Consider the following 57174-nt stretch of genomic DNA (forward strand, 5'->3'; position numbering starts at 1 on the left):
GCTACAGGTTCCCGCCAGCCAACAGCGAGGCCGTTGGCGTAGCGCAGATCGATGCGCGCAATGTTCGTAATCTGCTCTTTAAGCGTCTTGTCATAGATGGCAATGAAGCGGCGCATCTTTTCCACCAAGGCACCGCGTCCCAGCAGCAGCTCAATGCCGGGCCCTGCACTGCCGGCGCCCGTGGTCAGGAACCAGCTGCCTCGTTCACGTAACTCCAGGCGCGCAATGGAGAAGCCCAATGGCCTAAGCATCTGGCTCAGCACCTGGTATTGCTGCATCACTTGCTGCTGGGCCCGTTGTGGCCCGAACAGTTGTGGCAGATGTTCGTAATTCGCCAGTTCCTTGGGCGTAAACGCCTGCCCCTGGTTGTTCAGCAGTGCCTCATCGCCCCAACGGGCCACCGGCAATTGTTCTTCCAGGCGGATCACCACTTGGTCCGGCCACACCCGGCGCACCTCGGCGTGGGCGATCCATGGCATCTGCTCCAGCTCCGTGCGCATGCTCGCCAGGTCGATGGTGAAGAAGCTTGACGCCACGTAAGGGGCGATCCGCTGTTGCACGGCTTGCTGGCTGATGTAGCTCAAATCGCCCTGCACATTGATCTTGGTGATCGGCCGGTCCGCGTAAGGCAGCAAACGTTGCGCGCCCTCGTAAGTCCCCACCCCCAGCACCACCAACAACACAGGCCAGAACAAGGCTTTGAGAAAACCAAAATTGGCTTTCGGCAGGCGCGCAGACATCGGCTCTTTGGCAACCATTCGGCTGGCACCCCGCGGTACCGGCTTGCGGCCGGGCGGTGCGGGGGGCTGATGACGTAGCGATGCGCCTTGCATGGTCTTAACCTCGCGGCTCTTCGTTGCTGGCAGCATTACCGGCAACACTGTCTGCCAAAATGGCCAGAACCAGTTGCTGGAAATCCAAACCGGCGGCCAGGGCCGCCATCGGCACCAGGCTGTGATCGGTCATGCCGGGGGCCGTGTTGACTTCCAGGAACCAGAACTGCCCATCGGCGTCCTGCATCACGTCTGCCCTGCCCCAACCGGCGATACCCAGCGCCTCACAGGCTTTCGCCGTGAGGTCCATCAGTTCTTTTTCTTTGCTGCTGTCCAGGCCACATGGAATTCGGTACTGAGTATCGGAGGCCACGTACTTGGCGTCGTAGTCGTAGAAACTGTGCGTCGTGCCCAGGGCAATCACTGGCAACACCTGGTCACGCAGGGTGGCGATGGTGAACTCCGGACCTTGAATCCATTGTTCGACCAACACTTGCGAATCGTAGGTACTGGCCGCTTTCCATGCGTCGGTCAACTCCGACGCCGTATTCACTTTGGCCATCCCGATACTTGAACCTTCATGGGCCGGTTTGACGATCAAAGGGAAGCCCAGTTCCGTGGCCGCAGAAATACAATCGGCCTCAGAGGTCAGCACCGCGTGGCGTGGCGTCGGAATCCCGAGGCTGTGCCAAATTTGTTTAGTGCGCAGTTTGTCCATGGCCAGTGCCGAGGCCAGAATGCCGCTGCCGGTATACGGAATACCCAGGCATTCGAGTAAGCCCTGCATGCTGCCGTCTTCACCACCACGACCGTGAAGGATGATGAAGGCGCGGTCGATTTTTTCGCTCAACAACCGTTGTAAAAAGTCATCGCCGACGTCGATACCGAACGCGTCCACGCCCGCGCTTTGCAGCGCCTTGAGCACGGCGTCACCTGACTTGAGAGACACTTCGCGCTCGGCACTTTTGCCGCCGAACAGTACCGCAACGCGGCCAAAGTCTGTCGGCGCGACGGTGGAGACGAGGTTGGCGTAAGCAGCAGTCATTTCAACTTCCCCTCAACCGACGCCGCAACGGCACCGGCGAACAACGGACTCTTCAACAGTTTCGGTGCGAGACCACCGATATCACCGGCGCCCTGGCACAGCAGAATGTCGCCGGCACGCAGCAGCGGCTTGACGATCGGCGCGAGGTCGACACCACGCTCGATGTAGATCGGATCAAGTTGACCGCGCTGGCGGATGCTGTTGCACAGTTTGCGGCTGTCAGCGCCCGGGATCGGCTCTTCGCCCGCCGGGTAGACTTCCATCAGCAGCAAGACATTGGCGTCGGCCAGCACATTGACGAAATCGTCATACAGATCGCGAGTGCGGCTGTAACGGTGCGGCTGGTAAACCATCACCAAACGACGATCCGGCCAGCCACCGCGCACGGCTTTAATCACTGCGGCGACTTCAGTCGGGTGGTGACCATAGTCATCCACCAGCATCACGTGGCCGTCGTCCACCGGCAGTTCGCCATAGACCTGGAAGCGTCGACCCACGCCCTGGAACCCGGACAGGCCCTGAACGATGGCCTCATCGCTGACGCTCTCATCGCTGGCAATACAAATGGTCGCCAGGGAGTTCAATACGTTGTGATTGCCTGGCATGTTGACCGAAACATCCAGTGGCTCGCGATCAGGGCGCAGCACCGTAAAGAAGGTCTGCATGCCTTGCTGACGCACGTTGATCGCACGCACGTCGCAGTCTTCGCCGAAGCCGTAGGTGACCGTCGGACGTTTAACCAGCGGCAAGATTTCACGCACCACCGGATCGTCCAGGCACAGCACCGCCAACCCGTAGAACGGCAGATTGTGCAGAAACTCGACGAACGTTTTCTTCAGTTTGTTGAAGTCACCGTCGTAGGTCGCCATGTGATCGGCGTCGATGTTAGTGACCACGGCCACCAACGGCTGCAAGTGCAGAAAACTCGCATCGCTTTCATCAGCTTCGGCAATCAGGTAGCGGCTGGTGCCAAGCTGGGCATTAGTCCCTGCAGCATTCAGACGGCCACCGATGACGAACGTCGGGTCCAGGCCACCGGCGGCGAACACCGACGCGATCAGGCTGGTCGTGGTGGTTTTACCGTGAGTACCGGCCACGGCAATGCCGTGGCGGTAGCGCATCAGTTCGGCCAACATCTCGGCACGTGGCACCACCGGAATCCGGCGCTCCAGGGCAGTGGCGACTTCCGGGTTGGAGGTATTCACGGCACTGGACGTCACCAGTACATCGGCATTCGCAGCGTTCTCGGCGCGATGGCCGATGTAGATGTGAGCGCCGAAGGACTCCAGGCGCTCGGTCACCGGTGAAGCTTTCAGGTCGGAGCCGGACACTTCATAGCCCAAGTTCAACAACACTTCGGCGATCCCGCACATGCCCACGCCGCCGATGCCGACGAAGTGGATGCGACGGATACGGCGCATTTCCGGTTGTGGCATGGCTTTCTGATGCTCAACCATGGGCCACCTCCAGGCAGGTATCGACAACGTTGCGGGTGGCATCAGGTTTGGCCAGCCGACGTGCGGCGGTGGCCATGTCATTAAGTCGTTGCGGTTGCATCAAGACCTCTGTCAGGCGTGCGGCAAGATCCGCTGCGCCAGTCGTTCTTTGTGGCATCACGAAGGCTGCACCTTCGCGGGCCAAATATTCGGCGTTACGGGTCTGGTGATCGTCGATCGCGTGGGGCAAAGGCACCAGCATCGAGGGCAGACCGGCGGCGGCCAGTTCACTGATGGTCAGCGCGCCTGCGCGGCACACCACCAGGTCGGCCCAGCTATAAGCGTGGGCCATGTCTTTGATGAAAGGCTGCACTTGCGCCTCGACGCCAGCGTCGCGATAGCGCTGTGCAGTGACTTCATCGTGGTTTTTGCCAGCCTGATGAAACACTTCCGGACGCAGGTCGACAGCGACTTGCGCCAGGGCTTCAGGCAGCAATTTGTTCAACGGTTCTGCGCCCAGGCTTCCACCCAGAATCAGCAGACGCGCTTTGCGACCGGCCAGTGCCTGGCGCGGTGTATCGAGGAACAGCTCGGTGCGCACCGGATTGCCAGTGGTCCGACGGCTGTCCGACAGGGTAAAGGTGTCGGGGAACGCTTCACAGACTCGGGCGGCCAACGGCATGAGCAACCGATTGGCGGTACCGGCCACGGCGTTCTGCTCGTGGACGATGACTGGCACACCAGACAGTTTGGCAGCGACGCCACCAGGACCGGTCACAAAGCCACCAAAACCGACCACACAAACCGGCCGCAGCCGACGAATGATCGCCCGCGCCTGCCAGATCGACTTGAGCAACATGAACGGTGCCTTGAGCAGCGACAGCTTGCCCTTGCCCCGCAGACCGCTGGCGTTGATGCGATGCAGTTCAAGACCGGCCGCCGGAACCAGGTCATTCTCGATGCCGCGCGGCGTGCCGAGCCAATGCACGGTGTAGCCACGCGACTGAAATTCACGCGCACAGGCCAGCGCCGGGAACACGTGCCCACCGGTGCCGCCCGCCATGATCAATACGTTAGCGCCCATGGGTTGGCTCCTCGGCAAAGTCGCTTTCCTGGAATTCCATTTCTTCACTGCCCAAGTGGGTCCGACTTTCCCATTCGATGCGCAGGAGCAAGCCGAGACAGGCACAGCAGATCACCAGCGAGCTACCGCCATAACTGAGAAACGGCAGGGTCAGGCCCTTGGTCGGCAGCAAGCCGACATTCACCCCAATATTGATCAGGAACTGACCAATCCATAGGAACGACAGACCGTAAGCCACGTAAGCGGCGAAGAACTGCTTGGCTTTCTCTGCCCACAAACCGATGTACATGCCACGGATACAAACAAAGACAAACAGCGCGACCGTACACAAGGAACCCACGGCGCCCAGTTCTTCGGCCAGGACCGAGAACACGAAGTCAGTGTGGGCTTCCGGCAGGTAGAACTGTTTCTGCACGCTGTTGCCCAGGCCAACGCCCAGCCATTCGCCACGACCGAACGCGATCAATGCTTGAGACAACTGATAGCCCGCACCGAACTGGTCGGCCCACGGATCGGCAAAGTTGGTCAGGCGTGCCATTCGATACGGTTGCACTTGAATCAACAGCACCACCGCCGCGACAGCCAGCACCACCATCAGCGAAAAACGGAACAGCCCGACGCCGCCGAGGAACAACATGGCGGCCGCAGCGCCCATCATCACGACGGTGGCACCGAAGTCCGGTTCCATCAACAACAGACCTGCCATCGGTAGCAACACGATGAACGGCTTGAAGAAGCCCATCCAGCTTTCTCGTACTTCCTTCTGACGACGCACCAGGTAACCGGAGAGGTAGATCACCACGAATACCTTGGCAATCTCGGAGGGCTGGACGTTGAAGAAGCTGAAGCCAATCCAGCGCATCGAACCGTTCACTTCACGGCCGATCCCAGGGACGATCACCATCACCAGCAAACCGAACGCCCCCAGCAGCATCAGCCAGCCGAGGCGTTGCCAGGTGGCGATCGGAATCATCATGGTGACGATGCAGGCACCCAGGCCGATCACGATGTAAATAAGGTGCCGAATCATGTAGTACAGGGCGCTGCCCGACTGAGCCGCTGCCACTTCGGTGGAGGCCGAGGCAATCATGATCAGCCCCAACCCCAGCAACGCGAGACAGCCTGCGAGCATCGGGAAGTCGAGGTCGATACCGCGCCCGGTGATGAGCGGCGATGGGTACGGCTTGATGATATTTAGCAGGCTCATACCAGATCCTCCACAGCGCGGACGAACTGGTGACCACGGTCTTCGTAATTTTTGAACATGTCAAAACTGGCGCAGGCGGGCGACAACAGCACGGCGTCGCCGGGCTCGGCGAGGGAGCGGCATTGCGCGACGGCTTCGTTCAGCGAGTTAACGTGAATCAGCGGCACGGCATCGCCCAGCGCCTGACCAATCAGATCGGAGTCGCGGCCCATCAGCACTACGGCGCGGCAGTTGGCCACCACCGGAAGACGCAGGTCCTTGAACTCGGCACCCTTGCCGTCACCACCGGCAATCAGCACCAGTTTGCCGTCGATGTCAGCCCCCAGGCCTTCGATGGCAGCCAGCGCCGCACCGACGTTAGTGGCTTTGGAATCGTTGTAATAGCTCACACCGTTGAATTCGCGAACCCACTGGCAACGATGCTCAAGCCCAGCGAAGCTGCGCAGGCTCGACAGCATGGCGTCGAACGGCAAGCCAACGGCATGCCCCAGCGCCAAGGCGGCAAGTGCGTTGGATTGGTTATGGGCGCCACGAATTTTCAATTCGCGTACCGGCATCAGATTCTGGAACTCAAAGGCCAGGTATTTTTCGCCATCTTCTTCACGGATGCCGAACGCCTTGAAATCGGGCGTGCCCAGACCGAAGGTCCAGCACGGCTGACCTTCGCCCATCAACGGACGGCTGAGGGCGTCTTGGCGGTTGACCACGAACTGTTTGGCGCCGCGAAAGATCCGGTGCTTGGCCAGGTGATAAGCCGGCAGACCGCTGTAGCGGTCCATGTGGTCTTCGCTGACGTTGAGCACGGTCGCCACTTCAGCGCCGAGATGGTCGGTGGTTTCGAGCTGGAAGCTCGACAGTTCCATCACGTATAACTCGACAGTGTCGCTAAGCAAGTCCAGCGCGGGCGTACCGAGGTTGCCGCCAACCGCCACGCGTTTGCCGGCCGCCGCGGCCATCTCGCCCACCAAGGTGGTGACCGTGCTTTTCGCATTGGAACCGCTGATGGCGACAATCGGCGCCTTCGCGTTACGTGCGAACAGCTCGATGTCACCGGACAGTTTTACGCCACGGGCAGCGGCAGCCTGCAGGGCCGGGGTCGCCAGCGCCAGGCCAGGGCTCACGTATAGCTCGTCGGCACGGCACAGGAACTCGACGTCCAGCTCGCCACAACGCACTTCCACCTGCGGGTAGTCACGGCGCAGCGTGGCCAGCTCGGGTGGATTTTCCCGCGTGTCCGCCACGGCAAACGACACGCCCCGGTTCGCCAGGAAGCGAACCAGAGACATGCCGCTCTTGCCGAGGCCGACAACGATGCGGAAGTGGTCAGAAGCGATCAGAGACACTCGTTCTACCTCAGCTTCAGGGTGGCAAGGCCGACCAGGACGAGAATCACGGTGATGATCCAGAAACGGACGATCACGCGCGGCTCAGGCCAGCCCTTGAGTTCAAAGTGGTGGTGTATCGGTGCCATGCGGAACACACGGCGCCCGGTCATCTTGAAGGAGGCCACCTGGATGACCACCGACAGGGTTTCCATCACAAACACACCGCCCATGATGAACAGGACGATTTCCTGGCGAACGATCACCGCAATGGTGCCCAACGCGGCGCCCAGCGCCAGGGCGCCGACGTCGCCCATGAACACTTGGGCCGGGTAAGTGTTGAACCAGAGGAACCCCAGGCCCGCACCGATCAAGGCACCACAGAAAACGATCAGCTCACCGGCGCCCGGTACATAAGGGATAAGCAGGTATTCAGCGAATTTCACGTTACCCGACAGGTAGCAGAAGATACCCAACCCGCCGCCGACCATGACGGTGGGCATGATGGCCAGACCATCCAGGCCATCGGTCAGGTTGACTGCGTTACTCGAACCGACGATCACGAAATAGGTCAGGACAATGAAGCCTGCGCCCAGCGGAATGCTGTAGTCCTTGAGCATCGGCAGGATCAGCGTGGTTTCCACTGCCGTCGGGGCCGTCACGTAAAGGAAGATCGCCGCGCCCAGACCGAATACCGACTGCCAGAAATATTTCCAGCGGCTCGGCAAGCCTCGGGAGTTTTTCTCTATCACTTTGCGGTAGTCGTCGACCCAACCGATGGCGCCGAACAGCAACGTCACCAACAACACGGTCCAGACATAACGGTTGCTCAGGTCAGCCCAGAGCAACGTACTGACACCGATGGACGAAAGAATCAGCGCACCGCCCATGGTCGGGGTGCCCGACTTGGCCAGGTGCGATTGGGGACCATCGTTACGAACGGACTGGCCGATCTGACGGTTCTGCAAAGTGCGGATCATCCACGGGCCATAGCACAGCGACAAAACCAGCGCGGTCAGCACACCGAGAATCCCGCGCAGGGTCAGGTACTGAAAGACCGCGAAGCCTTTGTAGAACTGTTGCAGATACTCCGCTAGCAGCAGCAGCATTAATGTTTCTCCAGGCGAGGCCCGCACAAAGCGGCAACGATGTTTTCCATCGCCGCGCTGCGCGAGCCCTTGATCAAAATAGTGGTGTTTGTGTCTTGCTCGGCGCCCAGGGCCTCGATCAGTTCAGCCTGAGTGCTGAAGTGATAAGCCTGCGGACCGAAAGCATTAACGGCGTGAGCCATCATTGGACCGACCGCATAAAGCGCAGAAACCTTGCCACGGGCATACTCGCCCACATCGCGGTGCCCCTGCTCCGCCCACGCGCCCAACTCACCGATATCTCCGAGCACCAGAACGGTGCGACCGGAAAAGCCGGCGAGTATATCAACGGCGGCACACATGGAGGTGGGGTTCGCGTTGTAAGTGTCATCAATGACACGCATGCCGTTAGTTGCCAGTTGCGCGACGGTGCGCCCTTTGACCGGTTGCACAGCCCCCAGGCCCGTGGCGATGCCAAACAGCGAGACGCCCAAGGCGTGCGCGGCAGCAGCAGCGGCCATGGCGTTGGCGACGTTATGAGTACCGAGCAGGTTAAGTTGAACCCGCTCCACACCTTCAGGACTGTGCAGATTGAACGCCGGGCAACCGCGAGCATCGCGGCTCAGATCGCTGGCATAGAAGTCAGCGCCTGAATTGTTCAGCGAGAAAGTCAGGACTTTGCGACCGGCAGCGCGGGTCTTCCAGATGCCGAATGCCTTGTCGTCGAGATTAAGTACGGCGACGCCATCGGCATCCAGCCCTTCAATAATCTCGCCTTTGGCTTCAACGATTTTGTCCGGTCCACCGAACTCGCCGACATGGGCCGTTCCGGCGTTGTTAAGGATGGCCACATGGGGTTGGGTCATGCCCACGGTGTAGGCAATTTCACCCAGGCGCGAGGCACCGAGCTCGATCACGGCGGCGGTGTGTTCCGGCGCCAGTTCGAGCAGGGTCAGCGGCACACCGAGGTCGTTGTTCAGGTTGCCACGAGTCGCCAGCACCGGGCCACGAGTCCGCAGGATGCTGGCAAGCATTTCCTTGACCGTGGTCTTGCCGCTGGAGCCAGTGACGGCTGCAACCGGATTGCTGTAAGCCGCGCGATTGAGTGCGCCCAACTGGCCGAGGGCCTGGCGGGTGTCGGCGACCACCAACTGTGGCAGCGTGCTGTCGGCGACTTCGCGCTCGACCAGCGCCGCGACTGCGCCTTGGCTGGCGACATCATTCAAATAGTCATGACCATCGAAACGTGGACCGGTCAGTGCAATAAACAGCTGACCCTGCTTGATCCCACGGCTATCGATGCTAACACCGTCGAAACGGGCATCGGCGCCGACCAATCGGGCATTTAAGGCGCCAGTCAGCTCACTCAGCGTCAGGGTTTTAAGCATGGGCGGCCTCCCACGTGGTCAGCGCACGATCGGCTTCGACCAGGTCAGAGAAATCGTGGCGCTCGCCGTTGATTTCCTGATAGTCCTCATGACCTTTACCCGCCAGGACAACCACGTCATCCGCTGAAGCGCTGGCGATCAACTGCGCAATCGCCTGGCCACGGCCAGCAACGAAGGTGACTTTATCCACCGCCGTGAAACCAGCCCGTATGTCGTCAAAGATCACAGCCGGGTCTTCGGTGCGCGGGTTGTCATCGGTGACCAGTACGCCGTCTGCCAGACGCTCGACCACTTCGGCCATCAACGGACGCTTGCCGCGATCACGATCACCGCCGCAACCAAACAGGCACAGCAAACGCCCCTTGGCATGCGGGCGCAGGGCCATCAATACTTTTTCCAGCGCGTCCGGGGTGTGGGCGTAATCGACCACGACCAGCGGTTGAGTGCCGCCGCCCAGACGTTGCATGCGCCCAGCCGGGCCTTCGAGTTTCGGCAGGACCTTGAGAATCTCGTCCAGTGCGTAGTCCAGGCCGAGCAAGGCACCGACCGCCGCCAGAACGTTGCTCAAGTTGAAACGACCGAGCAAGCTGCTGCGTAAGTGGTGCTCGCCTTGCGGCGTGACCAACGTGGCGCGCACGCCTTCGTCGTCGAATTGCGCTTCGCGGCAATACAGGTAGGCGCTGGTGTCTTCCAAGCTGTAGGTAATCAGCCGCGATTCGCGTTTTTCTGCCGCCAACTGCCGGCCGAACGCGTCGTCGAGGTTAATCACCCGGCACTTCAAATCATTCCAGGCAAACAGCTTGGCCTTGGCGCCGCCGTAGGCTTGCATGGTGCCGTGATAATCCAGATGGTCGCGAGACAGGTTGGTCATCACCGCGACATCGAATGCCAGTGCAGTCACGCGCCCCTGGTCCAGGCCATGGGAAGACACTTCCATGGCCACGGCTTTGGCGCCGGCCTTTTTCAAATCAGCCAGGGTCGCCTGAACGGCAATCGGATTCGGCGTGGTGTGCAGGCCGCTTTGCAGCGCGCCGTAGAACCCGGTGCCCAGAGTGCCGACGATGCCACAATGCTGGCCGAGCAGGTCCAGGGCTTGCGCAACCAACTGCGTCACACTGGTTTTACCGTTGGTGCCGGTCACACCGACCAGATTCAGATGACGGCTCGGGTCGCCGTAAAAACGCCCGGCGATGTCGGACAGCTGCGCTGCCAGGCCTTTGACCGGGATCAACGGCGCATCGGTTATCGGCAACACGGTAGCGCCTTCGACTTCATACGCCACAGCGGCAGCACCGCGCTTCAAGGCGTCGGCGATGTGTGCGCGACCGTCGAGCTTGCCGCCCGGTACGGCGAGAAACAGATCGCCAGCCCGCACGTTGCGGCTGTCCAGGGTCAGTTCGCGAATCAACAAATCGCGACCGGCGTGGGCAAAAATCTTGTTCAGACTCAGAGACATTAGCCGCGCCCTCCATTGGCTTTCAGCGGAACGACCGGTGCTGCGCTCGCCTGTTGTGTGGCCGGCAGGTTATCCGGGGTGATGTTCATCAGGCGCAGAGTCCCGGACATCACTTTGCTGAACACCGGAGCCGAAACCAGACCACCGAAGTAGCCAGCCTTGGTCGGCTCATCGATAACCACCACGATCGCGTAACGCGGATCGCTCATCGGGCCGAAACCAGCGAACAGCGAACGGTAGGAATTCTCGGCGTAGCCTTTGGTGCCCACTGATGTTTTACGGGCAGTACCCGACTTGCCGGCTACGTGATAAGCGGGGACTTGCGCACGGAATACGCCGCGTGGCGCTTCAATCACCTGAGTCAGCATGCCTTGCATGGTCTTCGCGACGCTTTCAGGGATTACCTGCGTGGTCTGCGCCGGCTTATCGGTCTTGATCAGGGTCAGCGGCGCGATACGGCCGTTGTTGGCCAGCGCCGAGAAGGCATGAACCAGCTGGATCGCCGTCACCGAAACACCGTAGCCGTAGGACAGCGTGGCGGTTTCAGCCTTGCGCCATTCGCGGTAGTTCGGCAGGTTGCCAACACGTTCGCCGGGGAAGCCGAGCCCAGTGTCCTGGCCGAGGCCGACTTTCTGCGCTAGACGGAAAATGGTTTCGCCGCCAATGTCGAACGCGACCTTACTCATGCCGACGTTACTGGAGTTGATCAGAATACCGGTCAGGTCGAGCACCGGGCCTTCGGTCTTCGAGACGTCCTTGATGGTGTATTTACCAATCTGCAAGCTGCCCGGGTACACCTCGACGGTGTCGCTAGGTTTCCAGCGTCCGGTTTCCAGGGCCGCGCTCATGGAGATCGCTTTCATGGTCGAACCCGGCTCGAAGACATCGATCATTGCGCGGTTACGCATCATCGCCGGTTGCAGGTTGCGACGGTTGTTGGGGTTGTAAGTCGGCTGATTGACCATGGCGAGAATCTCGCCGGTCTTCACGTCCATGATCACCAGGCTGCCGGCCTTGGCACCGTTCTCGATGATCGCGTTGCGCAGTTCGCGGTTGGCCAGGTATTGCAGGCGCAGGTCAATGGACAACGCCAAGGGCTTGCCGGCCTTGGCGTTTTTGGTGACCTGGACATCCTTGATGAGTCTGCCGCGCCGATCCTTGATGACCTGGCGCTTGCCGGCGACCCCGGCCAGCCATTCGTCATAGGCCAGCTCGACGCCTTCACGCCCGTGATCGTCAATGTCGGTAAACCCCACCATGTGGGCAGTGACTTCACCGGCCGGGTAAAAGCGCCGGAATTCTTCAATGCCATAGACGCCCGGCACTTTCAGATCGAGCACGGACTGGCCTTGCTCGGGAGTCAAGCCGCGCACCAGGTAAATGAATTCTTTGTTGGCCTGGGCTTCAAGGCGCTCAGTCAACGCCTTCGGGTCTTGCCCGAGCGCCGCCGCCAGTGCTGGCCACTTGTCTTTTGCCAGCTGCATTTCCTTGGCATTGGCCCACAGCGTGGTGACCGGCGTACTCACGGCCAACGGCTCGCCGTTACGGTCAGTGATCAGACCCCGGTGAGCAGGAATAGGAATGTGACGAACACTGCGCGCGTCGCCTTGACCAATCAGGAAGTCACGGTCAACAACTTGCAGGTCGATGATGCGCCAGGTAATCGCAGCCACCATGACGCCGAGCAAACCCAGCACCACACGGAACCGCCAAGGAAAAAGTGCGCCTTCGAGTTTCATCATGGCGCCACCATCCGTACTTCCGCGGCGCCAGGAATGCGCATCTTCAGTTGTTCTGTGGCGAGCACTTCGATACGGCTGTGGGCAGTCCAGGTGCTTTGTTCAAGAATCAACCGGCCCCACTCGGCCTGCGCCTTATCGCGCACGCTCAACTCATTGAACAGTGAGTTCAACAGTTGACGGTTCCAGTGGGCGCTGTAAGACACGCCGATGGCTGATACCAGCACACCGATAAACAACAGCAGCATGAAAAAGCTTCCGCCGGGAAGTGGCTTGGCGAAAAGCTTGCTCACCGCAACTTCTCCGCGACACGCATGACAGCGCTACGGGAGCGTGGGTTGGCTTTGAGTTCTGCCTCAGAGGCGGACTGCGTTTTGCCGTGGACTTTGATTTTCGGTTCGAAGGCGACGTGGCGCACCGGCAAATTGCGCGGCAGGTTGTCGGCTTCACCCTTCACCAGTTTGCGCATGAACAATTTGACGATACGGTCTTCCAGGGAATGGAAGCTGATGACCACCAGGCGTCCACCGATCTCCAGACACTCAAGCGCTGCTTCGAGGCCAGCTTCAAGATCGCCCAGTTCATTATTAACGTGAATGCGCAGGCCCTGGAACGCACGAGTTGCCGGGTTTTTGCCTTTCTCCCATGCCGGGTTGGCTACTTTCAGCACTTCAGCCAGGTCACCGGTACGTTCGAACGGCTTAATATCGCGACGCTCGGCCACCGCACGTGCCATGCGACCAGAGAAACGCTCTTCGCCGTATTCCTTGAATACGCGGGCGATTTCCTCGGCAGGTGCCGTGTTGACGAATTCCGCAGCGCTGATCCCGCGGGACGGGTCCATACGCATGTCCAGCGGTCCGTCGTTGAGAAAGCTGAAACCGCGCTCAGGGTCATCGAGCTGCGGAGACGATACGCCCAGGTCGAGCAAAATGCCGCTGACCTTACCAGCCAGACCACGCTCGGCGACTTCCGAACCCAGCTCGGCAAAGCTGCGCTGCACAACGACAAAGCGGCCGTCTTCGGCCGCTAGCGTTTGCCCGGTGGCAATCGCTTGAGGATCTTTATCGAACCCCAGCAGCCGACCATCAGGCCCGAGCTGACTGAGGATCAACCGACTGTGCCCGCCGCGTCCGAACGTACCGTCCAGATAGCAGCCATCAGGACGTACGGCGAGAGCCTCCACGGCTTCGTCAAGCAGTACGGTGATGTGGTTAAAGCCGCTATCAATAGTCACAGGATCAAATCACGCAGTTCATCAGGCATAGCGCCCGGTTGTTGAATAGCAGCCAGGTCAGCGGCAGAAACCGCATCCCAGGCATCCTCGTCCCACAATTGGAACTTGTTCAGTTGGCCTACCAACATCGCGCGCTTATCCAACTTGGCATATTCACGAAGACGCGGCGGAACCAGAAAACGACCACTGCCGTCGAGTTCGAGGTCGACGGCATTACCAATCAGCAAGCGTTGCAGGCGGCGGTTCTCTTCGCGAAGCGAAGGCAGTGCGCGTAGTTTGGTTTCAATAATTTCCCACTCATCGAGCGGGTAAACGCACAAACAGGGATCAACGGCGTCGATTGTGACGATTAACTGACCAGAACTTCGCGAAACGAGCTCGTCACGATACCGGCTCGGCATTGCGAGACGGCCCTTTGCATCGAGACTGATAGCGTTAGCTCCGCGAAACACGTCAGCGTTTCTCCAATTTTTAGCGTTTTGAGCTTAAAAAACCCACTTCATGCCACTTTCCGCCACTTGCGCACACTATAGGAATGCGCCCACCACACCGTCAAGACGCGGATTAAAGGAAAAGCCTTACAGAACGGAGATTTAGGAGAGTAAACGGAGGGATAACGAGAATCTGACGTATGTTTTTACTCAATAACTTGAGTCAGCACGAAGGGCTGCGCTCAGAAGTTAAAGTAGTTTGTTAAGAGTAAGATTTTTTCGGTATTACGAGAGTGTTTCTGTCGATGGTTTTGCAAGGAGGGAAATCGCTGTTGCGGGGAGATTTGTAAGTCGCTGCCTGCGCAGGCTAACCGATATCACACAACCCTTCTGCCAGTCATTACGCAAGGAGGGAAATGCAGACTATCAATACCCTGTTCAATCATTCAAACAAGGTGAAAAAAAGGTGGAGAGTCGATCTGTAAGCCGGGTTCTGTCTTGAACAGTCATTCGTCTACGATGGCCATCACTGGACATCTTTAGCAACCTACCCGGTCCCAGCGCGGGCCACGCCTTGAGACCCTATTTGGTCTTGCTCCAAGTGGGGTTTACCTAGCCACGAACTGTTGCCAGACGTGCGGTGCGCTCTTACCGCACCTTTTCACCCTTACCGGCGCCGAAGCACTTAGGCGGTTATTTTCTGTGGCACTTTCCGTAGGCTCACGCCTCCCAGGCATTACCTGGCACTTCGCCCTATGGAGCCCGGACTTTCCTCCCCCCCCTAATTTTCATAGAGGGCAGCGACTGTCCAATCGACTCTCCGCCGCAAAGGTTAACGGCAGAGCGGCGGAAGAACAAGCGCTAAAAGCCTTTGGCCACTCCTGCGCGCGGGGTTTACTCGCCCTTCTGTCTATCGAGTGCCACCTGATACAGCACATTTTTTCGCTCTCCGGTTATTTGCGCTGCCAATGCGGCAGCACGCTTAAGCGGCATTTCTTCGAGCAACAGATTAAGGATGCGCATCGCTTCGCTGCTAACGGCGTCTTCCGTTTCCGGTGCCGACCAGCCCGCCACCAACACCACACACTCGCCACGCTGCTGATTGCTGTCGGACTCGACGAACTCACGCAACTGGGCCAACGGCAAACCTTTGAGGGTTTCGAAAGTTTTAGTGATCTCCCGCGCCAGCAACGCCGGGCGCTCGCCACCGAACACCAGTTCCATGTCTTGCAGGCATTCAAGGATGCGATGTGGCGCTTCGTAGAAAATCAGGGTACGCGGCTCTTCCTTGACCAACTCCAGGCGCGCCCGACGCCCCACAGCCTTGGCCGGCAGGAAACCTTCAAAGATAAATCGATCAGACGGCAAACCCGCTGCCGAGAGTGCCGCGATCAAGGCGCAGGCACCCGGCACGGGCACAACATTGATCCCGGCAGCGCGCGCCTGACGCACCAAGTGATAACCCGGATCGGAAATCAACGGCGTCCCGGCATCGGAAATCAGCGCGATATCGTCACCCGCCAGCAAGCGGGTAATAAAACGACTGCCTTCATCACGTTCGTTATGCTCATGGCAGGCCGCCAATGGCGTCGCAATACCGAAATGCTGCATCAGGCGCTGAGAGTGCCGCGTATCTTCAGCGGCGATCAATGCCACCTCGCGCAGGATTTTCAGCGCACGCGCACTGATGTCGTCCAGGTTGCCGATGGGCGTCGCCACCACATAAAGCGAGCCAGCAGCGGAATTCAAAGCACCTGGAGCAGTCAAAGCACGTACCTCATGATCGGTAAAAGCGGCCATTGTAGCGCGTCATAGCGCTAGCGATACGCCCAGCCCACCCCGCAGCTCCATGTGTTTTGTGCAGCACGGCAACATTTGCATGAGCTAAATTGAAGGATTCACGCCAGTAACATCGCGCCCCGGCCAGTGCTTGGGTACAATTCCACGCTAATTTGATCGAGTATCAGGAACACTTACATGATCGCTTGCCTGCGGCTGTTATCTGCCCTCTGCCTCGCTGCCTTGCTGGCGGCTTGCGCCAGCTCGCCCTCCTCCAGCCTTGGCGAACTTCCACGGACCCCGAATGCCAGTATCGAGCAGTTGCTCGAGCAGGCAACCCAGAGCAGTACGCCGGAGAAGGCAGCGTTACTGCGCTTGACCGCGGCTGATTTGGCCTACCGCCAAGGCAATGCCGGTCAATCCGCGCAAATCCTGCAACAAGTGCCGCTGGACCCACTCAAGCCAGGCCAACAGGTCTTCGCCAGTACGCTGGCGGCCGAACTGGCCATGGTTCGCAATCAACCCAAGGCGGCTCTAACTGCCTTGAGCCATCCGAGCCTGGAACGCCTCGGCGAAATGCCTGTGGACCAACAGGTACGCACCGGCATCGTGCATGCCCGAGCCTTTGAAGCTGATGGCCAGACGTTGGCCGCCGCGCGGGAGCGTATCTTCATTGCCCCGTTGCTCTCCGGAGAGGCCGCCAGCAAAAACCACGAAGCCATCTGGATCCTGATCGCATCGCTGCCTACCGATCAATTGCAGCCGACCACCAATGATGACCTCGGCGGCTGGCTGGGCCTGGCCCAAGCGGTGAAATCTGCGGGCACCCTGGAACAGCAGCAAGCCGCCATCGACAACTGGCGCGCCCAGAACCCCAAGCATCCAGCGGCCATTCAGTTGCCGTTGCCCTTGACCAAACTCAAGGAACTGGCGAGCCAGCCCCTGAACAAAATCGCCCTGCTGCTGCCACAAGATGGCCCACTGGCCTCGGTCGGCAAAGCGCTGCGCGACGGCTTTATGGCCGCTCACTACCAGGCGCAACAAGCCGGACAGAAACCGCCAGTCATCGTGTTTTATGACAGTACACACCTCACTTCCATGGACGAGTTCTACCGCAAAGCCCAGGCCGATGGCGTGCAACTGGTGGTCGGCCCGCTGGAAAAGCCACTGGTCAAACAGCTGAGCACTCGCCCGCAACTGCCGATCACCACTCTGGCACTGAATTACAGCGAGGGTGATCAAGGCCCCGCCCAACTGTTCCAGTTCGGTCTTGCCGCTGAAGACGAAGCTCGCGAAGTAGCGCGCCGTGCTCGTGCCGACGGCCTGCATCGTGCAGCAGCCATGGTGCCTAAAGGCGAATGGGGTGATCGCGTCCTGAAGGCTTTCAGCCAGGACTGGCAAGCCAATGGCGGCACCATCGTTGCGGTAGAGCGCGTTGATCAGCCCGTTCAACTGGCCCAACAGATCGCCGACATGTTCCAGCTACGCCAGAGCGAAGGTCGCGCCAAGAGCCTGCAAAGCACCGTTGGCTCGCCAGTCGCCGCCCAGCCTTCGCGTCGCCAGGACATCGAGTTCATCTTCCTGGCCGCCACCCCGCAACAGGCACAGCAGATCAAACCAACCCTGAACTTTCAATACGCTGGTGACGTGCCGGTTTACGCCACATCCCACGTGTTCAGTGCCAGCGGCGACGTGAATCAGTACAACGACATGAACGGCGTGCGCTTCTGCGAAACGCCATGGCTGCTGGATGCCAACGACCCGCTGCGCAAGCAGGTCACAGCACAATGGCCACAGGCCGCTGGCAGCCTCGGGCGCCTTTACGCCATGGGTGTTGACGCCTATCGCCTGGCGCCGCGCCTGGGCCAACTCAAAGCCTTGCCGGACAGCCGCATCCAAGGTCAGTCGGGCAGCCTGGGCATGACTCAGAATCAACGAGTCGAGCGCCAGTTGCCGTGGGCACAATTCGTCAACGGTCAGGTTCAGCGCCTGCCAGACACGGCGCGCTAATGCCCGACAGGTCACGCCAGCAAAGCGGCAAGGATGCCGAGCGCCAAGCGCTCGAGCATCTGCAACAACACGGTCTGCGCCTCTTGGCGCAGAACTGGTTGTGCAAACGCGGCGAGCTTGATCTGGTCATGCTTGATGGCGATACAGTAGTATTCGTTGAAGTCCGCTACAGAAAAAACACCCAATGGGGTGGCGCACTCGATAGCATCGACGGGCGTAAACAGCAGAAACTGATATTCGCCGCGCAGTATTTTCTTCAGCGCGAGTCGCGCTGGGCCAATTCCCCCTGCCGTTTCGACGTGGTTGCCATCGACAGCCACCTCGCTCAGTTGAACTGGTTGCAGAATGCCTTCGATAGCTGAATATCGTTACCCCGAACCGGACACCTTCACCCAACACTTTTGCTCTTTGCTTTGCGGGCAGCACATTCATGTGCCAGGTAGCCGCGCTAATTAAGGTCACACAGATGGACATGCAATCGCGAATTCGCCAGCTTTTTCAGGCCAGTATCGACACCAAGCAACAGGCGATGGACGTACTTGCACCGCACATCGAGCAAGCCAGCCAAGTGATGGTCAATGCCCTGCTCAACGAGGGCAAAATGCTTTCTTGCGGTAATGGGGGCTCCGCCGGTGACGCTCAGCATTTCTCATCGGAATTGCTGAACCGCTTCGAGCGTGAGCGCCCAAGCCTGCCAGCCATCGCGCTGACGACCGACAGCTCGACCATTACCTCGATCGCCAACGATTACAGCTACAACGAAATTTTCTCTAAACAGATTCGCGCCCTCGGCCAGCCGGGTGACGTATTGCTGGCTATTTCCACCAGCGGCAACTCGGCGAACATTATTCAAGCAATCCAAGCCGCACATGATCGTGAAATGATTGTCGTAGCATTAACCGGTCGCGACGGCGGCGGCATGGCGTCGCTGCTGTTGCCAGAGGACGTGGAGATTCGCGTACCGGCCAATGTCACCGCACGTATTCAGGAAGTCCACCTGCTGGCGATCCACTGCCTTTGCGACTTGATCGACAGCCAACTGTTCGGGAGTGAAGAATGACCCCTAATCGCCTAGGCCTTCTGGCCTTGACCCTGTGCCTTGTCGGCATCAGCGGCTGCACCTCGGTGGTAAATGCCAGCCGTGAAGCCCCGATTGAAGATGACCGCGGCACCCGCACCTTCGGCAGCAAGATCGACGATTCACTGATCGAGACCAAAGTCGGCGTGAACGTGGCCAAAGCCGATCCAGGCTTGGACAACGAATCGCACATCGTCGTCACCAGCTTCAACGGCGTCGTACTGCTCGCTGGGCAAACGCCACGCGAAGACCTCAAGGCCAAGGCCGAACAGGCTGCTGCCGCCGTCCAGCGCGTGAAGACCGTTCACAACGAACTGCAGATTCTCCCGCCATCTGGTTTCGTTGCGCGCCAAAACGACACGTGGCTGACCACCAAGATCAAGACTCAGATGCTCGCCGATGCCAGCATTCCCGGCTCACGCATCAAGGTCGTGACCGAGAACGGCATCGTGTACCTGCTGGGTCTGGTGACCAAGCAAGAGGCCGATCAGGCTACCAACCTGGTGCAAAGCGTTGCCGGCGTTCAGAAGATCGTGAAGCTGTTCGAGTACATCGACTGACACGCAACACGCACGCACAAAAAAGGCGATCCGGTTGGATCGCCTTTTTTATTACTTAACCACTTTCAAACTAGGTCGACCGCTGGGACGCGGCGGCTCGCTGTCAGGTGGCGGAATATCGTCATTGGGCTCGACCTCGTCCTCGTCCTCCATGGACGACTCCAGATCAAACACCATGCCCTGGCCGTTCTCACGGGCGTAAATGCCCAGGATCGAGGCGATAGGCACGTACAGTGTGTGTGGTACACCACCGAAGCGCCCTTCAAAGCTGACCGCATCGTTATCCATGTGTAAATGACGCACGGCTGCCGGCGATACGTTCAGGACTATTTGTCCGTCACTGGCAAAACCTTGAGGCACCTGCACCGACGGATACTCGGAATTAACCAGCATGTGCGGGGTGCAATCGTTATCCACAATCCACTCGTAGAGCGCGCGGACCAGATAAGGTCGACTGGAGTTCATAGCGGCTCCTTAAGCCTTAGCGCATATCGCGTTCGACACCAGACAAACTCGCCTGGAAAGCCTGACGCGCAAACGAGCGCTCCATATAGTCAAGCAGCGGCTTGGCTGGCCGCGGCAGTTCAATACCCAGAATCGGCAAACGCCAAAGTATTGGTAATAGGCAGCAATCCACCAAACTTTGTTCCTCACTGAGGAAAAATGGCTTGTCGGCGAACAACGGCGACACGCCTGTCAGGCTTTCGCGCAACTCTTTACGAGCCACGACACGGGCTGCTTCCTTGGTCCGCGAATCCAGAATCAGATCCACCAGACCACACCAGTCACGCTGAATACGATGAATCAGCAGGCGGCTGTTTGCACGCGCCACAGGATAAACCGGCAGCAAGGGCGGGTGCGGATAACGCTCATCCAGATACTCCATCACCACGGTCGACTCCCACAACGCCAGGTCACGATCGACCAAGGTGGGCAGACTGCCGTAAGGGTTCACTTCGATCAGTTTAGGCGGGTGACGACCTGCCTCCACGTAAATGATCTCGGCGCTGACACCCTTCTCTGCGAGCACAATACGTACCCGGTGGGAATAGTGGTCGGCGGGGTCGGAGTAACAGGCCAACCGATTGGTCACGCCCATGGCGGTCCTCCTCGCTTGTAAAAATTATCGAGAGCGGAAAAACGAGCGCGCCCAGAGGGCGCCTCCCGTAACGTCTGAATAACCAGACTCGTTACTCTCGGAGACGCCCTTGGGCGCGCGCGATTAACAGCAGTTGCTTAATGCTTTATCAATGCACATCTTTCCAGTATTCGCGCTTGAGCAGGTAGGCGAATACAAAGAAGAACGCCAGGTACAGCAATACATAAGTACCAATGCGCTGATGCTGCAGCTTAACCGGGTTAGCCGAGTAAGCGAGGAAGGTTACCAGATTCTTCACCTTCTCATCGAATTGCTCTTCGGTCAGGGTCCCGGTCTTCGGCACGATGGTCAGTTGATCGCACGCTTCATGAGTCAGAGGCGTACCGGTCAACGGGTCGTATTGCTTCTTACCGTCTTCGACGATCTGCACTTGTTTGCAGCCTACCACCTGACGACCTTGCAGGCCGACAAGGACGTTCGGCATGCCAACGTTCGGAAACACCTTGTTGTTCACACCCCAAGGACGTGCCGGATCTTCATAGAACGATCGCAGATAACCATAGAGCCAGTCAGTACCACGAACACGCGCGACCAACGTCAGGTCTGGCGGCGCCGCACCAAACCACGCCTTGGCATCTGCCGGCTGCATACCGATGCTCATGTGGTCGCCGATCTTGGCACCCGTGAACACCAGATTTTTCAGCATCAGATCATGAGGAATCCCCAAGTCGTCGGCAACGCGCTCGTAACGCTGGAACTTGGCGCTGTGGCAGCCCATACAGTAGTTGGCGAACGTACGCGCGCCATCTTGCATGGCGGCGTTGTCGGAAACATCGATATCGACTTTTTCCAGCTCGGGACCGTGCTCAGCGGCGAAGGAGAACACCGGCAAAGCAGCGAGAATCAGTACAGCAAATAGCTTTTTCATCAGCCAGTCACCCTTTCCGGAACCGGTTTGGTCTTCTCGAGCCGGGTGTAGAACGGCATCAGAATGAAGTAGGCAAAGTACAGGAACGTACAGACCTGCGAGATCAACGTGAGGGTCGGAGTCGGAGCCTTGACGCCGGTCCAGCCAAGCAGCACGAAAGAAATGCAGAACACCAAAAGCCAGATCTTGCTCAGCCAACCTTTGTAGCGCATCGACTTGACCGGACTCCGATCAAGCCACGGCAGGACAAACAGCAGCGCAATCGAAGCACCCATGGCAATCACACCCATGAGTTTGTCCGGAATCGCCCGCAGGATCGCGTAGAACGGAGTGAAGTACCAGACAGGAGCAATGTGCTCCGGAGTCTTGAAAGCGTTCGCCACTTCAAAGTTCGGCTTTTCGAGGAAGTAGCCACCCATTTCGGGGAAGAAGAACACAATCGAGCAGAAGATAAACAGGAACACCACCACACCGACGATATCTTTCACGGTGTAGTACGGGTGGAAGGCGATGCCGTCCAGCGGTATACCGTTTTCGTCTTTGTGCTTCTTGATGTCCACGCCGTCAGGGTTGTTCGAACCTACTTCGTGCAGCGCCAGAACGTGCAGCACCACCAGCCCCAGAATCACTATCGGCAGTGCAACCACATGCAAGGCAAAGAAGCGGTTCAGGGTAATACCGGAAATCAGGTAGTCACCACGAATCCACTGCGTCAGGTCGTTACCGATGACCGGGATGGCACCGAACAGCGAGATGATCACCTGGGCGCCCCAGTAGGACATCTGACCCCATGGCAGCAGATACCCCATGAAGGCCTCTGCCATCAGCGCGAGGTAGATCAGCATGCCGAAAACCCACACCAGCTCACGGGGTTTCTGGTACGAGCCGTAGAGCAGACCACGGAACATGTGCAGATAGACCACGATGAAGAACATCGACGCGCCGACCGCATGAAGCAGACGCAAAATCGCGCCGTAACTGACATCGCGCATGATGCCTTCAACAGAAGCAAATGCCTCTTCCGCCGACGGCGTGTAGCTCATCGTTAGCCAGACACCGGTAACGATCTGGTTGACCAGAACGAGCAGCGCCAGGGAACCAAAGAAATAGAAGAAATTGAAGTTCTTCGGAGCGTAGTACTTGCTGAGATGGTCTTCCCACATTTTGGTCGCGGGAAAGCGCGCATCAACCCATTCCATGAACTTGCTCATCACGCTTTCTCCGTATCGACGCCAATGACAATGAGGTCATCGGTTTCATAGGAATGCGGGGGAACTGGCAGGTTCAAAGGCGCAGGTTGCGACTTGTAGACGCGGCCAGCCAAATCGTAGTGAGAACCGTGACAAGGGCAGAAATAACCCCCGACCCACTTCGGCCCCAGATCAGCAGGCGCCACTTCCGGTCGGAAGGTCGGCGAACAACCCAGGTGAGTACAGATACCGATCAGCAGCAGAATTTCCGGCTTGATCGAACGTGTTTCCGGATCGACATAGGTCGGTTGCGTCGAGTTTTTAGAATCCGGATCGGACAACTGGTCCTCGATCTTTTTCAGATTCCCCAGGATTTCCTCGGTACGGCGGACGATAAACACCGGCTGACCGCGCCATTCAGCAATCATTTGCTGACCTGGCTCGATTTTGCTGACATTCACTTTCACCGGTGCACCAGCGGCTTTCGCCTTGGCGCTGGGAAACCATGACCCTACGAACGGGACCGCAGCCCCCACCGCTCCTGCAGCACCCACCACGGATGTGGCTGCTACCAAGAAGCGACGCCGGCCTGCATTCACGCCGTCATTGCTCATTCAGTCCTCTCCCATCAGCTTTGTGGCCTGTTAAATCAGGCGTCTACTAAGTAAAACTATGTACTTATAAAAATTTTGCCGAATGGTAATGAAAAGCCCCAATTCTGACAAGGTAATTACCCAGGAGCTCCACTGCCAAGCCTTGCAGTATAGGGGCTCTACGCGAGTGGCAAGTTGTCACAGCGCAATTCTTCAACAAATCGCGCCCATAAAAAAACGCCCAGCTCCGTGAGGAAACTGGGCGTTCTTTTTGAAAGTGGAAGCGAATTAACGCTTCGAGTACTGCGGACGCTTACGCGCTTTACGCAGACCAACTTTCTTACGTTCAACTTCACGAGCATCGCGAGTAACGAAGCCAGCTTTGCGCAGAGCGCCACGCAGGGTTTCGTCGTACTGCATCAGTGCGCGAGTGATACCGTGGCGGATTGCGCCAGCTTGACCACTTACACCACCACCGATCACGGTGACGTAGATGTCGAATTTCTCGACAGTCTCAGTCAATTCCAGCGGCTGACGAACTACCATGCGGGCAGTTTCGCGGCCGAAGAAATTTTCCAGGGTGCGGTTGTTGATGGAGATGTTACCAGTACCCGGACGCAGGAAAACGCGTGCGGTTGCGGTCTTGCGACGGCCAGTGCCGTAATTTTGAGTCGCCGACATAATGAACTATTCCGTTAAAACTTCAGTTCTTGGGGCTGCTGAGCAGTATGAGGGTGTACAGCGCCCGCATAGACTTTCAGCTTACGATACATGTCGCGACCCAGTGGGTTCTTAGGCAGCATGCCTTTGACCGCGGTCTCGATCACGCGCTCAGGGGCTTTAGCGATCAGCTTTTCGAAGTTGATCGACTTGATGCCACCAGGAAAACCGGAGTGGGAGTAGTAGATTTTGTCGGTGGTTTTAGCACCGGTCACACGAATCTGCTCGGCATTGATAACGACGATGTAGTCGCCGGTGTCAACGTGAGGAGTGTACTCAGCTTTATGCTTGCCACGCAGACGGCTCGCGATTTCGGTGGCCAGACGACCCAGGGTCTGACCTGCAGCGTCGACGACAAACCAGTCGTGCTGTACTGTTTCCGGTTTAGCAGTAAAAGTTTTCATTCTTTATAGCCTCAGGGGCCGCCTTGTAAATTAGACGGCGGATCTTACTGAATAGTGCGTACTTTGACAAGTCAAAGGCAGCCGGATACAGACGCTTTCGGGGGCTCGGGTCGGCGCGTCCGTTCAACGGCAAGATTCTTCGGCGGCGGCGCATCACTTCCACTGCAGAAAGAGGTGCGCAATTATGCAGATTGCGAAAAATATTTCAACCTGCTTTTATGATTGTTTTGCCCAAGGAGCACCTGATGGATTATCGACAGCTAGGCCGGACCGATCTGAACGTGAGTGCAATCTGCCTCGGAACCATGACCTGGGGCGAGCAAAACAGCGAACCTGAAGCCTTCGCTCAGATTGAACGGGCCAAAAGTGCCGGGATCAATTTCATCGATACCGCCGAGATGTACCCGGTGCCACCAAAGGCCGAAACCTACGCCACCACCGAACGCTACATCGGTAATTACTTCAAAAGTCGCGGCGACCGGGCCGACTGGATCCTGGCCAGCAAGATCGCCGGCCCAGGCAACACCATCGATTACATCCGCGACAAAAACCTGCGGCACAACCGCCAACACATCACCGAAGCTGTGGATGCCAGCCTCAAGCGCTTGCAGACCGACTACATCGACCTCTATCAGTTGCACTGGCCGGAGCGCAGCACCAACTTCTTCGGCCAGTTGGGCTACAAGCACAAAATCGAAGCCAACCTGACGCCACTCGAAGACACCCTCGAAGCGTTGGACGAGCAGGTCAAGGCCGGGAAAATCCGCCACATCGGCCTGTCCAACGAAACGCCTTGGGGCACCATGCGCTTCCTTGCCCTGGCAGAAGCGCGCGGCTGGCCACGCGCGGTGTCAATCCAGAACCCCTACAACCTGCTGAACCGCAGCTTTGAGGTTGGCCTGGCAGAGATTGCCATTCGTGAACAGTGCGGGCTGCTAGCGTATTCACCGCTGGCATTCGGCTTCCTGACAGGCAAGTACGAGGGGGGAGCCCGCCCGGCAAAGGGCCGCCTGAGCCTCTACAGTCGCTTCAGCCGCTACTTCAATGCGCAATCGCAAGCAGCATGCAGCCGCTACGTGGCATTGGCGCGTGAACACGGCCTGGACCCGGCGCAGATGGCATTGGCATTCGTGACCGCGCAGCCGTTCGTGACTAGCAACATTATTGGCGCGACGACGCTTGAGCAATTGGACAGCAACATTGCCAGCTTCGACCTGACGCTTTCCGAAGAGGTGCTGGCGGGGATTGAGGCGATTCACAACGATCATCCGAATCCTGCACCTTGATTGATCTGTCGATCTATTCGCGAGCCGGCTCATCCCACAGGAAATCACCATCACCTGTGGCGATGAGCCGGCTCGCGAAGGCGGCCTGACGGTCACCGTCGCGTCAAAGTGACCGCGCAATAATCTCTTTCATGATTTCATTGGTCCCCGCATAGATCCGCTGCACGCGTGCATCCGCCCAGGCCCGAGCCACTGGGTATTCCCACATAAACCCGTAGCCGCCGTGCAACTGGACGCATTCGTCGAGCACCTTGCATTGCAGGTCGGTGCCCCAATATTTGGCCATCGCGGCTGTCGGCACGTCGAGTTTGCCTTGCAGGTGCAGCTCCAGACAGCGATCAACGAAGACTCGACCAATCTGAATTTCGGTCGCCATTTCCGCCAACTTGAAGCGCGTGTTCTGAAAGTCGGCAATCGCCTTGCCGAACGCCTTGCGCTCACGGGTGTAATCCAGCGTCCATTGCAAAGCAGCTTCAGCTGATGCCAATCCACCGACCGCAACGGTGAGTCGCTCCTGTGGCAACTCCTGCATCAGGTACGCAAACCCCATTCCAGCCTGTCCCAGCAAGTTTTCCTTGGGCACCCGCACATCCTGGAAGAACAATTCAGAGGTGTCCTGGGCCTTCATGCCGACTTTTTCCAGACGCTTGCCTTTGGCAAAGCCCGGAGTGTCCGCTTCCACCAGAAACAAACTGGTGCCCTTCGCGCCGGCTTTCGGGTCTGTTTTGGCCACGACAATCACCAGATCCGCCAAATAGCCATTGGTGATAAACGTCTTCGAGCCGTTGATCACATACTCGTCGCCGTCCAGCACGGCGGTGGTCTTGACCCCTTGCAGATCAGAACCGGCACCCGGCTCGGTCATCGCAATAGCGGTCACCATTTCACCGGACACCAGCTTCGGCAGGTATTTGTGCTTCAACGCCTCACTGCCGTAATGCAGGATGTAGGGCGCAACGATGTCCGAATGCAGGGAAAAGCCGATCCCGGTCAGCCCAAGACGCCCCACCTCCTCAATCACCACCGTGCTGTAAAGAAAGTCCGCCCCCAGCCCGCCGTACTCTTCAGGAAGATGCGAGCACAGCATCCCCGCCTCCCCCGCCTTGTTCCAGAGTTTGCGGTCGATGTAACCCTGCTTCTCCCATTGCCCATGGAACGGCACGGCCTCTCTTTCGAGAAACGTTCGCACGCTGTCGCGAAACAATTCGTGCTCGGAGCTGAACAAGGTTCTGGGAATCATGCGGCACCTGTGATTATTGTTAGCCAGAATGGTTCTTCAGAGACTAAGCCTCACCTTCGATACAGGACACTGGACACATCCGACAAAAAATAAGACGATCCAGCCGTCTGGTGACCACTTTCCCCTATAAGAATAAAGTTGAATTATGTCTAACCAAGTCCCCACGCCCTTGCGGCGCGTCAGTATCCTGGCTATCGACCGGGTTTTTGCTTCAACCCTTATGCAAGCCAAGGATTTCTTTCATCTGGCGAGCCTGCGCTACGGCAAGCAACTGGGCCACGGCCTGACACCGGCGTTCGAAACCCGGCTAGTCAGCCCCGATGGCAAACCGGTACACAGCTTCAGCGACGTGATAATGCCGGTAGACGGCGGCCTGGAAAACGCCGACATCATCATCCTCCCGGCCTTTTGGGACGACTTCGCAACGCTCTGCAAACGTTACCCCCAAGTGTTGCCGTGGCTGCGCGAGCAACACGCGCGCGGCGCCGTCCTGTGCGGCGAAGCCACCGGGGTGTTTTGGCTGGCGGAAGCCGGGCTGCTCGATGGCAAGGAAGCCACCACTTACTGGCGCTTCTTCAATGCGTTTGCCGAGCGCTTCCCACAGGTTCAACTCAATCAGGACAAGCACCTGACCGACGCCGACAACCTGTATTGCGCCGGCGGGACCACCTCGGCGTGCGACCTCTACATCTACTTGATTGAGCGCTTCTGCGGCGCCAACGTGGCGCAAGCCGTGGCCCGGGACATCCTCTACGAAGTGCAACGAAGCTATGCACCGGGACGGATCGGTTTCGGCGGGCAAAAGCTGCACCAGGATGTGATCATCCTGCAAATCCAGCACTGGCTCGAAGACCATTTCGCCGACAAATTCCGCTTCGAAGACGTCGCTCGGGAGCACGGCATGAGCATCCGCAACTTCATGCGCCGCTTCCAGACCGCCACCGGTGACAAGCCGCTGCATTACCTGCAACGGCTGCGCATCGAGACCGCCAAGGGGCTGTTATCCGGCAGTCGCAAGAGCATCAAGACCATCAGCTATGAGGTCGGTTATGACGATGCGAGCTTCTTTGCGCGGCTGTTTCGCCAGCACACCGAGCTGTCGCCGAACCAGTATCGGCAACAGTTTCAGCAGGCGGCGTAGGCCTTAAAGCCCAACACAAATCAATAAATGTGGGAGCGGGCTTGCTCGCGATGACGGCGGCACATCCGGCATTGATGTGGCTGACACACCGCTATCGAGCGAGCCTCGCTCCTACAGGGGTGACTCTGCGGCATGCCTGATGAACAGGCATTTTCCCCACGCAAAAAACGGAATTCAGGCCACCCCAACGCCGTAATTAGCTGATATCCGCCGCCCGCTCGACACCTCAAGATCTTCCCAGCCAACATCATCAGGGAAGATCGACAATGACCATCGGCTCAAGCTACAACTACCAGTCATCCGTGCTCAGCAGCCATCGGCCCAAGCGTTCGGCCGAAGACAAATGGAAAGCCCGTTACCCCAATCCACCCGACTTGTGCTTCGACTATCGGGCACTGGTCGAACAGGAAAACGGCATCGCCAAGGCAACTGACCCGCAACACAAAATCTGCATCATCGGCGCCGGTGTCACCGGGCTTACGGCCGCACGCGAACTGTATCGATGCGGTTTCACCGACATCACCTTGATCGAGCAATCCCGACGCATCGGCGGCCGCCACTTGACCGTTGCCGGAAGCGCGAAATCGAGTAAATCGCATACACCATTTGAAATGGGCGCGATGCGTATGCCCTTCTTCAACAGGGCCGGCGAGGCCCCCACAGAAGGCCGCTCACTAATGGCTTATTACGCCAAAGCCTTTGACCTGATGTATACGGACTTTGCCAACCCCGGCAGCCAATGGGTCAGCTCGACAGGGATCTATTTGCGCGAAGGCAGCATGGGAGGCGGGCCGACCCCACGGATGCTGATCTGGAAGAACACCGATGACCAGACCCCGCCACCCAGTGCAGACTTGCAAAAGGTTTATGCAAAGTGGAAAGCCTTCGCCGATCGCATGACCCGCCACGTCGCAGACGTTTACGCCAGCCAGGCGTGGGAAGCAATGTGGGCCGCTATCGTGGAAAAATACGAGGCAGTTTCATTCCGTGATCTGGTGCGCATGCCGGCCCTGCAAGCCTGGGATGAGCGCGCGCCGGGAGACTTCGGCGGAATGGGCATGTCCGCTGAAGAGTCGGCGATCTTCTATGCCATTGGCATCGGCGACGGTAGCTGGGGAGCCTTTTACGATGTGTGCTCCCTCTATCCAGTGCGCACCGCCATTTTTGGGTTCAGCAGCCAGCTGCAATTGATCCTCGGACGCGTGGACTCGATGGGTGACCCGCTGGATTCCCCATGTCTGCACGACGAAGCGGTTTTCGACTCCAGGGGCTTGGGCTTCGAGCGCCCACGCTATGTCGGGCTCGCCGCGCTCAATGAATGCCTGTTGTTCATGAAAACCGAAGAGTCCGCGAAGTCTTTCTACGAACACTGCGGGGAACGAGGTAACGGCTTGCTCACCGACTCATCCGTGACAAAACTGCAAAAACTGACCAACCAGAAAACCCGTGTTTATTACGACTGGAAACACAGCCAACCCGAGCACACGGTGGAGCAGTTCGATGACTTCGACTCGGTGATCATGACCCTCCCCTCCTGGCTGATCGAAACCCGGATCCAGCTCGAAAACTTCACCCCGCAGATGCTGCCCTTCGCCACCATTAACGCCTATAAAACCGCGCATTGGGAAACCAGCTGCAAAGTTTTCGCACCGTTAAAAAAATCATTCCTGTCGAAAAATACCAACATCCCACAAGCCATCGTCACCGACAGTGGACTGGCCCCTATCAAACCGGACACCTGCACCCCGTTAAATTGATGCCGCTGCCAAACGCCTAAACTCCCGTGGTGAACGGTATTTCAGCGCGCTGTGCGGATGCTCCTCGTTGTAATGCTCAAAGGCAATCGTCAGGTTACGCAAGGCTGTTTCCCGGTCAGGTTTGGGCATGTGCGCGACGTAGTCGCGTTTCATCGTTTTGACGAAGCTCTCGGCCATGCCGTTGCTCTGCGGGCTACGCACCGGTGTGGTCACCGGTTGCAAACCGATCTGTCGGGCAAACTGGCGTGTCTGTTCAGCGATGTAGGCCGAGCCATTGTCGCTCAGCCATTGCACCGGGGTGGCAGGCGCCTCTTCACCGAAGCGTTTTTCCACCGCCTCCAGCATCAGATCACGGATATCGTCGCCGCTGTACCCGGTCGGGCTGGCCACCCAACCGATGGCTTCGCGGTCGCAGCAGTCCAGGGCAAAGGTCACGCTCAGCTTGGCGTTATCATCACAGCGAAACTCAAACCCGTCCGAGCACCACCGGGTATCGCTGGTGGCCACGGCAATTCGGCCTTCGTGACGGCGTGCCACACCCGGTTGTTTAATCCGTCGCTCCAGCAGCAACTGATGATCGCGCATGACGCGATAAACCCGCTTGACGTTGATCGGCGCCTGACTCTGCTTTTCACGCCGACGACGCAGCAACCCCCACACACGGCGGTACCCGTAGCTGGGCAGTTCACTCACTTCAGCCTGAATTTCTTCGACCAGTGCGGCATCGTCCAGCGCAGGGCGACGCCGCTCGACCTGAGCATTTGGGTTGAGTCGAACCGTCAATTGCGAGCGCGCTACACCGAGACTTTCACTGATCAGCTTCACTGGTCGTCCCCCGGCAACAAGGGTGAGTGCGCAATCCATTTTCGCGACCGAGCAATCTCCACAGCTTCCTGAAGGATCTCGACCTGCATGGTTTTCTTGCCAAGCATGCGCTGTAGCTCGCGGATCTGCTTGAGCGCATCGGCCAGCTCGGAAGCGGGCACCACGCTCTCCCCAGCACTGACAGCCGAGAGACTGCCGCTCTGATAGAGCTTGCGCCACTGAAACAACTGGTTGGCATTCACGCCATTCTGTCGAGCCACCACCGAGACGCTTTGCCCCGGTTGCAGGCTCTCGCGAACCATGGCCAGTTTTTGCTCCGGGCTCCAGCGGCGACGCCGCTCCTGACCCAAAAGCTCCCCACCCTTATCGTTTCTATTAGTCATATACACAGTCGTTTGCCTATCCCTTATGTTAAGGGGGAAACGGTGTCCTGTCTTTCAGGGGGCTCGTCCAGACAGCTTCATCCACGACGTCTACACCTATCGCTACAACGACAACTATAGCTACGACTGCATTCTGCTGAGTTACACCTGGGAGGATGACGCCAGCAAACTCGCGCTGTTCAGCGACAAGGAACTGGTCACCCGCTGCGCCAATGAACTGGACCGCATCCTGATGAACTCGACCAATATCCAGGAAAAAATCTCGCCGTACATCGGCCTTGATCAAGCCGTGGTGCATCGCTGGATGAGCGATAAAAACGCTCTTGGTTGTGCAAAGTTATACCGACCCGGCACCTACTACGACGCAGTCAGCCTGATGAAGTACAACCGGGACTTCGCGCATGTTTCAGGTCTGTATTTTTCCGGTGAGTCGTTTTCAGTCGATGCCGGCTGGACCGAGCCCTGCTTTCGAGGCGCCATTGATGCAGTCATTCATATTTGCAATAAAACTGAAGCCATCTTCAATGGCGGCTTTTCGATGAGTGACTATCCCGAATACAAGCTCCGTAGCTGACTCCAAGTCTCTGCCAATAGCCCGATTGGAGGTGTATTGGCTCGGACTACCACATCTTGGGATAAGGACTACACGCTATACGGAAGAGACTGACTACCCGTTATTTCCCGAATCACTTCTTATAAATACGCCATTAAACAGCGTGAATAAAAATAAAAAGAGGTTATCCGGAATGAGCGAGTCAACAAGCCCTGTGCGTGTAGCAGTCGTACAATTCGATCCACAAGTCGGCACGGATAATCGAGTAGCAAATCTGCGTCGAAGCCTGGAACTGACTTTGGAAGCGGTGGACGGAGGAGCAAACCTCATTGTCCTGCCGGAGCTGTCGAGTACCGGTTATTTCTTCACTAATCGACAGGATGCGTTTGATCACTCCGAAGCGGTTCCCAGCGGCCCCAGTGTGCAGAGCTGGGTAGATTTCGCCTGTAAACACAAGATTTATCTAGTAGCCGGTTTGACCGAACGCGATGGCGTGCGGCTGTTCAACACAGCGGTGCTGGTAGGGCCCGATGGTTTTATCGGCAAATACCGAAAAGCCCATTTGTGGAACCTTGAAAAGCTGTGGTTCACACCGGGCGACTTGGGCTTTCCGGTTTTTGAAACACCGATTGGCCGCATTGGCCTGTTGATCTGCTGGGATATCTGGTTTCCAGAGGTGCCTCGCATTCTCAGTCAGCAAGGTGCAGATATTATTTGCAGCCTCAACAACTGGGTGTGGACGCCTCCTCCGCTGTTCGATGACGCCGGAAAGTGCATGGCGTCGTACCTGACGATGACCGCGGCTCACGTTAACAATGTGTTTATTGCCGCTGCCAGCCGGATAGGTGAAGAGCGAGGAGCTCGTTACTTGGGTTGTTCGTTGATTGCCGGCACCAATGGATGGCCGATTGGCGTAGTGGCTTCCGCGGATAAGCAAGAAATCCTGTTTGCCGACATCGACCTCACGAGTTCGCGTAGCGCGCCCATCTGGAACAACCTCAACGATCTGCATCGGGATCGTCGAGCCGATCTCTACGATCAAATGCTCGGTTACACCCAACACCCTTGTCTCCCGCGCTGATAAGGGGTCCTCACCATGCAAACCAAAACCGAAGTCCCTCGGCAGAACGCTCGTGCCAGCAGATCAGCATTCGACATGGCTATTATTGTGCTGATGATCGTCACGGCGCTGCTGATTACTTGGCTTTCATTCACCCACCGCTCCACATGGGCCGCCCATTGGCCGGATTACAACCACATGGTCTCCAGCCTTCCAGGTCCTAGTGCCTGGCTACGCTGGGTATTGGGTGACATCAGTGAGGTGGCATTCTACAAACACGAATTCGCCTCTATTGGACTGTTGGCTGGAGCCTACCTGGCTTACTGGGCGAATCGCACAGGAAAGGTCTGGCAAGGCTTCGCCATTTCCTACGGCAGCGGCTTATGGCCATGGTTAATCACCAGTTCGTTGCTCGGGCTGCTGCTGAGTAATCTGTTGTGGGGATGGACGGTCACGGCGACTAGTTGGCAGCCTACTTTTGCGGCCTTTGTTTCGTTGCCGGCAGCGATGGTGCTGATGTTTGGACGCGGCTGGAAAGTCGCAATCAACGGCGCAATCATGGGCGCGGTGCTGGTTACTCCGATGTGCCTGCTGATCGTCAACTATGTGTGCAATCCATTGGGCCTGCCGGTAGTGATCGGAAATGTTTCTGGAATGGCCGTCGCCAGCGTTGCTGCCTTTGTACTCTGTCGATTCGTGCCGAACCTGATGAAGTCTCAACAACCGGCCTCATCCGAAAAATCGGCGGAAACTATCCCCACCCCCTCTCAAACAAAAACACCTGACTACGGAGTCGTCTGGAGCCTGCGTCGAGTGTTGGCGGACTTTTCAGAGGCACCGTTCTTTGGCAACGAACTGGCAAGCATCGGTCTCCTGTTAGGTGCGTTACTGGCTTACACATTGAACCCAATGAGTCCCGTTTACGGCTCGGGCCTACTGCCGCAGCTGATCGGTGCACAGGCCCTGACCTCGGCACTCGGGATAATAATCTGGCGCCGACAATGGATGCTACTTGGCTGGTATCCCACTTACGTTCCTCTGGTGTCCGTCGTACCGGCAGCCATCCTGACTTATGGAGGCAGTTGGCAAGTCATCACCTCAAGCGCGTTGTTCGGAGCAATGATGGCGCCACCTTTGGCCCGAGCGATTTCCAAGCGGCTGCCCGACTACATGCATTCATATATCGGTAATGTTTTATCCATGGCCATCAGCACCCTGCTGATCATTCCGCTGATTGGGCTTCTCATAGCCGGTTAACCCACCTACCAGCATTTGCCACTCGGCTGTACCCGTGAGGTACAGCCACTTCCAAATCACGATCAGTAAAACGAGGTGCAACATGAACCTGCCTAAACTGGCTGTAGCAGCACTTGGCGGTACGGTGAGCATGCAAGCCGGGAATGCTGGCGAAGGTGTTATGCCGACAGTCAGCGGTGAATCCATGCTGTCCACGGTTCCAGAACTGGCTACCCTGGCAGAAGTAACTGTCGAGACGCTTGGACTATTCCCTAGCGCCTCACTGGACTTCGTGTTCCTGCTGAATGTTCTTTCGTGGGCAAATTACCAGATCGCTGAGGGTGCAAACGGTGTTGTCATCACTCAGGGGACCGACACGCTCGAAGAAACAGCCGCCTTCTTCGATTACTTATGGAACCATGACGAACCGCTGATTCTGACCGGGGCGATGCGTTCTGCGAGCCAGGCAGGCCCCGACGGCCCGGCAAACTTGCTGGATGCCTGCAGGGTTGCACTGGCTGGAACCAGTCGTAAGCGTGGCGTTCAAGTCGTCATGAATGGTCAAATTCATCAGGCAAACGTCATTCGTAAAACCGACTCTTTGGCGTTGCAGGGTTTTACCTCGCCCGTTGTTGGCGCTGTCGGCATGATTCTGGAAGAAACCGTCTACTATCTACGCGAACCGATACGCCGCTTGGTTTTACCCTTGCCACAACAAACAACACAGGCGATAGCCCTGCTTGAAACTTCTCTTTGCGCCGATACCTATTTATTGGAAAACATCCTGAAACTGGGTTATGACGGTTTGGTTATTGCCGGTTTCGGAGCAGGACACGTTCCAGCGAATTGGGCTGACATTATCGAAACAATCGCAAAAAATATTCCCGTCATCATTGCCACACGCACAGGCTCTGGCTCCACCGCTCAATCGTCATATGGTTTTTTAGGGGGGGAGATTGACTTGATACGCCGAGGCGCATTGATGGCGGGATTCCTCTGCCCTCGCAAAGCCAGAATCCTGCTTTGGCTGACGGTCGGGTGCCAGCAGCAGGATGAACTGCCGCGTTATCTCAAATCTAACGCGTAAAAAAGGCCTGCAATGCAGGCCTTTTTCAGTTTCAAACCCTCGTCCTACGGCTTGTGCGCCCGAGACAGGAATTCGTGCGATTGCATTTCCAGCAAACGGCTAAGCGTGCGCTGGAACTCAAAGTTCAGACGACCGCCGGTGTAGAGGTCTTTGAGCTCTACTTCAGCAGAAATGATCAGCTTCACGTTTCGGTCGTAGAACTCGTCGACCATGTTGATAAAGCGTCGGGCGATGTCGTCGGTGGTGACGGTCATCTGCTCGACACCACTGAGCAACACGGCGTGGAAGATTTTACCCAGTTCGATGTAATCGTTTTGGCTACGCGGACCGTCGCACAGTTCGCGGAAGTCGAACCAGGCCACGTCATCGCACGTGCGCAGGGCTCGGATTTCACGGTTCTCGATCATCAGCACGTCGTTTTCGATGGCTTGCGTGCATTCCGGTGTCAAGGCGCGGAAGCTTTTACGCAGGCTTTCGTGGGACGCTTCGTCGAGCGGGAAGTGAAACAGCTCGGCTTGCTCAAGGTGACGCAGACGATAATCAACGCCACTGTCGACGTTAACGATGTCGGTGTTCTGTTTGATCAGCGCGATGGCCGGCAGAAAGCGCGCACGTTGCAGACCGTCCTTGTACAGGCCGTCCGGGACGATGTTCGAGGTCGCAACCAGGGTCACACCGTTCTTGAACAGCTCTTCCATCAGCGTGCCAAGAATCATGGCGTCGGTGATATCGGAGACGAAGAACTCATCGAAACAGATCACCCGGGCTTCATCGGAAAAACGCTTGGCGATGATGGTCAGCGGGTTTTTCTCACCGGGCAGGGTCTTCATTTCTTCGTGTACACGCTTCATGAAGCGGTGGAAGTGAGTGCGGACCTTTTCCTTGAACGGCAGGGCTTCGAAGAACGTGTCGACCAGGTAGGTCTTGCCACGGCCAACACCGCCCCAGAAATACAGGCCCTTGACCGGCACCTGCTCTTTCTTGCCAAACAGCTTGCCGAGCAGGCCCGGTTTATTCTGCGAGGCCGCGACCAGGTCGTCATACAGGCGCTGCAAATGGCGTACAGCAGTTTCCTGCGCGGCGTCGTGGAAGAAGTCCGGGCGTTTCAGATCAGCTTGATATCGTTCTAGGGGCGTCATAATTCGTTAGCAAGGCAACAAAAACGGGCGGTCACTGTAGCGACGGCCCGTAGGAATGGCAATCGGCCCTTGGTCGGACCGAGCCGTTGTTTAGTCCTGAACCGGCGTCAGCGCGACTCGCAGAGCGTCGATGGCAACATCACGCGCCGCGCTGTCGGCGAAGCCTGGGCTGTCGGCAACGCACTCACCTTGCAGCCAGACGCTGAAGCTCAGGTCTTCGCTGCGCACGTCCAGAGGCTGGCCGGCTTGCAGTTGCTTGGTCACTTGACCAGCGGCTTTGCCGTCAGAGAAGTGACGCGACAACAGCAGTTGCTCGCCATCAGCCGCCAGCAAACGGAAGCGGAAACTGCCGTCGTCCTCACGGAAGCTGACGAAGCGCGCGGCTTTTGCAGCCTTCTTTTTGGTGGCAGCAACCACTTGGGTCTGAGCAACAAAAGAACGCAGGCCAACCGCTTCACGCAGCTCGTTGAGGAACGGGGTCGCTACGGCACGGGCCTTTTTGGCGCCGATTTGCAGCATGTCTTCCAGGTCCGCCGGACGCTCGATCAACTGGTGATACTGCTCGCGCGACTCGCCCAGCTCACTGTCGAGGAGTTGGAACAGACGATGCTTCGCCTCGCCCCAACCCAGGCCCTGCAACAGTTCACTGCGCAATTCGTCGGACTGCGCAGGGGTAGCGAAAGCCTGGAACAAGGTGAACAGGTGCGAACTGTCAGGGTCTTTCGCTTCGCCCGGCGCGCGCGAATCGGTGACGATCCGCGAGATCGCGTCCTTCATGTCCTTGGCGCTGCTAAACAGCGGAATGGTGTTGTCGTAGCTTTTCGACATCTTGCGCCCGTCGAGGCCCGGCAAGGTGGCGACGCTTTCTTCGATCAGCGCTTCAGGCATGGTGAAGAATTCTTTGCCTTGACCAAACAGATGGTTGAAGCGCTGGCCAATGTCCCGAGCCATTTCCACATGCTGGATCTGGTCGCGCCCCACCGGCACCTTGTGCGCGTTAAACATCAGGATGTCCGCCGCCATCAACACCGGATAGCTGTACAAGCCCATGGTGATACCTGCATCAGGGTCTTCACCGGTTTCGACGTTCTTGTCCACCGACGCCTTGTAGGCATGCGCGCGATTGAGCAGACCTTTGGCGGCCACGCAGGTCAGCAGCCACGTCAGCTCGGGGATTTCCGGGATGTCGGATTGGCGATAGAAGGTCACGCGGTCCACATCCAGGCCACCGGCCAGCCAGGTCGCGGCAATTTCCAGACGCGAGCGCTGGATGCGCAGCGGGTCATCGCATTTGATCAGGGCGTGGTAGTCGGCCAGGAAGTAGAACGAATCGGCATTGCTGTCACGGCTGGCGAGGATCGCCGGACGGATGGCACCGGCGTAGTTGCCCAGGTGCGGCGTGCCGGTGGTGGTGATGCCGGTGAGGATACGGGTACGAGTCGTCATGGGTAATCGCTTGTCAGACTGCAATCAATTCGAAAGGCGCGGCAGGAGCAGATCCTTGAGATCGGTCAGCTTGCCATGAAAAAAGTGTCCGCATTCTGCCACTTTCAGCAGCTCATGGGGGCGATCAAGCGCGTCAGACCATTGGTAAACCAGTTGCGGATCGATGACTTCATCGGTTTGCGGCTGGATCACGGTCAGTGCGCCTTGCTGCGGCAGTTGATCCTGATCACCCAGGCGCATTACCGCTGGCGCCACCATGAACAGATGCTTGAGCTGTTCGCCCTGGGCTTCCAGTCGCCCGCCAAGACTGGCAGCCACAAAGCCGCCGAAGGAGAAACCGAACAGGGTCAGGGGCAAGTCAGGATGCCTGGCGCGCAGCCATTGTGCCGCTGCCTGAGCATCATCGACTTCACCCGTACCCATGTCGTGCGTACCTTCACTGGCACCGACGCCGCGATAGTTAAAGCGCAACGTAATCAAACCGGCGTCGCGCGCGGTGCGCTGCAAGGTCGACACGACTTTATTGAGCATGGTGCCGCCCTGCACCGGGTTCGGATGGCAGATCAGTGCCACGCCGCGCGACTGTTCGTTATCCAGGTACAAAGCTTCCAGTTGACCCACCGGGCCATCAATCACTACAGGGGTTTCACGCATAAGCAAGGAAGGAACTCCGTGACCTCGAATCGGGTCGACTCGTCTAGCAAAGTGTCTGTGCCAATCTATTGCGAGTTAATCGCGGTATACAGCGCAGGTTCGAGCCGTTAACGTAAAGCAAAGCCGTTTATAGAGGAAGGACTCGTGGAACACTCGCTCTTAGTTTGGTTGTTGCCGACTCTTGCCCTGGTTGTGGGTGTCGCCGCTGGATTTCTGATCGCTCGCCTGCTGCCGAATGCCGCGCCTAACCGCACGCAACGTCAGCTGGATGACATTCAGGAACGTTTCGACAGTTATCAAAACGAGGTGGTGACCCACTTCAACAGCACTGCAACACTGGTCAAGAAGCTGACTCAGAGCTACCAGGAAGTGCAGGAACATCTCGCCGAGGGCGCCAACCGTCTGGCCCTGGACGAGCAGACTCGCCAACGCTTGCTGGCCGCCCTGCACGCCGACGCCGCCGTGGCACCACGGGAACGCCTGACGCCGCCGCGCAATCAGGAACCGCCACGCGATTACGCGCCAAAAACCCCGAACGCGCCGGGCATGCTTGATGAGCATTACGGCCTGAAGAAGTAATCAGGTTTCGCGCGATACAAAAAGCCCTCGGACAAGTGATTGTCCGAGGGCTTTTTATGGCCTGGCTGCCTGCTCAAGAAGGACCGCAAACTGGTGATACAAAACCCCACCCGCTCTGCTGAGAATCGGGCGGGTTTATACCTGGGGTTCAGTCAGACGGTTACTGGTACTGCTGAGCAGGTTGACCCTGTTGCTGATATTGCTGACCCGGAATCGCCTTCAGGTTGACTTCAACTCGACGGTTCTGCGCCCGGCCATTGACGTCGCCGTTGCTGGCAATCGGATTATCCGGCCCGGCCCCGCGCGCCGACAGATTGGCGCCGCTGACACCCTGGGACGTCAGGTAAGTCGCCACGCTCTGGGCGCGCCGCTGAGACAGGTCCATGTTGTGCTGACGGCTGCCGGTGCTGTCGGTGAAGCCGACGATTTCGATCTGGTTCTGGTTGAACTCCTTGAGCGAGCCCGCCAAATTGTTCAGCGGCTGATAGAAGCTCGGAGCGATGTTCGCCGAATCGGTGGCGAAGGTGATGTTGCCCGGCATGATCAACTTGATTTGATCGCCCTGACGCTGCACTTCAACCCCGGTATTGGCCATGCTGGCGCGTAGTTTGGCTTCCTGCTTGTCAGCGTAGTAACCGTAACCGGCAGCGGAGGCGCCCACCACGGCGGCGCCAATCAACGCGCCTTTGCCACGGTTGTTGTGGTCGATGGCGGCACCCGCCAGCGCACCGGCCAAGGCACCGAGGCCACCGTATTTGGCTGTTTTGCTCATGCCTTGGGAGCCACTGTCGGCTTGCCCTTGATTGTCATAAGGGTTGGGCGATGCGCAACCGGCCAACAAGGCCACAGCGGTAGCAACAATTATCAAGCGAGGCTTGGTGAACATGAAGAGCTCCTACTTTTGCATTCTGTGGTGCAACGGACGTTGGCAATAGACCACTGCGGGCGTTGGATCACCGAAGACGACAAAAATTCAATCGCCGACCGTCATGCCCTGACAAAGGGGTTGCCGCGCATTTCATCGCCCAGACAAGTGTCAGGACCATGCCCGGTCACCACGACTGCTTCCTCGTCGAGGGTGTACAGCCGCTGCTTGATCGAGCGCACGATGGTTGCCTGATCGCCACCCCACAAATCCGTGCGCCCCACCCCGCGACGAAACAACGTGTCACCGGCAATCAGCAGCTTAGCTTCTGCAAACCAAAAGCTCATGGAGCCTGGTGTATGACCCGGTGTATGAATCGCCACGCCGCAGCCACAGTCCAGCGCTTCATCGTCGGCCAGCCAGCGATCCGGTGAGGGCACCGGGGTGTAAGGCACGCCGAACATCTGGCATTGCATCTCCAGGTTGTCCCAGAGGAATTGATCCTCCTTGTGCAGGTGCAGGGTGGCGCCGGTTTTTTCTTTCAACTGCCCAGAGGCCAGGAAATGATCGAGGTGGGCGTGAGTGTGGATAATGCTCACGACTTTCAGGCCCAGAGCATCGAGCCGGGCAAGGATTAACTCATGATTGCCACCGGGGTCGACGACGATGGCTTTTTTGGTAATCGGGTCGCCGATGATCGTGCAGTTGCACTGCAACGGGCCGACGGGGAAAGTTTCGCGGATGAGGGTTCCGTTCAGGGTATTCATGGGACTGATCCTACTGCTGAGGCTTGGTTCTGCGGTTGTGATCCGCAAAATTGATAGGTTATGCTCGCGCCGCGCCTATTTTGAAACAAAACGGCAGGAAGCCAATGCCCTCTCCAATGGAACACGTGCTTGTCGATAAGAGCGTCCTGTTTCAGGACCCGGATATTATCAACCGCATTCGCGGCAAGAAGGGTTTGCCATTCATATCCCACGCCGATCTTCTGCAACTTCAGTCCCTGACGACGGGGCACGAACAGGTCCATAAAAACGCGCGACAGTTTTTCCAGCTTTTCGCCAGCCACCCCTCGCGCCCGCACCGTACACTCCCAAAAGGTACAGCACTGCGCCCCGGCGACTTGTTGGCCGAATACGCTTTCGATGGCCAGCCGATCTTTGCGCTAAAGCGAACGGTTGCGCCACCGGACTCGGCCAAGGTGGGTGAAACCGTCGATTTATGCCGCCACTACGACTTGCTGTTGCTGACGTGTGACGAGGCGCAGCTCAGTCACTGCAAGGCCGCCCAAGCCAGAGCCACGCGCTGGATAGGTCGTGCTGGGAAAAACCCGGTGAATATATCGCCGCCAACCCTGCCTTTCGACCTCCCTGAAGCGCCCCTCGCTGGCGCTGACAGTCTGATCCAGAACAAAGGCGTCTCTGTCGCGCCCGGGTCGGTGGTGAAGACATCAAGTGGCCGCCAGTTGACGTTGAACGCCGCGATCAGCGCCGGTGGCGAAGGGACAATCTACGCCGTCGCGGGCAACGCTGAAGTGTGCAAAATCTATCACCCGGAAAAGCTCACGACTCGCCGCCGCGAAAAGATCGAGCTTATGGTGACGCGCCAAATCACTGAGCCTGGCATTTGTTGGCCAACCGAGCAGGTGTTCAACGCTCACCAAGAGTTTGTCGGCTATGTGATGCCCAGGGCGCAGGGAAAAACGCTGCAGACCGCCGTATTTGGCAAACCCATGCTGGCCAAAACGTTCCCGCAGTGGACACGACGAGATTTGGTCAATGTTGCCAGCGCGTTTCTGAAACAGGTGGAATACCTGCACTCGCTCAACATCATTGTTGGCGACATCAACCCGATGAACCTGCTGGTGACAGCGGACAGCAACAAGGTCTGGATGGTCGATACGGACAGTTTTCAGATCGGGCATTTTCCGTGCGAGGTCGGCACGGTGAATTTCACCGCCCCGGAAATCCAGGGGAAAAGATACAGCGACTACCTGCGCACAAAAAATCACGAAACTTTCGCGGTCGCAACCATGCTGTTCATGATCCTGCTGCCAGGTAAACCGCCTTACTCGCAACAAGGGGGTGGGACGGCCTCGGACAACATCAAAAACATGAACTTCCCCTATCGCTACAAAAAAGACAGCGGTAAAGGCAAAGTAAGCGTCACGCCGGTGGGTGCCTGGCAAAACATTTGGAGTCATTTACCCTACGCGCTCAAACAGGCGTTCAGTGACACCTTCGAAGATAATCAGCGACGACCGCTCGGTGACTGGTTGAGGCTGCTGACTCAGTACGGCGAAGAGTTGCGCAAGGGCAAGCATTGCGATGAGGTGTTTCCCGCCGCTTTTCATATCAACGACCCGGTTGAGGCTGTCTGTGGCACCTGCAAAAAAACCTACACCGAATCCAAATACTGGCTTAAGAAAATGCAGGCCGTCGGTAGATCGACCCGGTGTGCAGACTGTCAGCGGTCGTCCAAACTGAAACAGCTGGCCAGTGAAAGCCAAAAGAAAACCGCGCAGGCAGAGCAGCGTGCGGCGCCACCTCCGGCAGCCTCCGTGCCTCGCGCCACTCCTGCGCCAGTTCGAAACGCACCTGCACCGGCACGGAAGACACCCTCCCCTGCGCCCGCGCCTCCAGCGCCGTCAAAACCGCAGCAGCAACCGGCTTCCCCCAGACCGCAACCCTATCCATCAGCACCCGCACGCCCCCTCAATCAAGAGAGCCTGGTGGTCCGCTGGTTCAAACGACTCTTGAAGCGTATTTTGTAACGCGCCGACTCACAAGGATGATCCCATGCAAGAAGATTATGTAATTCGTCAGGAAGACCTCATCGAAAACCCAACAGCACGCGTGCCCATTTGCCTCGTGCTGGACGTCAGCGGCTCGATGGAAGGCGACCCGATTGCGGAACTTCACGCCGGCGTTCAGATGTTTTTCGAGGCCATCCGTAAAGATGATGTAGCGCAATATGCTGCTGAAATCAGCATCGTCACGTTCGGCGGGACGGCGCAAAAAGTGCTGGATTTCAGTGACATTAATCGTCAGGACGTGCCGCCACTGGTGGCGTCAGGACTGACGCCCATGGGACATGCCGTTAACATCGCGCTGGACTTGCTGGAAGCGCGTAAGGAAGACTATCAGCGCGCCGGTGTTGATTATTACCAGCCGTGGATGGTGCTCATGACCGATGGCGAACCCACCGACGATATTGGCTCAGCGGCTGCTCGCGTGGCCAGCCTGATAAGCCAGCGCAAACTGAGCGTTTTTCCTATTGCGATCGGTACGGCGGTGAACATGCAGTCGCTGAGTCAGTTTTCTCCGACACGCCCGCCCCTGCGCCTGAAGGGCTTGAACTTCAATCAGTTCTTTGACTGGCTAAGCCGAAGCGTATCGCGGGTGTCGCAGTCGACACCTGGAGAAGAGGTAGCGCTGGACATTAAAGGTATCGAAGCCTGGGCACAGATCTAACCATGCCTGACATCCAGATCAATTTCAGTTGCAAAACAGCCTGCGCTTTTGTGGCAGGACGCTCACACCTCACGACTCACACACCTTGCCAAGACTATGTCGCTGCCAGACAGTCCAACGAGGTGACGTGCATCGCATTGGCCGACGGGGCGGGCTCCAGAGCCCGGTCCGATGTCGGCGCCCAGGTCGCGGTCACTGCGGCGCTAGCCTTTGTTTGCAAAAACTTTGAAAGTCTCTGGCAAAACGCGGAAAAATCCCACGCCAAGGCTGCGCAACGCCTGATAAATCGCTGCCTGGACGCGTTCAGACGCAAGTCGAAAAAACTGGGCTGCGAGATCAACGACCTATCCTGCACCCTGTCCTTCGTCGCTTTTTCACGGGGCCGCTACCTGGCAGGCCATTTGGGTGATGGCGTCATCGCACGAGTTGATATAGACGGTCAACTTCTGGCCCTCTCTCATCCGGAAAACGGCGAGTACGCCAATACCACGCTGTTTCTGACGGACCCTAAAGTGGCTGGGCGCCTCAGGATGTACCGTGGCCCTGTAGAAGGCGCGACAGGCTTTGCGATCATGAGCGACGGCACGGCAGAAAGCCTCTACCACAAATCCAGTGGCATCCCCGCCCCGGCGATCCTGAAACTGCTGGAGTGGAATACATCGCTACCCAGAAAAAAAATGAAGTCGGTTTTGGCCGACAACCTGCAACACTCCATCGCCAGTAAAACCGGGGATGACTGCTCAATAGGATTGCTGTCGATCCTGAAGCAGGAGGGACAGACGCACGCTGTGAGCGCCGGCGAAGAGAATTGACCGACAGCCGCGGACTCAAGACGCACGGTGTATCGGAGGTGTTCAAACGGTGATTTTCGCCAAAGCTACAGCAACACGCCCATTTCCTTCGCCCGCGCCACTGCATGGGTGCGCCGCTCTACTCCGAGTTTGCTGTTGATATGGCTGGCGTGGGTTTTCACCGTGTGCAGCGAGATAAACAGTTGATCGCTGATTTGCTGATTGGAGCACCCTTGGGCGATCAGTCGAAGGACCGCCAGCTCGCGGGTGCTTAGCTGTTCTGCGGTGTGAAAAGCGTCCAGTACAGGTCGGTTGGCCTGTACTGGAAGACGCTCCACCAGGCTCTGCGTGACGGCCGTCGGCGTGGCTACCTGCAATTGTCCGCGCAACCAGTCAGCGTGCTCGGCCAACAACCCGTCGAAAGGTTGCAGCACTCCACCGGCCGCAGCGTTGAGCGCTTGAGTCAACGCGCCGCGCGCTTCGGGTTCGCGTCCACCGGACAGCAACAGCGCAATTTTCTGCGTCAGCGCCATGACGCTAAGCATCTGCCGCCCAGTCTGCTGCCCATGCTCAAGCAACGTATTGAGCCGCCCCTCGGCCAGCATCGGCTGCCCCTGGATGACGTCCAGTAGCGCGCGCTGAAGTTCGATATGCAACGGCAACTGTGGATGAAACTCCGGCGGTGCAGCAGCGCCTACGCCAGTGTAGGTCTGGCCCAAACGGGCCAGCCAGGCCTGAGCCAGGTCAGTACGACCCTGGGCCAGCCAGAGTTCACATTTGACCAGCGTGATCATTGCCAGGTAGTAAATCGGCGGCACATCCCAGATATGCATCAGCCGTTCGGCTTCGGCGAGTTCGGCGAAGGCTTTGGCAAACTCGCCGCTGCTGCCCTCAAGGCGAGCAATGACGCAATGCCCGATCAGCACACTGATATCGCGACAGGCGCGAGCCTCATGCAGTCCCGCCTGTAAACGAAGCCGGGCAGCGTGCGGTTGCGAGCGTAAGGCCAGTAAAAAGCCTTCGTAAAGGGTCAGCCGGGCACGTACCGCATACAGTCGCTGTGGGGATAACCCCTGCAAGCGTTGCAGCCCTTGGTGGACTTCATCCAGCGCACGCAGGATTTCCCCGCGAGCCTGCAACACACGCGCACGATCGTAATGCGCCAGCGCTTCGAACAACGGATTCCCCACCCGTTGCGCCAGCTCCAGGGACTCACGGTTCAGGCCCCGCGCATGCCACAAGTCACCGTCGGCAATCGCCAGGTTAGACAACGCCGAGAGGCACATCAGCCGCTGCCCGTAACGTTTGGCCGGCAGGCTTTCCAGCGCTTCGGTGCAATAGAGCAAGGTCAGCGCACGATTGCCACGACCGCGCGCGATGATGCCGCTCAGGGCCAGCCATTGGGCGAGCATGGATTTTTGCGCGGTGGCCGACGGTGCTGGCAGGAAGCGGCTCAAGTGATGGGCCAACTCCTCAGCGGCGTCCAGTTGACAGGCCAGCCCCAACGCCCAGCTGTAAAGCACAATCAGCCGCGGCGTGCTGATCAGCAGGCTGTCGGGCAAATCCATTTTCCAGCGCAGCAACATGCCGACGTTCTGTTCCGCCAGCAGTTGCTCTTCTGAAAGGTTTTGCACCAGGTTAGCGGCCACATCGAGATGCCCTGCGCGTAATGCCTGCTCCACCGCTTCATCGAGCAATCCTTGGGCATTGAACCAGCGGCAGGCCCTTAAGTGCAGGCTGGCGGCAGGCACTATCGCCTGAGTGGTGGGCCGAGTACGCAGCAGATCGGAAAACAGATGGTGGTAGCGATACCAGCGCCCCTGCTCATCCAGGGGCACCAGGAAAACCTGATGCGCCAAGAGGAAACGCACGATCTCGGCACTGTCATGGGCCTCACGCACGGCGTCGCACAGCTCGATACAAAAGCGCTCCTGCGGGGCGGTGTCATAAAGAAATGACTGCACGTCTGCGGGCAAACAATCGATAACTTCTTCCAGCAAGTAATCGCGAATCAACCCTTCCCCACCGTGCAACGCCTGAGGCAGCGGCCCGTTGGGCCCCGCCTCCGAGGCTGCGAGCAGCCAGAAACGCAAGCCAGCGACCCACCCTTCGCTGCGCTGGATCAGGCTTTCCAGCGCCTCGCCGCGCAAGGAACTGCTGTGCCGGTCAAGCAGCGTAAGGGCTTCATCATGGGTCAGACGCAGGTCTTGTTCATGCAGTTCGAGCAGTTGCCGCGATAGCCGCAGTCGCGCGAGGTGCCAGTCGGGGCGCTGGCGGCTGGTGACCATGACCAGTAGGCCATCGGGAAGATGATTGAGGAAAAATTGCAGGCAACGATCAAGCACCGGCCCCTGAGCCAAGTGGTAGTCATCAAGCACCAGCAGCAACGGTGTACTCGGCGAAAGATGTACGGCCAACTCATCGAGCAGCCCGTCCAGCCATTCCTCGAAGGCAAACGGCTGATGGCGCTGACGCATTTTCAGCAAACCGAGGGCCTGGCTGCCCAACTGCGGAAAAAAGTCCTGAAGACCTTCGAGCAGACGTTCCAGAAAACGCCCAGGATCGCTGTCCCGTCGGCTCAAACCCAACCACAGGCTTTGCCAATGAGCCGGTAACCCCTGACAGAACTCCACCGCCAACGAACTCTTGCCAAACCCTGCCGGAGCGCTGACCAACAACAGCCTGCCACCGAGCCCCGCACTCAGGCGCTCACACAGACGAGGCCGCAATACATGCCCTTCGGGCAGCGGCGGCCTGAAAAAACGCCCGTCCAATGCTGCGACGGCAACGCTTGCAGGACCTGGAAGTGGTGACAGATCAGTCATGGCCGGCTCTTGTTTGAATGGCTATTGGCGGCGTTGCAGATGTCCGCAGACTAGCGGTAAACGAAGAGCTATTGAAGGTTATTGCTACAAATGGCTACAAAAAGACTACGTGCAGAAATGTCAGACGTGCTTTGGAGGGGGGCTGACAGCCGAAGTCGCCCGCATCGCGGGCGGGTACGCACGCCCACTTGATCGCGTTTTCATGAAAAAACGCGCACGCCTGTCGCCGAGTGCTTGCTTCGCGTGGCGACCGGACGAAGAGGCTATTCGGACCTTGGCAAGTATTTCACAGGCAAAAAAACGCCCCGAACCAGTCGGGGCGTTTTTTCGAGGATGCGGCCTCTATTCAGTGCGTATCAGCGAACACCTTCCTGACGCAGAGCGGCAGGGGTGAAGTCGCTGGTGGTCGCGGTGAAGCCGAAGTCATAGGCTTGTTTCTCTTCGTTCTTCATACCCAGCGCCAGGTAACGACCCGATTGCAGGTCGTACAGGACTTCCAGGGCATACCACGGCACTTGCTTGTCGTAGTAGTCCTCGGCATGCGCCTCGGCCACGCGCCAAAGCTGACCACGACCATCGTAGTGATCGATCACGGCAGCCTGCCAGGTGTCTTCGTCAATGTAGAAGTCACGTTTGGCGTAGATGTGGCGCTGACCTTCTTTGAGGGTAGCAACCACATGCCAGACGCGGCGCAGCTCATAACGGGTCAGGTCCTGGTTGATATGGCCGGCCTTGATGATGTCCGCGTACTTGAGCGTCGGTGAGTCGATCTTGTAGCTGTCGGAGGCGATGTACATCTCTTTCTTGCCTTCGAGTTTCCAGTCGTAGCGATCCGGAGCACCGTTATACATGTCGAGGTTGTCGGAAGTGCGCAGGCCATCCGCCGCAGTACCCGGCCCGTCATACGAGACTTGCGGCGCACGACGCACCCGACGCTGCCCAGCGTTGTAGACCCACGCCGAGCGGGGCTCTTTAACCTGGTCGAGTGTTTCGTGTACCAACAGAACGCCACCAGCCAGACGCGCCGGCGCGGTCACTTTCTGCTTGAAGTAGAACAGAATGTTGCCCGGATTTTTTGGGTCGTAGTCCTTCATCTTGTCGCGGAACACAAACTGATCCTGGAAGTACACCAGGCTGAACGAGCCGTTCGGTTGTGGCGTCGCCTGGGTTACCAGACGGGTCACACTGCCGCCACGATAACGAGTGATGTGGTTCCAGATGACTTCAACGCCGGTTTTCGGAATAGGGAAAGGCACAGCGGTTTCGAAGTTTTCCAGTCCATTACCGCCAGACACCAGGTTAGTGCTGGTGGCGTTCTTTTTGATCGCAGCGAACACGTCATCCGGCACGGTCGAGCCACGATGGGACGGGTAGACCGGCATGATGAACGTGTCCGGGTAGCGCTTGAACATCGCGTATTGGCCCGGAGCCAGTTTTTCCTTGTACTGATCGACGTTCTTCGCGGTGATGGTGAACAGTGGCTTTTCACTGGCAAACGGGTTGGACAGGAAACCTTTGCTGTCGACCGCACCGGCGTTTTTCGGCAGCGGTTTCCAGGCCGGAATCGAACCGTCGGCATTGCCCGCCATTTCCGCGCCCATCGGCGTCAGGCTCTTGCCCAGTTTGTCCGCCTCGGCCGCAGGCACTGCTGCCATGACAGCACTCGCCAGCAGCGAAAGCCCAAGTACACCGGCGTGGAACAGACTCTTTGTTATTTTCATATGTGTTCGTCCTGAAAATGCAGTGCTTAGAAGTTCACGCCGACGCTGAGTGCAACGAAGTCGCGGTCATCCACGGTGCTGTACTTGCCGCCAAAGAAGTTGGTGTACGCCAGGCTGGCGGTGTAAGTGTTTTGGTATTCGGCATCGACCCCAAGGCTCACAGCCTTGCGGCCTTCTTCAAAGTTACCGCCAGGGCCAGGGGAGTAGCCGCTGACGTCATGGGACCAGGCCACGTTCGGCTTCAGGTTCACACCGGCGAACACGTCGTTGTATTCCCAGATGGCACGGCCGCGATAACCCCACGAGTTGGCCGTGGTGAAACCGTCATTGTTGCAGTTGGTGCTTTTGTTATTGGACGATGCGCCGGCCCCGGCCCCATTGATGGTGGAGGTGTTGAGGATTTGCGAACAGGTGTCCAGGCCCCCGGTGGAGGGCAGTTCACCCGGCCCGAAGACCGGGTCGCGGCCATAACGGACATCGGAGGTGCTTTCCAGGCCGCCGACGTGGGTCAGGCCGACTTCACCGACCAGGGTCAAGCGACTGGCGCCCATGACTTGATCAAAGAAGTGCGTCAGGGTGGTCTGGAACTGGGTGATTTCTTTACGGCGATAGCCGTGCAGGTCCTGACCCGGCGTGCCGGTCAACAGCGAGGCGTTGGTCAATGCGCCGCCCAACGGCCGCACACCGGCGAACAGGATGTCGGTGGAGTTCAACTGCACCGGAGCATTCGGACGGTAGCTGACCTCACCGGCCCACGCGGTGCCGGTAGGCAAGGTGGTCGAGAAGCTCAGGCCGTAGAGGCGAATGTCTTCCGGGTATTCGACGAAGTACTGCGAGTTACCCGCGACCACCAGCGGCCCCAGCGCCTGGAAAGGCCCTGGAAGCGCCTTGACGCCGTTGTAGACCGATTGTGGCGCACCAGTGGCGCTGAAAATCGGCGCACGGCTGTGGTAGTTCATGAAGTAGGCGCCGAACTCGGTATCGAGCGGCTCAAACATGTACTTGAAGGATGTGCCCCACTGGCCGCTGTTCCCAGGGTCGCGGTTCGCACCACGGCGTACCAGAACGCCTTCGTCATTGACGTCGACGTTGGCCGCAGCCAATGGACCGAGCGCCACCGACGGAATGGTCGAGCGCTTGTTCAGCACGCGCAGATTGTCTTCGCAACCGGTAGAAATGATGTCCGGTTGCGAGAAGAACGTGCCGCAGTTATCGGTCACGGTCTTTTGCCACTGAAGCTGATAGAACGCCTCGGCGGACAGGTTTTCAGTGAGGCTTTGGGACACGTAGAACATGTTGACCGGGATCAGGCCTTCTTTGACCTCGGCACCCGGACGACGGAACGCAGACACGTCAATCGGGTTGATCGAGTTGATGCCGCCGCCAATAAAGGTACTTTCACCCCAACTCACAACCTGCTTGCCCAAACGCACGGAACCCGGTTCATCGGCGATGGAGTAGTTGTGGTAAACGAAGGCGTCGAGGATCTGGCCGCCCGAAGACTTGGCACCTTCATTGCGATGCTCGTTACTGACGTTCTTGAATTCCAGGTCCTGGTTTTGCAGCGCGAAGTCGTACCAGTATTTGCCTCGAACGAAGACACCGGTGTCGCCGTATTTCAACTCAAGGTCATGGATGCCCTTGAAAATCTTTGAAAAGGCTTGCCCGCTCTTGAAGTTCAAGTGGCCGTCATCAGAGGTTTGGGACAAGCCCTTGCCGCCGTTGTTGACGCCGATAAGGTTCTTGTTCGGCTGTTGGGTCGAGACACTCATGCCCAGGGAGAGCGACGAGTCGAACTGACCTTCGATTTCACCGACGTTGAAACTGACGCCGAATGCGGGCCCGGCGAGCGTAGAGGCAAGACTGACCGCCAAGGGCAATTTCGCCCGGCGCCAGAACTGGTTTACTGATGTCATCGACGCTACTCCATGTGCATTATTGTTATGGCAGTGAGCACTTTTAAAAACGCTGAGGGTGACCGGAAGCCAAGATGTCCGAAGTCACTCCAAAGTTGCATCGCCCCGTTTTGTGCGTTTGCTCCGTTCTTAAAAATCCTTGAGCGGACTATAGCCAGCAGGCTGTACTGCTTGATCCCTCTAAAGTGTGATTTATAGCTGCCGGCCACTCTGGAACAGTCCTTTCGCCAGTCCGACAGGTGTCGGCACGGCAAGGATGGCTGAAAATTCGGATTTGACAAGCCAAGCGCTTGCTTGGTGGGGCTGGCGTGCCGTTGCGGGCACGCCAGAGCGCGTCAAAAAACGCTTAAAGCGTTGAGAGGAAGGTGCTGTTGTTGGCCTGCCATTCAGTGATGTCGAGGCGGATACGCTTCTTGTCGAGTTTGCCGACACTGGTCTTGGGAATTTCCGTAACAAGGGCGATCTGACTCGGGATCGCCCACTTGCTCAGGTGCCCTAGCTCGACGAACGGCTTAAGGTGTTCCTTGAGTTCGCGAGCCCCGATCTCATGCCCTTCACGGATCACCAGCAGCGCAAACGGCCGTTCACCCCACTGCGGATCGGCGATGCCCACTACTGCTACTTCGCGTACCGCCACGTGACGACTGATCAGGTCCTCCAGGTCCAGGGACGACACCCATTCGCCCCCGGTCTTGATCACATCCTTGATGCGGTCGCGGATATCGATCACCCCCATGCTGTCCAGAGTGGCAACATCGCCCGTGTGCAACCAGCCGCCGGCCCAGAGCTCGGCGCCCTTGTGTGGCTCTTTGAAATAACCTTCGGTGAGCCAAGGCGCGCGCAGCACCAATTCCCCCTGAGTCTCGCCATCAGCGGGCAGAAAGTGACCGTCGGCATCGACAATTGCTGCCTCCACCAATGGCACTGGCACACCTGCCTTGATTCGATAAGTGGTGCGCTCGTCTTCAGTGCCTGCCATCAATTCGTCATTGAGGTGAGCACAGGACACCAGAGGCCCGGTTTCCGACATGCCGTAGGCGGCGGTCAACTGAATGCCTCTGGCCTTGGCGGTTTCGTAGAGCGTGCGATTGAGCGCACTGCCGCCGATGACGATTTTCCAGCCAGCGAAATCAGCGCCTTGCGCCGCCTTGGCGTTGAGGAGCATTTGCAGGATGGTCGGCACGCAGTGGGAAAAGGTGACCTTTTCCTTGGCCCACAACGCCACCAGCAACTCAGGGTCATAACGACCCGGATAGACCTGCTTGAGCCCGAGCATGGTCGCCACGTAAGGCAAGCCCCAGGCATGCACGTGAAACATTGGCGTGATCGGCATGTAGACATCGTTGGTGCCCAGCAGCCGCACGCTGTCGATGCAGCCCATGATGGTCGACACACCCATGGTGTGCAGTACCAATTGCCGGTGGGTGAAATACACGCCTTTCGGATTGCCGGTGGTGCCCGTGGTGTAAAAGGTCGTCGCGACGGAGTTTTCGTCGAAATCCTGGAAGTCGTACTGCGGGCTAGCGGCGGCCAGTAGCTGTTCGTATTCGCCGATCAGGTTCGGCAAATCGGCGGTTTTCTCTGGCAAGTCGGTGAGCAGAAGGGTTTTCTCTACCGTCGTCAGGTGTCCGGCGATGGCCTGATACAGCCCGACGAATTCGCTGTTGACCAGCACGAAGCGGTCCTCGGCGTGATTCATGGTGTAGAGAATCTGCTCCGGCGACAGGCGCACGTTGATGGTATGGATCACCGCACCGATCATCGGGATGGCGAACATGCACTCCAGGTAGCGATGGCTGTCCCAGTCCATCACCGCCACGGTATCCCCGGCCTTCACCCCGGCCGCCGTCAACACATTGGCCAGGCGCGCGACCCGCTCGATCAGGGTCGGATAGCTGTAGCGCAACTGGTCGCGGTAAACGATCTCGCGGGTTTTCTCGTAACGAGCGCCGGACATCAGCAGTCGTTTAATCAGCAACGGATACTGGTAAGCGCCTTCGGCTGGCGGGATAACGCGAGTCTGCAACATAAGAATCCCTTTTCTGACTGCACGGTGTGGCTTAAAGACAAGCACTCTAGAGCCGTTATACGCCAGCCAAATCAGTCAAAGGAATGATTTGCAGAGCCATACAAATGCTAGCTTTGCGCCAGCATTTGCGCCAGCATTTGCGCCAGCATTTGCGGCTAATGGAAGCCCTGATCCGCCGATTCAGAGAGAACTCCCGGAAGTTCTCGAGTCAGTCCAACGCAATCAATGCATCTCGGTGAAGGCAAGTTTCACACCGATGGCGATGAGCACAACCCCCATGGTGCGGTCGAACCAGTGGCCCATGCGGGCGAAACCGGCACGCACGCGTGGTTGGCTGAACAACCGGGCCACCAGGCAGAACCACGCTGCCGTCGCCAATGCGAGATAAATGCCGTAACCGGCCTGCACGACCAGCGGCGTGTGGGGGTTAATCACCACGGTAAACAACGACAGGAAAAACAGCGTGGCCTTCGGGTTAAGGCCGTTTGTCACGAAGCCAGAGGTGAAGGCGCCGCGAGCCGTGCGCTCACCGACCTCCTTGTGCAGATCGTCGGCAACCGGTTTGGCCGGCTGTGCCCGCAGGGCCTTGAAACCGATGTACAGCAGGTAAGCGGCGGCAGCCCATTTCAAGGCGTTGAACAGCATGATCGACTGAGACACGATCAGGCCGATTCCCAGCAATGAATAACCGACGTGCAGGAAAATTGCAGTGCCGACGCCCAATGCGGTCCAGGTTCCGGCACGGCGACCGTGGGTCACGCTCTCACGCACCACCACCGCAAAGTCCGGACCGGGGCTGGCCACGGCCAGCAGGTGAATCAGGGCGACAGTCAAAAACTCGGTCCAGTACATGGCGGCTCCTCTGAGGGCAGATCGATCAAAGTGAAATTCACCGGGCTATCGTCCCCCCAGGGCTCAGCGTCCGGCCGGGTAAGCGTAACCATTTGTTTCATCTGGTAGTCTCGGCAGGTTACGCCTTCAGTTCACCGCACAAAAGGTACAGTTGATGACGAACTCTCGACGCGCCGTTTTTCTCGATCACCCTTCCCTTGACCTCGGCGATCTGGACCTCAGTCCGTTACGCGAGTGTTTCAGTGATTTACAGCTTTTCGCACAAACCACGCCGGACCAGGTGGCCGAGCGCCTCGCCGGCGCCACCGTCGCGATCAGCAACAAAATCGTGATCGACGCCCACGCCATGGCCGCCAGCCCCGACCTGAAGTTGATCCTGATCACCGCCACCGGCACCAACAACGTCGATCTCGCCGCCGCCCGCGCTCACGCAATTACCGTGTGCAACTGCCAGGGTTACGGTACGCCCTCGGTGGCTCAGCACACGCTCATGTTGCTGCTCAACCTCGCCACGCGCCTGGCCGATTACCAGAAAGCGGTCAGCGAAGGTCGCTGGCAGCAGGCCAAACAGTTCTGCCTGCTCGATTACCCGATCGTCGAACTTGAGGGCAAAACACTCGGCCTGCTCGGTCATGGCGAACTGGGCAGCGCGGTGGCACGACTGGCCGAAGCGTTCGGCATGCGCGTGTTGCTGGGACAGATTCCGGGCCGCCCGGCCCGTGCAGAGCGCTTGCCGCTCGATGAACTGCTACCGCAAATCGACGCACTGACCTTGCACTGTCCGCTCAACGAGCACACGCGCCACTTCATCGGCGCCGGGGAGCTGGCAGCGATGAAGCGTGGCGCCTTCGTGGTCAACACCGCCCGCGGCGGCCTGATCGACGAGCAGGCCTTGGCCGATGCCTTGCGCAGCGGTCATCTGGGCGGCGCGGCGACGGATGTGCTGAGCGTCGAGCCACCGACGGCAGGCAATCCATTACTGGCCCCGGACATTCCAAGGTTGATCGTGACCCCGCACAACGCCTGGGGCAGTCGCGAGGCGCGCCAACGCATCGTCGGCCAACTGACAGAAAACGCCTTGGCTTTCTTCAACGGTAAAGCGCTGCGGGTCGTCAGTTGATAAACTGCTGCACTTTTTTTCAAGGAGCAGAATATGGATCCGCGCAGTGAAGTCCTGCTTCGTCAGGCCGATTTATTCCAGGGTTCGGTGCTGCTGGCCGGTTTGCCCGCCGACGACCTGTTAGGGAAACTGCCCAACGCTCATGGCTGGTGCTGGCACGCGGGCGATCAAGCGGCGCTGGATGCTCGCTTTGAAGGTCGCAGCCATTTCGGGGTACACGTGCCCGAGCGTGAATTCGATACCGCCGTGGTGTTTCTGCCCAAGTCCAAAGACCTCACCGATTACATCCTCAATGCCGTTGCCTCACAACTGGCCGGGCGCGAGGTGTACCTGGTGGGCGAAAAGCGCAGCGGCATCGAAGGCGCGGCCAAGCAACTGACCCCGTTCGGTAAACCGCGCAAGCTCGACAGCGCACGGCACTGCCAACTCTGGCAGGTCACCGTGGCCGAAGCGCCGCAAGCCCAGTCGCTGGAAAGCCTGGCCCAGGAATACGAATTGCCACTGGCCGAAGGCCCACTGAAAGTTATCAGCCTGCCGGGGGTGTTCAGCCACGGTCGACTGGATCGCGGCAGCGCGCTGCTGCTGGAGCACCTGGACAAGTTGCCGAGCGGTCACTTGCTGGACTTCGGTTGTGGCGCTGGCGTGTTGGGCGCAGCGGTTAAACGGCGTTACCCACACAATCAGGTGACGCTGCTCGACGTGGATGCATTTGCTGCCGCCAGCAGCCGTCTGACGCTGGCCGCCAATGGCTTGGAGGCCGAGGTGATTACCGGTGACGGGATCGACGCCGCCCCCATGGGTTTGAGCGCAATCCTAAGTAACCCGCCCTTCCATGTCGGCGTACACACCGACTACTTCGCCACTGAGAACTTGCTACGAAAAGCAGCCAAACATCTGAAAAACGGCGGCGAACTGCGTTTAGTAGCGAACAGTTTCCTGAAGTACCAACCATTGATCGAAGAGCACTTGGGCGTGTGTGCAATCAAGGCCGAAGGACAGGGTTTTCGAATCTATCGAGCCAAACGCGGCTGACCCTTATTAAAAAAAACAGAGCTTGCCCAATCGGATTTGCCTAGGCAGAATCCGCCCCGTCCTAGGGGAGTAGTCTCCCACGAGCGCCATGCTCGTCCGGCATACGTCAACATACTTGGTCAACAGACCATGGCGTATGCGACCCAAGCGTCCGCACAGACGGATCGCCAGGGTTTGACCAGACCTATGACACGAACACCTTACCCGGGGCGGGGAGGCTGTACGTGTCATAGCCGTGTCGACCCGCCCCTTAGGAAAACCCTGATGCTGGATTCTCTTCTCGTTCCTACCGCAGTCGTTGCCTTGGCCGAAATCGGCGACAAGACTCAACTGCTCGCGCTCATTCTCGCCGCTCGATTTCGCAAACCCTGGCCAATCATCGCCGGCATCCTCGTCGCGACGTTGGCCAACCATGCGGCAGCCGCTGCAGTCGGCTCCTGGTTTAGCAGTTTCTTCACGGATGTGATGCTGCACTGGATCCTGGCCGCCAGCTTCACCGCGACGGCATTGTGGACACTGGTGCCTGACAAAATGGACGATGACGAAACCAGCGCCGTCCGCAAGTACGGGCCGTTCCTGACCACACTGATCGCATTTTTCCTGGCGGAAATGGGTGACAAGACGCAAGTCGCCACGGTGATGCTCGCCGCACAATACCCGGACCTGTGGCTGGTGATCATCGGCACAACGGCCGGGATGTTGATTGCTAACGTGCCCGTGGTACTCGCCGGCAACTTTGCGGCAGACAAACTGCCGCTGACCCTGATCCGTCGTTTGGCCGCCTCGGCGTTCGTGGTCTTGGCGATTGTCGCGGTGTACAAAGCAATGCAGAGCAGTGGATGGGTTTGACGCGCTCAGTCAGTAGGACCGTGTAATCGTTCTTCGCGTGCAGGCTTGCTCCCACATTGAAATGCAATCAACTGTGGGGGCGAGCCTGTTCGCGATGAGGCCCTTACTGACGATTCAACACCATCAGGATTTAGGGGCTTGCTCGTACAGCGGCATCACCTTCGGGATCGCCGCTTGCAACGACGAAATACGACTGGCCGACGCCGGGTGGGTGCTCATGAATTCCGGAGGCGAACCTTCAGACGCCTTGCTCATCTTGTTCCACAAGGTGATCGCGGCGTTCGGGTTGTACCCGGCGCGGGCCGCCAGCTCCAGGCCTATCAGATCAGCCTCGTTTTCATTGGCCCGACTGTTAGGCAAGGTCATACCGTAGTTGGCCACGGTATCTGCCAAGGCCAGGCTGTCCTGCCCCAAACCAAGCAAAGCACCCGCCCCCTGCTTGGCCATTTCAATGCCATAGGCCTTGGACATCGCTTCACGCCCATGCTCACGCAGGGCGTGGGCGATTTCATGCCCCATGACCGCAGCGATTTCATCGTCGGTGAGTTTCAGACTGTCGATCAGCCCGGTGTAGAAAATGATTTTGCCGCCAGGACCGCAGTTGGCGTTGAGTTCGTCACTCTTGATCAGGTTGACTTCCCACTTCCATTGGGCCGAATCCGGACGAAAGTTTGGCGCCTGGGCAATCAGCCGAGTGGCGATCGCCTGGACGCGCTTGGCATCGCTGCTGGTCTTATCCAGCACACCT

At 58.2% G+C, this 57174-nt stretch carries 51 protein-coding genes, 1 other RNA gene, 2 pseudogenes and 1 riboswitch (2 of these 55 cut by a window edge); of the genes and pseudogenes, 18 read left to right on the forward strand and 36 right to left on the reverse strand.

The annotated features are described in order from the left end of the window. From RHM68_RS20490 to rsmI, 15 genes are all read right to left on the reverse strand, one after another. Positions 1 to 833 carry the 5' portion of a cell division protein FtsQ/DivIB gene (locus tag RHM68_RS20490; protein ID WP_322218506.1) on the reverse strand. 37 nt of this gene lie to the left of the window's left edge, so 833 of the gene's 870 nt are visible here — the first part of the coding sequence; it begins with the start codon at positions 831 to 833; the stop codon falls past the left edge of the window. A gap of 4 nt (positions 834 to 837) precedes the next feature. Next, positions 838 to 1818, reverse strand: coding sequence for a D-alanine--D-alanine ligase (locus tag RHM68_RS20495; RefSeq protein ID WP_322218509.1), 981 nt, complete (start codon positions 1816 to 1818; stop codon positions 838 to 840). Then, positions 1815 to 3275, reverse strand: a complete 1461-nt coding sequence (gene murC, locus RHM68_RS20500) for a UDP-N-acetylmuramate--L-alanine ligase (RefSeq protein ID WP_322218512.1) — start codon at positions 3273 to 3275, stop codon at positions 1815 to 1817. Before murC ends, RHM68_RS20495 begins: the two co-directional genes overlap by 4 nt. After that, complete coding sequence (gene murG, locus RHM68_RS20505) at positions 3268 to 4338, reverse strand: undecaprenyldiphospho-muramoylpentapeptide beta-N-acetylglucosaminyltransferase (protein ID WP_322218516.1); 1071 nt, start codon at positions 4336 to 4338, stop codon at positions 3268 to 3270. Before murG ends, murC begins: the two co-directional genes overlap by 8 nt. Further along, the gene (gene ftsW / locus RHM68_RS20510; protein ID WP_416195208.1) at positions 4328 to 5545 is read right to left on the reverse strand and encodes a putative lipid II flippase FtsW; all 1218 of its coding nucleotides are present in this window, start codon (positions 5543 to 5545) and stop codon (positions 4328 to 4330) included. Before ftsW ends, murG begins: the two co-directional genes overlap by 11 nt. Beyond that, on the reverse strand, positions 5542 to 6888 hold the full coding sequence (murD, locus tag RHM68_RS20515) for a UDP-N-acetylmuramoyl-L-alanine--D-glutamate ligase (RefSeq protein ID WP_322218518.1): 1347 nt from the start codon (positions 6886 to 6888) through the stop codon (positions 5542 to 5544). The genes ftsW and murD overlap by 4 nt, the downstream gene beginning before the upstream one ends. A gap of 5 nt (positions 6889 to 6893) precedes the next feature. Then, positions 6894 to 7976 (reverse strand): phospho-N-acetylmuramoyl-pentapeptide-transferase, encoded by a 1083-nt coding sequence (mraY, locus tag RHM68_RS20520; RefSeq protein ID WP_322218519.1) that lies wholly within the window; start codon positions 7974 to 7976, stop codon positions 6894 to 6896. Next, positions 7976 to 9343 carry a UDP-N-acetylmuramoyl-tripeptide--D-alanyl-D-alanine ligase gene (locus tag RHM68_RS20525; protein ID WP_322218522.1) on the reverse strand — a complete coding sequence of 456 codons (1368 nt, stop codon included), beginning with the start codon at positions 9341 to 9343 and terminating at the stop codon, positions 7976 to 7978. The genes mraY and RHM68_RS20525 overlap by 1 nt, the downstream gene beginning before the upstream one ends. Continuing rightward, positions 9336 to 10799 carry a UDP-N-acetylmuramoyl-L-alanyl-D-glutamate--2,6-diaminopimelate ligase gene (locus tag RHM68_RS20530; protein WP_322218525.1) on the reverse strand — a complete coding sequence of 488 codons (1464 nt, stop codon included), beginning with the start codon at positions 10797 to 10799 and terminating at the stop codon, positions 9336 to 9338. The genes RHM68_RS20525 and RHM68_RS20530 overlap by 8 nt, the downstream gene beginning before the upstream one ends. Beyond that, positions 10799 to 12538: a penicillin-binding protein 2 gene (locus RHM68_RS20535; RefSeq protein WP_322223887.1), complete on the reverse strand. Its 1740-nt coding sequence runs from the start codon at positions 12536 to 12538 to the stop codon at positions 10799 to 10801. Before RHM68_RS20535 ends, RHM68_RS20530 begins: the two co-directional genes overlap by 1 nt. Then, complete coding sequence (ftsL, locus tag RHM68_RS20540) at positions 12538 to 12831, reverse strand: cell division protein FtsL (RefSeq protein ID WP_322218528.1); 294 nt, start codon at positions 12829 to 12831, stop codon at positions 12538 to 12540. Before ftsL ends, RHM68_RS20535 begins: the two co-directional genes overlap by 1 nt. Next, entirely contained in the window at positions 12828 to 13775 is a 948-nt protein-coding gene (gene rsmH, locus RHM68_RS20545; RefSeq protein ID WP_416195209.1) for a 16S rRNA (cytosine(1402)-N(4))-methyltransferase RsmH, read from the reverse strand. Before rsmH ends, ftsL begins: the two co-directional genes overlap by 4 nt. Then, the gene (gene mraZ / locus RHM68_RS20550; RefSeq protein ID WP_008147486.1) at positions 13772 to 14227 is read right to left on the reverse strand and encodes a division/cell wall cluster transcriptional repressor MraZ; all 456 of its coding nucleotides are present in this window, start codon (positions 14225 to 14227) and stop codon (positions 13772 to 13774) included. Before mraZ ends, rsmH begins: the two co-directional genes overlap by 4 nt. A 445-nt stretch (positions 14228 to 14672) precedes the next feature. Continuing rightward, positions 14673 to 15026: RNase P RNA component class A (gene rnpB / locus RHM68_RS20555), an RNA gene on the reverse strand. Between the two features lie 74 nt (positions 15027 to 15100). Then, positions 15101 to 16006 carry a 16S rRNA (cytidine(1402)-2'-O)-methyltransferase gene (gene rsmI / locus RHM68_RS20560; RefSeq protein WP_322218534.1) on the reverse strand — a complete coding sequence of 302 codons (906 nt, stop codon included), beginning with the start codon at positions 16004 to 16006 and terminating at the stop codon, positions 15101 to 15103. 177 nt (positions 16007 to 16183) lie between these two features. On the opposite strand from rsmI, the gene RHM68_RS20565 reads away from it, so the two are divergent. The 4 genes from RHM68_RS20565 to RHM68_RS20580 all read left to right on the forward strand — a co-directional run bounded on the left by RHM68_RS20565 (position 16184) and on the right by RHM68_RS20580 (position 19633). Further along, on the forward strand, positions 16184 to 17995 hold the full coding sequence (locus RHM68_RS20565) for a penicillin-binding protein activator (protein ID WP_322218537.1): 1812 nt from the start codon (positions 16184 to 16186) through the stop codon (positions 17993 to 17995). After that, complete coding sequence (locus tag RHM68_RS20570) at positions 17995 to 18357, forward strand: YraN family protein (protein WP_322218540.1); 363 nt, start codon at positions 17995 to 17997, stop codon at positions 18355 to 18357. Before RHM68_RS20565 ends, RHM68_RS20570 begins: the two co-directional genes overlap by 1 nt. A gap of 104 nt (positions 18358 to 18461) precedes the next feature. Continuing rightward, complete coding sequence (locus RHM68_RS20575; RefSeq protein WP_007904374.1) at positions 18462 to 19055, forward strand: phosphoheptose isomerase; 594 nt, start codon at positions 18462 to 18464, stop codon at positions 19053 to 19055. Then, complete coding sequence (locus RHM68_RS20580; protein ID WP_322218541.1) at positions 19052 to 19633, forward strand: BON domain-containing protein; 582 nt, start codon at positions 19052 to 19054, stop codon at positions 19631 to 19633. Before RHM68_RS20575 ends, RHM68_RS20580 begins: the two co-directional genes overlap by 4 nt. Positions 19634 to 19684: 51 nt before the next feature. Here RHM68_RS20580 and RHM68_RS20585 read toward each other — a convergent pair whose 3' ends face one another. The 7 genes from RHM68_RS20585 to rplM all read right to left on the reverse strand — a co-directional run bounded on the left by RHM68_RS20585 (position 19685) and on the right by rplM (position 24567). Next, a complete protein-coding gene (locus RHM68_RS20585; protein WP_322218544.1) occupies positions 19685 to 20098 on the reverse strand; it encodes a ClpXP protease specificity-enhancing factor in 414 nt (137 codons plus the stop codon). Between the two features lie 16 nt (positions 20099 to 20114). Then, a complete protein-coding gene (locus RHM68_RS20590) occupies positions 20115 to 20732 on the reverse strand; it encodes a glutathione S-transferase N-terminal domain-containing protein (RefSeq protein WP_322218547.1) in 618 nt (205 codons plus the stop codon). 148 nt (positions 20733 to 20880) lie between these two features. Continuing rightward, on the reverse strand, positions 20881 to 21660 hold the full coding sequence (locus RHM68_RS20595; protein ID WP_322218550.1) for a cytochrome c1: 780 nt from the start codon (positions 21658 to 21660) through the stop codon (positions 20881 to 20883). Further along, entirely contained in the window at positions 21660 to 22871 is a 1212-nt protein-coding gene (locus RHM68_RS20600; RefSeq protein ID WP_322218554.1) for a cytochrome bc complex cytochrome b subunit, read from the reverse strand. The genes RHM68_RS20595 and RHM68_RS20600 overlap by 1 nt, the downstream gene beginning before the upstream one ends. Beyond that, the gene (gene petA / locus RHM68_RS20605; protein WP_322218557.1) at positions 22871 to 23464 is read right to left on the reverse strand and encodes a ubiquinol-cytochrome c reductase iron-sulfur subunit; all 594 of its coding nucleotides are present in this window, start codon (positions 23462 to 23464) and stop codon (positions 22871 to 22873) included. The genes RHM68_RS20600 and petA overlap by 1 nt, the downstream gene beginning before the upstream one ends. Before the next feature lie 267 nt (positions 23465 to 23731). Beyond that, the gene (rpsI, locus tag RHM68_RS20610) at positions 23732 to 24124 is read right to left on the reverse strand and encodes a 30S ribosomal protein S9 (protein ID WP_003216038.1); all 393 of its coding nucleotides are present in this window, start codon (positions 24122 to 24124) and stop codon (positions 23732 to 23734) included. A gap of 14 nt (positions 24125 to 24138) precedes the next feature. After that, a complete protein-coding gene (rplM, locus tag RHM68_RS20615; RefSeq protein ID WP_046048262.1) occupies positions 24139 to 24567 on the reverse strand; it encodes a 50S ribosomal protein L13 in 429 nt (142 codons plus the stop codon). 245 nt (positions 24568 to 24812) lie between these two features. Here rplM and RHM68_RS20620 point away from each other — a divergent pair, with 245 nt between their 5' ends. Further along, positions 24813 to 25853, forward strand: coding sequence for an NADP(H)-dependent aldo-keto reductase (locus tag RHM68_RS20620; protein ID WP_322218561.1), 1041 nt, complete (start codon positions 24813 to 24815; stop codon positions 25851 to 25853). A gap of 103 nt (positions 25854 to 25956) precedes the next feature. Here the strand turns inward: RHM68_RS20620 and RHM68_RS20625 are convergent, their stop codons facing one another. After that, positions 25957 to 27093 carry an acyl-CoA dehydrogenase family protein gene (locus tag RHM68_RS20625; RefSeq protein ID WP_322218564.1) on the reverse strand — a complete coding sequence of 379 codons (1137 nt, stop codon included), beginning with the start codon at positions 27091 to 27093 and terminating at the stop codon, positions 25957 to 25959. A 244-nt stretch (positions 27094 to 27337) separates the two neighbouring features. Here RHM68_RS20625 and RHM68_RS20630 point away from each other — a divergent pair, with 244 nt between their 5' ends. Together RHM68_RS20630 and RHM68_RS20635 are read left to right on the forward strand one after the other, a co-directional pair. Continuing rightward, complete coding sequence (locus tag RHM68_RS20630) at positions 27338 to 28234, forward strand: GlxA family transcriptional regulator (protein ID WP_322223891.1); 897 nt, start codon at positions 27338 to 27340, stop codon at positions 28232 to 28234. 266 nt (positions 28235 to 28500) lie between these two features. Beyond that, positions 28501 to 29946, forward strand: a pseudogene (locus RHM68_RS20635) (FAD-dependent oxidoreductase); the annotation flags it as partial. A gap of 36 nt (positions 29947 to 29982) precedes the next feature. Here the strand turns inward: RHM68_RS20635 and RHM68_RS20640 are convergent. Further along, positions 29983 to 31199, reverse strand: a protein-coding gene (locus RHM68_RS20640) for an IS3 family transposase (RefSeq protein WP_322216042.1) whose coding sequence is annotated in 2 segments (ribosomal slippage) — positions 29983 to 30854 and positions 30854 to 31199 — 1218 coding nt in all. Because the reading frame shifts where the segments join, the coding sequence is not laid out codon by codon here. Between the two features lie 70 nt (positions 31200 to 31269). Here RHM68_RS20640 and RHM68_RS20645 point away from each other — a divergent pair. The 4 genes and pseudogenes from RHM68_RS20645 to RHM68_RS20660 all read left to right on the forward strand — a co-directional run. Then, positions 31270 to 31773: pseudogene (locus RHM68_RS20645) on the forward strand (FAD-dependent oxidoreductase); the annotation flags it as partial. Between the two features lie 172 nt (positions 31774 to 31945). Next, entirely contained in the window at positions 31946 to 32833 is an 888-nt protein-coding gene (locus RHM68_RS20650) for a nitrilase family protein (RefSeq protein WP_322223893.1), read from the forward strand. Positions 32834 to 32848: 15 nt separating this feature from the next. Next, positions 32849 to 34069, forward strand: coding sequence for a hypothetical protein (locus tag RHM68_RS20655; RefSeq protein ID WP_322218566.1), 1221 nt, complete (start codon positions 32849 to 32851; stop codon positions 34067 to 34069). An 82-nt stretch (positions 34070 to 34151) separates the two neighbouring features. Continuing rightward, the gene (locus RHM68_RS20660) at positions 34152 to 35135 is read left to right on the forward strand and encodes an asparaginase (protein ID WP_322218569.1); all 984 of its coding nucleotides are present in this window, start codon (positions 34152 to 34154) and stop codon (positions 35133 to 35135) included. A gap of 44 nt (positions 35136 to 35179) precedes the next feature. Here RHM68_RS20660 and zapE read toward each other — a convergent pair whose 3' ends face one another. The 3 genes from zapE to RHM68_RS20675 form a co-directional block, all read right to left on the reverse strand. After that, entirely contained in the window at positions 35180 to 36274 is a 1095-nt protein-coding gene (gene zapE / locus RHM68_RS20665; protein WP_322218572.1) for a cell division protein ZapE, read from the reverse strand. Between the two features lie 90 nt (positions 36275 to 36364). After that, on the reverse strand, positions 36365 to 37720 hold the full coding sequence (locus RHM68_RS20670) for a tryptophan--tRNA ligase (RefSeq protein ID WP_322218574.1): 1356 nt from the start codon (positions 37718 to 37720) through the stop codon (positions 36365 to 36367). Between the two features lie 24 nt (positions 37721 to 37744). Next, the gene (locus RHM68_RS20675) at positions 37745 to 38374 is read right to left on the reverse strand and encodes an alpha/beta hydrolase (protein ID WP_322218577.1); all 630 of its coding nucleotides are present in this window, start codon (positions 38372 to 38374) and stop codon (positions 37745 to 37747) included. A gap of 144 nt (positions 38375 to 38518) precedes the next feature. Here RHM68_RS20675 and RHM68_RS20680 point away from each other — a divergent pair, with 144 nt between their 5' ends. After that, positions 38519 to 38953, forward strand: coding sequence for a YhcB family protein (locus RHM68_RS20680; RefSeq protein ID WP_322218580.1), 435 nt, complete (start codon positions 38519 to 38521; stop codon positions 38951 to 38953). Between the two features lie 160 nt (positions 38954 to 39113). Here the strand turns inward: RHM68_RS20680 and RHM68_RS20685 are convergent, their stop codons facing one another. The 3 genes from RHM68_RS20685 to RHM68_RS20695 form a co-directional block, all read right to left on the reverse strand. Further along, positions 39114 to 39839 (reverse strand): OmpA family protein, encoded by a 726-nt coding sequence (locus tag RHM68_RS20685; protein WP_322218583.1) that lies wholly within the window; start codon positions 39837 to 39839, stop codon positions 39114 to 39116. Between the two features lie 101 nt (positions 39840 to 39940). Then, on the reverse strand, positions 39941 to 40585 hold the full coding sequence (locus RHM68_RS20690; protein ID WP_322218586.1) for an MBL fold metallo-hydrolase: 645 nt from the start codon (positions 40583 to 40585) through the stop codon (positions 39941 to 39943). Beyond that, positions 40582 to 40887 (reverse strand): hypothetical protein, encoded by a 306-nt coding sequence (locus RHM68_RS20695; protein ID WP_322218589.1) that lies wholly within the window; start codon positions 40885 to 40887, stop codon positions 40582 to 40584. The genes RHM68_RS20690 and RHM68_RS20695 overlap by 4 nt, the downstream gene beginning before the upstream one ends. Positions 40888 to 41289: 402 nt before the next feature. Here RHM68_RS20695 and RHM68_RS20700 point away from each other — a divergent pair, with 402 nt between their 5' ends. The 3 genes from RHM68_RS20700 to RHM68_RS20710 are packed head-to-tail and all read left to right on the forward strand — an operon-like array spanning position 41290 to position 44103. Beyond that, complete coding sequence (locus tag RHM68_RS20700; protein ID WP_322218591.1) at positions 41290 to 42591, forward strand: protein kinase domain-containing protein; 1302 nt, start codon at positions 41290 to 41292, stop codon at positions 42589 to 42591. A 25-nt stretch (positions 42592 to 42616) separates the two neighbouring features. Further along, positions 42617 to 43291, forward strand: coding sequence for a VWA domain-containing protein (locus RHM68_RS20705; RefSeq protein WP_322218594.1), 675 nt, complete (start codon positions 42617 to 42619; stop codon positions 43289 to 43291). A 2-nt stretch (positions 43292 to 43293) separates the two neighbouring features. Beyond that, complete coding sequence (locus RHM68_RS20710) at positions 43294 to 44103, forward strand: PP2C family serine/threonine-protein phosphatase (RefSeq protein ID WP_322218597.1); 810 nt, start codon at positions 43294 to 43296, stop codon at positions 44101 to 44103. Positions 44104 to 44168: 65 nt separating this feature from the next. Here RHM68_RS20710 and RHM68_RS20715 read toward each other — a convergent pair whose 3' ends face one another. From RHM68_RS20715 to RHM68_RS20735, 5 genes are all read right to left on the reverse strand, one after another. Continuing rightward, the gene (locus RHM68_RS20715; RefSeq protein WP_322218600.1) at positions 44169 to 46907 is read right to left on the reverse strand and encodes a LuxR C-terminal-related transcriptional regulator; all 2739 of its coding nucleotides are present in this window, start codon (positions 46905 to 46907) and stop codon (positions 44169 to 44171) included. Between the two features lie 356 nt (positions 46908 to 47263). Next, positions 47264 to 48628: a DUF1329 domain-containing protein gene (locus tag RHM68_RS20720; protein ID WP_322218604.1), complete on the reverse strand. Its 1365-nt coding sequence runs from the start codon at positions 48626 to 48628 to the stop codon at positions 47264 to 47266. Between the two features lie 26 nt (positions 48629 to 48654). Further along, on the reverse strand, positions 48655 to 50544 hold the full coding sequence (locus tag RHM68_RS20725) for a DUF1302 domain-containing protein (protein ID WP_322218607.1): 1890 nt from the start codon (positions 50542 to 50544) through the stop codon (positions 48655 to 48657). A 346-nt stretch (positions 50545 to 50890) separates the two neighbouring features. Then, positions 50891 to 52573, reverse strand: a complete 1683-nt coding sequence (locus tag RHM68_RS20730) for a fatty acid--CoA ligase (RefSeq protein ID WP_322218610.1) — start codon at positions 52571 to 52573, stop codon at positions 50891 to 50893. A 222-nt stretch (positions 52574 to 52795) separates the two neighbouring features. Further along, on the reverse strand, positions 52796 to 53425 hold the full coding sequence (locus RHM68_RS20735) for a LysE family translocator (protein WP_322218612.1): 630 nt from the start codon (positions 53423 to 53425) through the stop codon (positions 52796 to 52798). A gap of 154 nt (positions 53426 to 53579) precedes the next feature. Here RHM68_RS20735 and RHM68_RS20740 point away from each other — a divergent pair, with 154 nt between their 5' ends. From RHM68_RS20740 to RHM68_RS20750, 3 genes are all read left to right on the forward strand, one after another. Then, positions 53580 to 54545 carry a 2-hydroxyacid dehydrogenase gene (locus RHM68_RS20740; RefSeq protein WP_322218615.1) on the forward strand — a complete coding sequence of 322 codons (966 nt, stop codon included), beginning with the start codon at positions 53580 to 53582 and terminating at the stop codon, positions 54543 to 54545. Positions 54546 to 54578: 33 nt separating this feature from the next. After that, a complete protein-coding gene (locus RHM68_RS20745) occupies positions 54579 to 55577 on the forward strand; it encodes a class I SAM-dependent methyltransferase (RefSeq protein WP_322218618.1) in 999 nt (332 codons plus the stop codon). Between the two features lie 52 nt (positions 55578 to 55629). Continuing rightward, a riboswitch (yybP-ykoY riboswitch) is annotated at positions 55630 to 55752 on the forward strand. A gap of 89 nt (positions 55753 to 55841) precedes the next feature. Further along, positions 55842 to 56426 carry a TMEM165/GDT1 family protein gene (locus tag RHM68_RS20750; protein WP_322218622.1) on the forward strand — a complete coding sequence of 195 codons (585 nt, stop codon included), beginning with the start codon at positions 55842 to 55844 and terminating at the stop codon, positions 56424 to 56426. A 123-nt stretch (positions 56427 to 56549) separates the two neighbouring features. Here RHM68_RS20750 and RHM68_RS20755 read toward each other — a convergent pair whose 3' ends face one another. Further along, positions 56550 to 57174: the 3' portion of a M48 family metallopeptidase gene (locus tag RHM68_RS20755; protein WP_322218624.1), read on the reverse strand. Its footprint extends 194 nt past the window's final position; 625 of the gene's 819 nt are visible here — the last part of the coding sequence; its start codon lies off the right edge, out of view — the gene reads right to left on this strand; the stop codon is at positions 56550 to 56552.

Source organism: Pseudomonas sp. DC1.2, from assembly GCF_034351645.1.
Taxonomy (GTDB): Bacteria; Pseudomonadota; Gammaproteobacteria; order Pseudomonadales; family Pseudomonadaceae; genus Aquipseudomonas.

What these genes read in the sequence shown, in the direction of transcription:
- RHM68_RS20530 (WP_322218525.1), bottom strand. Translation starts at nt 10,799, where the DNA reads ATGTCTCTGAGTCTGAACAAGATTTTTGCCCACGCCGGTCGCGATTTG.
- murC (WP_322218512.1), bottom strand. Translation starts at nt 3,275, where the DNA reads ATGGTTGAGCATCAGAAAGCCATGCCACAACCGGAAATGCGCCGTATC.
- RHM68_RS20525 (WP_322218522.1), bottom strand. Translation starts at nt 9,343, where the DNA reads ATGCTTAAAACCCTGACGCTGAGTGAGCTGACTGGCGCCTTAAATGCC.
- RHM68_RS20650 (WP_322223893.1), top strand. Translation starts at nt 31,946, where the DNA reads ATGAGCGAGTCAACAAGCCCTGTGCGTGTAGCAGTCGTACAATTCGAT.
- RHM68_RS20565 (WP_322218537.1), top strand. Translation starts at nt 16,184, where the DNA reads ATGATCGCTTGCCTGCGGCTGTTATCTGCCCTCTGCCTCGCTGCCTTG.
- RHM68_RS20655 (WP_322218566.1), top strand. Translation starts at nt 32,849, where the DNA reads ATGCAAACCAAAACCGAAGTCCCTCGGCAGAACGCTCGTGCCAGCAGA.
- RHM68_RS20590 (WP_322218547.1), bottom strand. Translation starts at nt 20,732, where the DNA reads ATGGGCGTGACCAATCGGTTGGCCTGTTACTCCGACCCCGCCGACCAC.
- rplM (WP_046048262.1), bottom strand. Translation starts at nt 24,567, where the DNA reads ATGAAAACTTTTACTGCTAAACCGGAAACAGTACAGCACGACTGGTTT.
- rsmI (WP_322218534.1), bottom strand. Translation starts at nt 16,006, where the DNA reads ATGGCCGCTTTTACCGATCATGAGGTACGTGCTTTGACTGCTCCAGGT.
- RHM68_RS20715 (WP_322218600.1), bottom strand. Translation starts at nt 46,907, where the DNA reads ATGACTGATCTGTCACCACTTCCAGGTCCTGCAAGCGTTGCCGTCGCA.
- RHM68_RS20730 (WP_322218610.1), bottom strand. Translation starts at nt 52,573, where the DNA reads ATGTTGCAGACTCGCGTTATCCCGCCAGCCGAAGGCGCTTACCAGTAT.
- RHM68_RS20690 (WP_322218586.1), bottom strand. Translation starts at nt 40,585, where the DNA reads ATGAATACCCTGAACGGAACCCTCATCCGCGAAACTTTCCCCGTCGGC.
- RHM68_RS20705 (WP_322218594.1), top strand. Translation starts at nt 42,617, where the DNA reads ATGCAAGAAGATTATGTAATTCGTCAGGAAGACCTCATCGAAAACCCA.
- zapE (WP_322218572.1), bottom strand. Translation starts at nt 36,274, where the DNA reads ATGACGCCCCTAGAACGATATCAAGCTGATCTGAAACGCCCGGACTTC.
- RHM68_RS20675 (WP_322218577.1), bottom strand. Translation starts at nt 38,374, where the DNA reads ATGCGTGAAACCCCTGTAGTGATTGATGGCCCGGTGGGTCAACTGGAA.
- petA (WP_322218557.1), bottom strand. Translation starts at nt 23,464, where the DNA reads ATGAGCAATGACGGCGTGAATGCAGGCCGGCGTCGCTTCTTGGTAGCA.
- rpsI (WP_003216038.1), bottom strand. Translation starts at nt 24,124, where the DNA reads ATGTCGGCGACTCAAAATTACGGCACTGGCCGTCGCAAGACCGCAACC.
- RHM68_RS20585 (WP_322218544.1), bottom strand. Translation starts at nt 20,098, where the DNA reads ATGAACTCCAGTCGACCTTATCTGGTCCGCGCGCTCTACGAGTGGATT.
- RHM68_RS20575 (WP_007904374.1), top strand. Translation starts at nt 18,462, where the DNA reads ATGGACATGCAATCGCGAATTCGCCAGCTTTTTCAGGCCAGTATCGAC.
- RHM68_RS20670 (WP_322218574.1), bottom strand. Translation starts at nt 37,720, where the DNA reads ATGACGACTCGTACCCGTATCCTCACCGGCATCACCACCACCGGCACG.
- RHM68_RS20580 (WP_322218541.1), top strand. Translation starts at nt 19,052, where the DNA reads ATGACCCCTAATCGCCTAGGCCTTCTGGCCTTGACCCTGTGCCTTGTC.
- RHM68_RS20720 (WP_322218604.1), bottom strand. Translation starts at nt 48,628, where the DNA reads ATGAAAATAACAAAGAGTCTGTTCCACGCCGGTGTACTTGGGCTTTCG.
- RHM68_RS20570 (WP_322218540.1), top strand. Translation starts at nt 17,995, where the DNA reads ATGCCCGACAGGTCACGCCAGCAAAGCGGCAAGGATGCCGAGCGCCAA.
- RHM68_RS20535 (WP_322223887.1), bottom strand. Translation starts at nt 12,538, where the DNA reads ATGAAACTCGAAGGCGCACTTTTTCCTTGGCGGTTCCGTGTGGTGCTG.
- RHM68_RS20725 (WP_322218607.1), bottom strand. Translation starts at nt 50,544, where the DNA reads ATGACATCAGTAAACCAGTTCTGGCGCCGGGCGAAATTGCCCTTGGCG.
- RHM68_RS20735 (WP_322218612.1), bottom strand. Translation starts at nt 53,425, where the DNA reads ATGTACTGGACCGAGTTTTTGACTGTCGCCCTGATTCACCTGCTGGCC.
- RHM68_RS20745 (WP_322218618.1), top strand. Translation starts at nt 54,579, where the DNA reads ATGGATCCGCGCAGTGAAGTCCTGCTTCGTCAGGCCGATTTATTCCAG.
- murG (WP_322218516.1), bottom strand. Translation starts at nt 4,338, where the DNA reads ATGGGCGCTAACGTATTGATCATGGCGGGCGGCACCGGTGGGCACGTG.
- ftsW (WP_416195208.1), bottom strand. Translation starts at nt 5,545, where the DNA reads ATGAGCCTGCTAAATATCATCAAGCCGTACCCATCGCCGCTCATCACC.
- mraY (WP_322218519.1), bottom strand. Translation starts at nt 7,976, where the DNA reads ATGCTGCTGCTGCTAGCGGAGTATCTGCAACAGTTCTACAAAGGCTTC.
- RHM68_RS20750 (WP_322218622.1), top strand. Translation starts at nt 55,842, where the DNA reads ATGCTGGATTCTCTTCTCGTTCCTACCGCAGTCGTTGCCTTGGCCGAA.
- RHM68_RS20740 (WP_322218615.1), top strand. Translation starts at nt 53,580, where the DNA reads ATGACGAACTCTCGACGCGCCGTTTTTCTCGATCACCCTTCCCTTGAC.
- RHM68_RS20660 (WP_322218569.1), top strand. Translation starts at nt 34,152, where the DNA reads ATGAACCTGCCTAAACTGGCTGTAGCAGCACTTGGCGGTACGGTGAGC.
- RHM68_RS20710 (WP_322218597.1), top strand. Translation starts at nt 43,294, where the DNA reads ATGCCTGACATCCAGATCAATTTCAGTTGCAAAACAGCCTGCGCTTTT.
- RHM68_RS20495 (WP_322218509.1), bottom strand. Translation starts at nt 1,818, where the DNA reads ATGACTGCTGCTTACGCCAACCTCGTCTCCACCGTCGCGCCGACAGAC.
- RHM68_RS20685 (WP_322218583.1), bottom strand. Translation starts at nt 39,839, where the DNA reads ATGTTCACCAAGCCTCGCTTGATAATTGTTGCTACCGCTGTGGCCTTG.
- RHM68_RS20625 (WP_322218564.1), bottom strand. Translation starts at nt 27,093, where the DNA reads ATGATTCCCAGAACCTTGTTCAGCTCCGAGCACGAATTGTTTCGCGAC.
- RHM68_RS20620 (WP_322218561.1), top strand. Translation starts at nt 24,813, where the DNA reads ATGGATTATCGACAGCTAGGCCGGACCGATCTGAACGTGAGTGCAATC.
- RHM68_RS20595 (WP_322218550.1), bottom strand. Translation starts at nt 21,660, where the DNA reads ATGAAAAAGCTATTTGCTGTACTGATTCTCGCTGCTTTGCCGGTGTTC.
- RHM68_RS20600 (WP_322218554.1), bottom strand. Translation starts at nt 22,871, where the DNA reads ATGAGCAAGTTCATGGAATGGGTTGATGCGCGCTTTCCCGCGACCAAA.